General features: G+C 72.5%; 50 protein-coding genes, 3 tRNA genes and 5 pseudogenes (2 of these 58 cut by a window edge). 37 read left to right on the forward strand and 21 right to left on the reverse strand.

Annotated elements, in window-relative coordinates; genetic code table 11:
• From G3I60_RS29600 to G3I60_RS29625, 6 genes are all read left to right on the forward strand, one after another.
• Positions 1 to 1,329: the 3' portion of an acyl-CoA carboxylase subunit beta gene (locus G3I60_RS29600; protein ID WP_164295588.1), read on the forward strand. 261 nt of this gene lie to the left of the window's left edge; only the last 1,329 of its 1,590 coding nucleotides appear in the window; its start codon lies off the left edge, out of view; its stop codon occupies positions 1,327 to 1,329.
• Positions 1,330 to 1,358: 29 nt separating this feature from the next.
• Complete coding sequence (locus tag G3I60_RS29605) at positions 1,359 to 3,278, forward strand: biotin carboxylase N-terminal domain-containing protein (protein WP_164295589.1); 1,920 nt, start codon at positions 1,359 to 1,361, stop codon at positions 3,276 to 3,278.
• Entirely contained in the window at positions 3,275 to 4,459 is a 1,185-nt protein-coding gene (locus G3I60_RS29610; protein ID WP_138355743.1) for an acyl-CoA dehydrogenase family protein, read from the forward strand. Before G3I60_RS29605 ends, G3I60_RS29610 begins: the two co-directional genes overlap by 4 nt.
• Positions 4,460 to 4,572: 113 nt before the next feature.
• Positions 4,573 to 5,310: an enoyl-CoA hydratase family protein gene (locus G3I60_RS29615; protein ID WP_138355742.1), complete on the forward strand. Its 738-nt coding sequence runs from the start codon at positions 4,573 to 4,575 to the stop codon at positions 5,308 to 5,310.
• Positions 5,298 to 5,930: a TetR/AcrR family transcriptional regulator gene (locus G3I60_RS29620; protein ID WP_164295590.1), complete on the forward strand. Its 633-nt coding sequence runs from the start codon at positions 5,298 to 5,300 to the stop codon at positions 5,928 to 5,930. Before G3I60_RS29615 ends, G3I60_RS29620 begins: the two co-directional genes overlap by 13 nt.
• Positions 5,931 to 6,092: 162 nt before the next feature.
• Complete coding sequence (locus G3I60_RS29625) at positions 6,093 to 6,482, forward strand: MmcQ/YjbR family DNA-binding protein (protein WP_164295591.1); 390 nt, start codon at positions 6,093 to 6,095, stop codon at positions 6,480 to 6,482.
• Here the strand turns inward: G3I60_RS29625 and G3I60_RS29630 are convergent.
• From G3I60_RS29630 to G3I60_RS29640, 3 genes are all read right to left on the reverse strand, one after another.
• A complete protein-coding gene (locus G3I60_RS29630; RefSeq protein ID WP_164607947.1) occupies positions 6,451 to 7,254 on the reverse strand; it encodes an N-formylglutamate amidohydrolase in 804 nt (267 codons plus the stop codon). The genes G3I60_RS29625 and G3I60_RS29630 overlap by 32 nt on opposite strands.
• Before the next feature lie 135 nt (positions 7,255 to 7,389).
• Positions 7,390 to 7,463: transfer RNA gene (locus G3I60_RS29635), tRNA-Met, on the reverse strand.
• 92 nt (positions 7,464 to 7,555) lie between these two features.
• Positions 7,556 to 8,224 (reverse strand): nitroreductase family protein, encoded by a 669-nt coding sequence (locus G3I60_RS29640; RefSeq protein ID WP_138355738.1) that lies wholly within the window; start codon positions 8,222 to 8,224, stop codon positions 7,556 to 7,558.
• A gap of 372 nt (positions 8,225 to 8,596) precedes the next feature.
• Here G3I60_RS29640 and G3I60_RS29645 point away from each other — a divergent pair, with 372 nt between their 5' ends.
• The 5 genes from G3I60_RS29645 to G3I60_RS29665 all read left to right on the forward strand — a co-directional run bounded on the left by G3I60_RS29645 (position 8,597) and on the right by G3I60_RS29665 (position 14,174).
• Positions 8,597 to 10,246 carry an ABC-F family ATP-binding cassette domain-containing protein gene (locus tag G3I60_RS29645; RefSeq protein ID WP_138355737.1) on the forward strand — a complete coding sequence of 550 codons (1,650 nt, stop codon included), beginning with the start codon at positions 8,597 to 8,599 and terminating at the stop codon, positions 10,244 to 10,246.
• 42 nt (positions 10,247 to 10,288) lie between these two features.
• Positions 10,289 to 11,230 (forward strand): pseudouridine-5'-phosphate glycosidase, encoded by a 942-nt coding sequence (locus G3I60_RS29650; protein ID WP_164295593.1) that lies wholly within the window; start codon positions 10,289 to 10,291, stop codon positions 11,228 to 11,230.
• The gene (locus G3I60_RS29655; protein ID WP_164295594.1) at positions 11,227 to 12,132 is read left to right on the forward strand and encodes a carbohydrate kinase family protein; all 906 of its coding nucleotides are present in this window, start codon (positions 11,227 to 11,229) and stop codon (positions 12,130 to 12,132) included. The genes G3I60_RS29650 and G3I60_RS29655 overlap by 4 nt, the downstream gene beginning before the upstream one ends.
• 119 nt (positions 12,133 to 12,251) lie before the next feature.
• Positions 12,252 to 13,217 carry an aldo/keto reductase gene (locus G3I60_RS29660; RefSeq protein WP_164295595.1) on the forward strand — a complete coding sequence of 322 codons (966 nt, stop codon included), beginning with the start codon at positions 12,252 to 12,254 and terminating at the stop codon, positions 13,215 to 13,217.
• A 165-nt stretch (positions 13,218 to 13,382) separates the two neighbouring features.
• Positions 13,383 to 14,174: a VOC family protein gene (locus G3I60_RS29665; RefSeq protein ID WP_138355734.1), complete on the forward strand. Its 792-nt coding sequence runs from the start codon at positions 13,383 to 13,385 to the stop codon at positions 14,172 to 14,174.
• Between the two features lie 36 nt (positions 14,175 to 14,210).
• On the opposite strand, the gene G3I60_RS29670 is transcribed toward G3I60_RS29665, so the two are convergent.
• A complete protein-coding gene (locus tag G3I60_RS29670; protein ID WP_164295596.1) occupies positions 14,211 to 17,615 on the reverse strand; it encodes a hypothetical protein in 3,405 nt (1,134 codons plus the stop codon).
• Between the two features lie 155 nt (positions 17,616 to 17,770).
• A tRNA-Leu gene (locus G3I60_RS29675) sits at positions 17,771 to 17,855 on the reverse strand.
• A 172-nt stretch (positions 17,856 to 18,027) separates the two neighbouring features.
• On the opposite strand from G3I60_RS29675, the gene G3I60_RS29680 reads away from it, so the two are divergent.
• Positions 18,028 to 19,353 (forward strand): DUF2254 domain-containing protein, encoded by a 1,326-nt coding sequence (locus G3I60_RS29680; RefSeq protein WP_164295633.1) that lies wholly within the window; start codon positions 18,028 to 18,030, stop codon positions 19,351 to 19,353.
• A gap of 51 nt (positions 19,354 to 19,404) precedes the next feature.
• Here the strand turns inward: G3I60_RS29680 and G3I60_RS29685 are convergent, their stop codons facing one another.
• From G3I60_RS29685 to G3I60_RS29695, 3 genes and pseudogenes are all read right to left on the reverse strand, one after another.
• Positions 19,405 to 20,943, reverse strand: coding sequence for an aldehyde dehydrogenase family protein (locus G3I60_RS29685; protein WP_138355731.1), 1,539 nt, complete (start codon positions 20,941 to 20,943; stop codon positions 19,405 to 19,407).
• Positions 20,943 to 21,374, reverse strand: a complete 432-nt coding sequence (locus G3I60_RS29690; RefSeq protein WP_138355730.1) for a carbonic anhydrase — start codon at positions 21,372 to 21,374, stop codon at positions 20,943 to 20,945. Before G3I60_RS29690 ends, G3I60_RS29685 begins: the two co-directional genes overlap by 1 nt.
• A pseudogene (locus G3I60_RS29695) lies at positions 21,371 to 21,601 on the reverse strand (succinate--CoA ligase subunit alpha); the annotation flags it as partial. The pseudogene G3I60_RS29695 and the gene G3I60_RS29690, both read right to left, overlap by 4 nt.
• On the opposite strand from G3I60_RS29695, the pseudogene G3I60_RS45755 reads away from it, so the two are divergent.
• Positions 21,601 to 21,801: pseudogene (locus tag G3I60_RS45755) on the forward strand (MFS transporter); the annotation flags it as partial. The pseudogenes G3I60_RS29695 and G3I60_RS45755 overlap by 1 nt on opposite strands.
• On the opposite strand, the gene G3I60_RS29700 reads toward G3I60_RS45755, so the two are convergent.
• From G3I60_RS29700 to G3I60_RS29710, 3 genes are all read right to left on the reverse strand, one after another.
• Complete coding sequence (locus G3I60_RS29700; RefSeq protein WP_138355729.1) at positions 21,801 to 22,346, reverse strand: hypothetical protein; 546 nt, start codon at positions 22,344 to 22,346, stop codon at positions 21,801 to 21,803. The pseudogene G3I60_RS45755 and the gene G3I60_RS29700 overlap by 1 nt on opposite strands.
• A 121-nt stretch (positions 22,347 to 22,467) precedes the next feature.
• Positions 22,468 to 22,824, reverse strand: a complete 357-nt coding sequence (locus G3I60_RS29705; protein ID WP_138355728.1) for a chorismate mutase — start codon at positions 22,822 to 22,824, stop codon at positions 22,468 to 22,470.
• 21 nt (positions 22,825 to 22,845) lie between these two features.
• Positions 22,846 to 23,526 (reverse strand): GntR family transcriptional regulator, encoded by a 681-nt coding sequence (locus tag G3I60_RS29710; RefSeq protein ID WP_164295597.1) that lies wholly within the window; start codon positions 23,524 to 23,526, stop codon positions 22,846 to 22,848.
• A 284-nt stretch (positions 23,527 to 23,810) separates the two neighbouring features.
• Between G3I60_RS29710 and G3I60_RS29720 the strand changes: the two are divergent.
• The 4 genes and pseudogenes from G3I60_RS29720 to G3I60_RS29735 form a co-directional block, all read left to right on the forward strand.
• Positions 23,811 to 24,194, forward strand: a pseudogene (locus G3I60_RS29720) (4Fe-4S binding protein); the annotation flags it as partial.
• Between the two features lie 6 nt (positions 24,195 to 24,200).
• Positions 24,201 to 25,049, forward strand: a complete 849-nt coding sequence (gene fdhD, locus G3I60_RS29725; RefSeq protein WP_164295598.1) for a formate dehydrogenase accessory sulfurtransferase FdhD — start codon at positions 24,201 to 24,203, stop codon at positions 25,047 to 25,049.
• Between the two features lie 99 nt (positions 25,050 to 25,148).
• Positions 25,149 to 26,000 (forward strand): thioesterase family protein, encoded by an 852-nt coding sequence (locus G3I60_RS29730; RefSeq protein WP_164295599.1) that lies wholly within the window; start codon positions 25,149 to 25,151, stop codon positions 25,998 to 26,000.
• 8 nt (positions 26,001 to 26,008) lie between these two features.
• Positions 26,009 to 26,380 carry a DoxX family protein gene (locus G3I60_RS29735; RefSeq protein WP_164295600.1) on the forward strand — a complete coding sequence of 124 codons (372 nt, stop codon included), beginning with the start codon at positions 26,009 to 26,011 and terminating at the stop codon, positions 26,378 to 26,380.
• Here the strand turns inward: G3I60_RS29735 and G3I60_RS29740 are convergent.
• Complete coding sequence (locus tag G3I60_RS29740; protein ID WP_164295601.1) at positions 26,284 to 27,378, reverse strand: bile acid:sodium symporter family protein; 1,095 nt, start codon at positions 27,376 to 27,378, stop codon at positions 26,284 to 26,286. The genes G3I60_RS29735 and G3I60_RS29740 overlap by 97 nt on opposite strands.
• A gap of 132 nt (positions 27,379 to 27,510) precedes the next feature.
• On the opposite strand from G3I60_RS29740, the gene G3I60_RS29745 reads away from it, so the two are divergent.
• Complete coding sequence (locus tag G3I60_RS29745) at positions 27,511 to 28,392, forward strand: LysR substrate-binding domain-containing protein (RefSeq protein ID WP_164295602.1); 882 nt, start codon at positions 27,511 to 27,513, stop codon at positions 28,390 to 28,392.
• Between the two features lie 27 nt (positions 28,393 to 28,419).
• On the opposite strand, the gene G3I60_RS29750 is transcribed toward G3I60_RS29745, so the two are convergent.
• Positions 28,420 to 28,671, reverse strand: coding sequence for an Lrp/AsnC ligand binding domain-containing protein (locus G3I60_RS29750; protein ID WP_164295603.1), 252 nt, complete (start codon positions 28,669 to 28,671; stop codon positions 28,420 to 28,422).
• 62 nt (positions 28,672 to 28,733) lie between these two features.
• Here G3I60_RS29750 and G3I60_RS29755 point away from each other — a divergent pair, with 62 nt between their 5' ends.
• The 6 genes from G3I60_RS29755 to G3I60_RS29780 all read left to right on the forward strand — a co-directional run bounded on the left by G3I60_RS29755 (position 28,734) and on the right by G3I60_RS29780 (position 36,943).
• Positions 28,734 to 28,949, forward strand: a complete 216-nt coding sequence (locus tag G3I60_RS29755; RefSeq protein WP_164295604.1) for a hypothetical protein — start codon at positions 28,734 to 28,736, stop codon at positions 28,947 to 28,949.
• A 214-nt stretch (positions 28,950 to 29,163) separates the two neighbouring features.
• The gene (locus G3I60_RS29760) at positions 29,164 to 30,987 is read left to right on the forward strand and encodes a long-chain fatty acid--CoA ligase (protein WP_138355719.1); all 1,824 of its coding nucleotides are present in this window, start codon (positions 29,164 to 29,166) and stop codon (positions 30,985 to 30,987) included.
• Between the two features lie 148 nt (positions 30,988 to 31,135).
• Positions 31,136 to 32,392 (forward strand): ABC transporter substrate-binding protein, encoded by a 1,257-nt coding sequence (locus G3I60_RS29765; protein WP_164295605.1) that lies wholly within the window; start codon positions 31,136 to 31,138, stop codon positions 32,390 to 32,392.
• 79 nt (positions 32,393 to 32,471) lie between these two features.
• Positions 32,472 to 35,228: an ATP-binding cassette domain-containing protein gene (locus tag G3I60_RS29770; protein ID WP_164607949.1), complete on the forward strand. Its 2,757-nt coding sequence runs from the start codon at positions 32,472 to 32,474 to the stop codon at positions 35,226 to 35,228.
• Positions 35,218 to 35,991, forward strand: coding sequence for an ABC transporter ATP-binding protein (locus G3I60_RS29775; protein WP_244809509.1), 774 nt, complete (start codon positions 35,218 to 35,220; stop codon positions 35,989 to 35,991). Before G3I60_RS29770 ends, G3I60_RS29775 begins: the two co-directional genes overlap by 11 nt.
• A gap of 166 nt (positions 35,992 to 36,157) precedes the next feature.
• Positions 36,158 to 36,943, forward strand: coding sequence for an aldo/keto reductase (locus G3I60_RS29780; protein WP_164295634.1), 786 nt, complete (start codon positions 36,158 to 36,160; stop codon positions 36,941 to 36,943).
• 72 nt (positions 36,944 to 37,015) lie between these two features.
• Here the strand turns inward: G3I60_RS29780 and G3I60_RS29785 are convergent, their stop codons facing one another.
• From G3I60_RS29785 to sph, 4 genes are all read right to left on the reverse strand, one after another.
• Positions 37,016 to 37,711: a hypothetical protein gene (locus G3I60_RS29785; protein WP_138355715.1), complete on the reverse strand. Its 696-nt coding sequence runs from the start codon at positions 37,709 to 37,711 to the stop codon at positions 37,016 to 37,018.
• 80 nt (positions 37,712 to 37,791) lie between these two features.
• On the reverse strand, positions 37,792 to 39,603 hold the full coding sequence (locus tag G3I60_RS29790; protein ID WP_164295607.1) for a hypothetical protein: 1,812 nt from the start codon (positions 39,601 to 39,603) through the stop codon (positions 37,792 to 37,794).
• Positions 39,600 to 40,661, reverse strand: a complete 1,062-nt coding sequence (locus G3I60_RS29795) for a MoxR family ATPase (RefSeq protein ID WP_164295608.1) — start codon at positions 40,659 to 40,661, stop codon at positions 39,600 to 39,602. Before G3I60_RS29795 ends, G3I60_RS29790 begins: the two co-directional genes overlap by 4 nt.
• Positions 40,662 to 40,791: 130 nt before the next feature.
• The gene (gene sph / locus G3I60_RS29800) at positions 40,792 to 41,796 is read right to left on the reverse strand and encodes a sphingomyelin phosphodiesterase (protein WP_138355712.1); all 1,005 of its coding nucleotides are present in this window, start codon (positions 41,794 to 41,796) and stop codon (positions 40,792 to 40,794) included.
• Between the two features lie 127 nt (positions 41,797 to 41,923).
• On the opposite strand from sph, the gene G3I60_RS29805 reads away from it, so the two are divergent.
• From G3I60_RS29805 to G3I60_RS29815, 3 genes are read left to right on the forward strand one after another with little or no spacing between them, the layout of a single operon-like run.
• Positions 41,924 to 42,757, forward strand: coding sequence for a hypothetical protein (locus tag G3I60_RS29805; RefSeq protein ID WP_343241442.1), 834 nt, complete (start codon positions 41,924 to 41,926; stop codon positions 42,755 to 42,757).
• 53 nt (positions 42,758 to 42,810) lie between these two features.
• A complete protein-coding gene (locus G3I60_RS29810; RefSeq protein WP_239070391.1) occupies positions 42,811 to 43,515 on the forward strand; it encodes a triacylglycerol lipase in 705 nt (234 codons plus the stop codon).
• A gap of 22 nt (positions 43,516 to 43,537) precedes the next feature.
• On the forward strand, positions 43,538 to 44,269 hold the full coding sequence (locus G3I60_RS29815) for a class I SAM-dependent methyltransferase (RefSeq protein WP_164295609.1): 732 nt from the start codon (positions 43,538 to 43,540) through the stop codon (positions 44,267 to 44,269).
• 105 nt (positions 44,270 to 44,374) lie between these two features.
• Here the strand turns inward: G3I60_RS29815 and G3I60_RS29820 are convergent, their stop codons facing one another.
• Positions 44,375 to 45,091 carry an ATP-dependent Clp protease ATP-binding subunit gene (locus tag G3I60_RS29820; RefSeq protein WP_164607951.1) on the reverse strand — a complete coding sequence of 239 codons (717 nt, stop codon included), beginning with the start codon at positions 45,089 to 45,091 and terminating at the stop codon, positions 44,375 to 44,377.
• Between the two features lie 140 nt (positions 45,092 to 45,231).
• Here G3I60_RS29820 and G3I60_RS29825 point away from each other — a divergent pair, with 140 nt between their 5' ends.
• The 8 genes and pseudogenes from G3I60_RS29825 (at position 45,232) to G3I60_RS29860 (ending at position 52,341) form a co-directional block, all read left to right on the forward strand.
• Positions 45,232 to 46,260, forward strand: coding sequence for a hypothetical protein (locus G3I60_RS29825; RefSeq protein WP_203674189.1), 1,029 nt, complete (start codon positions 45,232 to 45,234; stop codon positions 46,258 to 46,260).
• Between the two features lie 58 nt (positions 46,261 to 46,318).
• Positions 46,319 to 47,596: a histidine kinase gene (locus G3I60_RS29830; protein WP_343241443.1), complete on the forward strand. Its 1,278-nt coding sequence runs from the start codon at positions 46,319 to 46,321 to the stop codon at positions 47,594 to 47,596.
• A pseudogene (locus tag G3I60_RS29835) lies at positions 47,593 to 48,237 on the forward strand (response regulator); the annotation flags it as partial. The gene G3I60_RS29830 and the pseudogene G3I60_RS29835, both read left to right, overlap by 4 nt.
• Positions 48,238 to 48,339: 102 nt before the next feature.
• Positions 48,340 to 48,822 carry a GNAT family N-acetyltransferase gene (locus G3I60_RS29840; protein WP_164295612.1) on the forward strand — a complete coding sequence of 161 codons (483 nt, stop codon included), beginning with the start codon at positions 48,340 to 48,342 and terminating at the stop codon, positions 48,820 to 48,822.
• Between the two features lie 63 nt (positions 48,823 to 48,885).
• On the forward strand, positions 48,886 to 49,467 hold the full coding sequence (locus G3I60_RS29845; protein ID WP_164295613.1) for a TetR/AcrR family transcriptional regulator: 582 nt from the start codon (positions 48,886 to 48,888) through the stop codon (positions 49,465 to 49,467).
• Positions 49,468 to 49,596: 129 nt separating this feature from the next.
• Positions 49,597 to 51,009 carry an MFS transporter gene (locus tag G3I60_RS29850; protein WP_164295614.1) on the forward strand — a complete coding sequence of 471 codons (1,413 nt, stop codon included), beginning with the start codon at positions 49,597 to 49,599 and terminating at the stop codon, positions 51,007 to 51,009.
• The gene (locus G3I60_RS29855; protein WP_138355704.1) at positions 51,006 to 51,767 is read left to right on the forward strand and encodes an SDR family NAD(P)-dependent oxidoreductase; all 762 of its coding nucleotides are present in this window, start codon (positions 51,006 to 51,008) and stop codon (positions 51,765 to 51,767) included. Before G3I60_RS29850 ends, G3I60_RS29855 begins: the two co-directional genes overlap by 4 nt.
• A 22-nt stretch (positions 51,768 to 51,789) precedes the next feature.
• Complete coding sequence (locus G3I60_RS29860; protein ID WP_164295615.1) at positions 51,790 to 52,341, forward strand: AAA family ATPase; 552 nt, start codon at positions 51,790 to 51,792, stop codon at positions 52,339 to 52,341.
• A 235-nt stretch (positions 52,342 to 52,576) separates the two neighbouring features.
• Here G3I60_RS29860 and G3I60_RS45760 read toward each other — a convergent pair.
• The 3 genes and pseudogenes from G3I60_RS45760 to G3I60_RS29875 all read right to left on the reverse strand — a co-directional run.
• Positions 52,577 to 52,756: pseudogene (locus tag G3I60_RS45760) on the reverse strand (UTRA domain-containing protein); the annotation flags it as partial.
• 125 nt (positions 52,757 to 52,881) lie between these two features.
• Positions 52,882 to 52,958: transfer RNA gene (locus G3I60_RS29870), tRNA-Trp, on the reverse strand.
• Positions 52,949 to 55,039: a phage holin family protein gene (locus G3I60_RS29875; protein WP_164295617.1), complete on the reverse strand. Its 2,091-nt coding sequence runs from the start codon at positions 55,037 to 55,039 to the stop codon at positions 52,949 to 52,951. Before G3I60_RS29875 ends, G3I60_RS29870 begins: the two co-directional genes overlap by 10 nt.
• 272 nt (positions 55,040 to 55,311) lie before the next feature.
• Here G3I60_RS29875 and G3I60_RS29880 point away from each other — a divergent pair, with 272 nt between their 5' ends.
• Both G3I60_RS29880 and G3I60_RS29885 read left to right on the forward strand, forming a co-directional pair.
• Positions 55,312 to 56,085 (forward strand): MBL fold metallo-hydrolase, encoded by a 774-nt coding sequence (locus G3I60_RS29880; RefSeq protein WP_164295618.1) that lies wholly within the window; start codon positions 55,312 to 55,314, stop codon positions 56,083 to 56,085.
• Positions 56,082 to 56,185: the beginning of a VTT domain-containing protein gene (locus tag G3I60_RS29885; protein WP_164295619.1), read on the forward strand. The gene runs 535 nt beyond the window's last position; the window shows 104 of its 639 coding nt (coding positions 1-104); it begins with the start codon at positions 56,082 to 56,084; its stop codon lies beyond the right edge, outside the window. The genes G3I60_RS29880 and G3I60_RS29885 overlap by 4 nt, the downstream gene beginning before the upstream one ends.

Below are 56,185 nucleotides of genomic sequence, written 5' to 3' on the forward strand. Positions count from 1 at the left end.
GGCATCGGCGTCGTGGAGGGCGTCGAGTGTCTGATCACCGCCAGCGACCCGACCGTGCGCGGCGGCGCCAGCAACCCGTGGACGCTGAAGAAGGCGCTGCGCGCCAACGAGATCGCCTTCGCCAACCGGCTGCCGGTGATCAGCCTCGTCGAGTCCGGCGGCGCCGATCTCCCCAGCCAGAAGGAGATCTTCATACCTGGCGGCGCGCTGTTCCGGGACCTGACGCGGCTGTCGGCCGCCGGGATCCCCACCATCGCCGTCGTCTTCGGCAACTCGACCGCGGGCGGGGCGTACATCCCCGGCATGTCCGACCACGTGATCATGGTCAAGGACCGGTCGAAGGTCTTCCTCGGTGGACCGCCGCTGGTCAAGATGGCGACCGGCGAGGAGAGCGACGACGAGTCGCTGGGCGGCGCCGACATGCACGCCCGGGTCTCCGGCCTCGCCGACTACTACGCCCTCGACGAGCCCGACGCCCTGCGGACCGCCCGCCGCGTCGTCTCCCGCCTCAACTGGCGCAAGCAGGGCCCGGCCCCGCGGGCGTCCGTCGAACCGCCGCTGCACGACGAGGACGAGCTGCTCGGTATCGTCCCCGGCGATCTGCGGACGCCCTTCGACCCCCGCGAGGTGATCACCCGCGTCGTCGACGGCTCGCGGTTCGACGAGTTCAAGCCGCTGTACGGGCCGAGCCTGGCCACCGGCTGGGCCGAGGTGCACGGCTACCCCGTCGGGATCCTCGCCAACGCGCAGGGCGTGCTGTTCAGCGCCGAATCGCAGAAGGCCGCGCAGTTCATCCAGCTCGCCAACCAGCGGGACATCCCGCTGCTCTTCCTGCACAACACCACCGGCTACATGGTCGGCAAGGAGTACGAGCAGGCCGGGATCATCAAGCACGGCGCCATGATGATCAACGCGGTCGCCAACTCCAAGGTCCCGCATCTGTCGGTCCTGATGGGCGCGAGCTACGGCGCCGGCCACTACGGCATGTGCGGCCGGGCCTTCGACCCGCGCTTCCTCTTCGCCTGGCCGAGCGCCAAGTCCGCCGTGATGGGGCCCGCCCAGCTCGCCGGGGTGCTCTCGATCGTCGCCCGCCAGTCGGCGGCGGCGAAGGGACTGCCGTACGACGACGAGGCCGACGCCGCGCTGCGCGCCATGGTCGAGCAGCAGATCGAGTCCGAGTCGCTCCCGATGTTCCTGTCCGGACGGCTCTACGACGACGGCGTCATCGACCCGCGCGACACGCGGACCGTACTCGGCCTGTGCCTGTCAGCCGTGCACGGCGCGCCCGTCGAGGGCGCGCGTGGCGGCTTCGGCGTCTTCCGGATGTGAGGGCAGTGATGCCGGATGTGAGGGCAGTGATGATCGAGTCCGTTCTGGTGGCCAACCGCGGCGAAATCGCCCGGCGGGTCTTCCGCACCTGCCGTGACCTGGGGATCGCCACGGTCGCGGTGTACTCCGACGCGGACGCCGGCGCCCCGCACGTACGGGAGGCCGACACCGCCGTACGCCTGCCGGGGAACGCTCCCGCCGACACGTATCTGCGCGGCGATCTGATCGTCGCGGCCGCCAAGGCGGCGGGCGCGGACGCCGTCCACCCCGGATACGGCTTCCTCTCCGAGAACGCCGGCTTCGCCCAGGCCGTGCTCGACGCGGGGCTGGTCTGGATCGGCCCGTCCCCCGGCGTGATCGAGTCCATGGGGTCCAAGACCCGCGCCAAGAGCATCATGTCGGCGGCCTCCGTTCCGGTGCTGACCGGTCTCCGGCCGGAGTCGATCGGTCCGGACGACCTCCCGGTGCTGGTGAAGGCGGCGGCCGGCGGCGGCGGGCGCGGCATGCGGATCGTGCGGGATCTCGCGCTGCTGGACGAGGAGTTGGCCGCGGCGCGTGCCGAGGCAGCCTCGGCCTTCGGCGACGGTGAGGTCTTCGTCGAGCCATTCGTGGAGACGGGCCGGCATATCGAGGTGCAGGTCCTCGCGGACACCCATGGAACGGTGTGGACGCTCGGCGAACGGGACTGTTCGGTGCAGCGCCGGCACCAGAAGGTGATCGAGGAGACCCCGGCGCCGGGCATCGGCGACGAGTTGCGCCGTACGCTGCACGACGCCGCCTCCGCGGCCGCCCGCGCGATCGGCTACACCGGTGCCGGCACCGTCGAGTTCCTGGTGACGCCGGGCGGCCGTCCGTTCTTCCTGGAGGTGAACACCCGCCTCCAGGTCGAACACCCGGTCACCGAATGTGTGACTGGACTCGACCTCGTACAGCTCCAGCTGCGGATAGCCGAGGGCGCCGCGCTGCCGGCGGAGCCGCCCGCGCCGCAGGGCCACGCGATCGAGGCCCGGCTGTACGCCGAGGACCCGGCACGCGGCTGGCAGCCGCAGTCCGGCGTCCTGCACCGGATGGAACTGCCCGAACTGCCCGGACTGCGGCTCGACTCAGGGGTGGTGAGCGGCGACACCATCGGCGTGCACTACGACCCGATGCTCGCCAAGGTCATCGCCTGGGCCGACACCCGGGACGAGGCCGTACGGCTGCTCGCCCGCGCCCTGGAACGTGCCCGGCTGCACGGCCCGGTCACCAACCGGGAGCTGCTGGTGCGCGTGCTGCGGCACCCGGAGTTCGCGGCGGGCCGGCACTCCACCGCGTTCCTGGAACAGCACAGCTCGGTACTGGCCGGCGACGGCGCGGACAGCGGTCCCGTACGGCTGGCGGCGCTCGCCGCCGCGCTGTCCGACGCGTCGGGCCGCTCCGCGTTCGGCGGCTGGCGAAACGTCCCTTCCCAACCGCAGACCAAGAACTACGCGACGGTGCCCGGCGCCGAGCCGTATGAGGTCCGGTACCGCCTCACCCGTTCCGGCCTGGACGCCCCGGACCATCCGGGGGTGCGGCTGCTGCACGCGGAACGCGGCCAGGTCGTCCTGGAGGCGGACGGGGTACGCCGCGCGTTCGACGTGGCGGTCTACGGCGACCGGGTCCATGTCGACTGCGCACTCGGCGCGTTCGCCTTCACCGCCCTATCGCGCTTCCCGGAACCGGTCAGCGGCACCGAGCCGGGCTCGCTGCTCGCTCCCATGCCCGGCACCGTCATCCGGATCGGTGAATTCGCCGTCGGCGACCACGTCGAAGCGGGCCGCCCGCTGCTCTGGCTCGAGGCGATGAAGATGGAGCACCGGATCACCGCTCCCGCCTCGGGAACGCTCACCGCACTGAACGCCGAGGTCGGCCGTCAGGTCGACGTCGGCGCCGTACTCGCCGTCGTCAAGGAGGAAGCACGCCCATGACCACCAGCCAAGGCACCTTCGACAGCGCACTCCTGGAAAGCGACGAGCGGCGCGCCCTGCGTGCCGCCGTCGGGGATCTCGGCCGGCGCTACGGCCGCGACTACTTCACCGCGGCCGTCCGCGCGGGGAAGCAGACCGACGAGCTGTGGCGGGAGGCAGGCGCGCTCGGCTATCTCGGGGTGAACCTCCCCGAGGAGTACGGCGGAGGAGGCGGCGGCATGGCCGAACTCTCCATAGTGCTGGAGGAGTTGGGCGCGGCCGGCTGCCCACTGCTGCTGCTCATCGTCTCCCCCGCCATCTGCGGCACCGTCATCGCCCGCTTCGGCACCGAGGAACAGAAGCGCCGCTGGCTGCCGGGGCTGTCTGACGGGTCGCTGCGGATGGCCTTCGGGATCACCGAGCCCGAGGCCGGCTCCAACTCGCACCGCATCACCACCACCGCCCGCCGCGACGGCGACGACTGGCTGCTGACCGGGCGCAAGGTCTTCATCTCGGGTGTGGACATCGCGGACGCCACGCTCATCGTCGGCCGCACCGAGGACGCGCGCACCGGCAAGCTCAAGCCGTGTCTGTTCATCGTCGACCGGGAGACACCGGGGTTCGAGTACCGGCAGATAGAGATGGAACTGGGCGCTCCCGAGAAGCAGTTCCAGCTCTTCCTCGACGATGTGCGGCTGCCGGCCGACGCCCTGGTCGGCGACGAGGACGCCGGGCTGCTGCAGCTGTTCGCGGGCCTCAACCCGGAGCGGATCATGACCGCCGCGTTCTCGCTGGGCATGGGCCGGTTCGCGCTGGACAAGGCAGTCGAGTACGCCCGCACCCGCCAGGTGTGGCAGTCCCCCATCGGCGCCCACCAGGCGATAGCCCACCCGCTCGCGGTCGCCCACATCGAGCTGGAACTCGCCCGGCTGATGATGCAGAAGGCCGCCTACCTCTATGACGCGGGCGACGACATGGGGGCGGGCGAGGCCGCCAACATGGCGAAGTACGCGGCCGCCGAGGCCGGGGCCAAGGCCGTCGACCAAGCCGTGCACACACTCGGCGGCAACGGGCTCACCACCGAGTACGGGCTGGCCGCCCTGCTCACCGCGTCCCGCGTGGGTCGGATCGCTCCGGTCAGCCGTGAGATGATCCTCAACTTCGTCTCGCACCACACCCTGGGCCTGCCCAAGTCATACTGATATCCACCCATTCACGGTGATGCACACCGAGTCCGGGGCCCCGAGTCCTTCTGGGCCCGACGAGTCCCGCCGGGCCCGCCGCGGCCTGCCGATCCGCATGGAGGAGACCGATCGTGTCCGACGCGCCCTTCGTACGCCGCGACCACCAGCGCGGTATCGCCCTGCTCACCCTGGACTCGCCGCACAACCGCAACGCCCTGTCGGCCCGCCTGGTCACCGAGCTGCGCGAAGGGCTCGACGAGGCGGTCAAGGACCCCGGCGTCCGCGCGATCCTGCTCACCCACACCGGGAGCACGTTCTGCGCGGGCGCCGACCTCAAGGATCCGGCCGCCGGAGGGCCGCTCGGCCTGGCGGAGCTGCTGCGGAGCATCGTCGAGTCGCCCAAGCCCGTGGTCGCCGAGGTCACCGGCCACGCACGGGCCGGCGGTCTCGGGCTGCTCGCGGCGTGCGACATATCGGTGGCCGGCGAGGGAGCGAGCTTCGCCTTCACCGAGGCGCGGCTCGGCCTGGCCCCGGCCGTCATCTCGCTCACCGTCCTGCCGCGCACCGACCCGCGCGCGGCCGCCCGCTACTACCTGACGGGCGAGGTCTTCGACGCGGCGGAGGCCGTCCGGATCGGCCTGGTGAGCGCGACCGCCGACGCGCTGGACGGCATCCTGGACGGTCTGCGGGCCGCCTCGCCGCAGGGTCTCGCCGAGTCCAAACGGCTCACCACCGCGGAGGTGCTGCGTACCTTCGACCGGGACACGGCGGCACTGGCCGAACAGTCCGCCCGGCTCTTCGCCTCGCCCGAGGCGGCGGAGGGGATACGCTCCTTCGCCGAACGCCGGAGTCCGTCATGGGCGTGGTGACCACCCGGGCCCCCAAGCAGGACCGCAGCCGCGCCACCCGGCGGAAGCTGCTGGAGGCGGCCGTCTCCTGTCTGGCGGAACGCGGCTGGAGCGGCAGCACGGTCGCCGCCGTGGCCGAACGCGCCGGGGTCACCCGGGGCGCGGCCCAGCACCACTTCCCGACCCGGGAGGACCTCTTCACCGCCGCGATCGAGCATGTCGCGGAGGAGTGGCTGGACGCCGTCCGGGAACGGGCCCGCGCACTGCCCCGTGACGGTGAGTCCCGTACCCGCGTCGTCGTCGACATGCTCGTCGGCGTCTACACCGGCCCGCTCTTCCGCGCCGCCCTCCACCTGTGGGTCGCGGCCGCGGACGAGGAACAGCTGCGGCCCCGGGTCAACGCCCTGGAGGCCCGGATAGGCCGCGAGGCGCACCGGCTCGCGGTGGAGTTCCTGGACGCCGACGAATCCGTCGAGGGCGTCCGGGAATCCGTCCAGGCCACCCTGGACATGGCCCGCGGCCTCGGGCTGGCCAACCTGCTCAGTGACGACTCGGCTCGCCGCGCGGGCATCGTCCGGCAGTGGTCACGCATCCTGGACACCGTCATCCACACCCGCCCGGAGCAGCCGCCGGGGTCGTGACACCGCTGCCGCCGACGTACCGGCCCTGGCCTACCGGCTCCGGCGTACCGGCTCCGGTGGGTGATCACGGGCATGGGCGTGCACGGCAGGCGGGCTGTCGGACCCCGGCCCTACCATCGATCACAGACAGCCACGGTCCGCCGCCGAGCTCCTGGAGTCGCCATGCCCCGCCGCGCCCACGATCCGCTCGCCGTCCGCGGGAAGGTCCGCGCGTTCGCCCTGCGGCTGCCGGAGGCGGTCGAGGAGTTCCCCTGGGGCGAGTCCGTCATCAAGGTCAACAAGAAGGTCTTCGTCTTCCTCGGTGTCGAGGACGGCAGCTATCCGCCGGCCATCACCGTGAAGCTCAAGGACGAGGACGTGCACGCCCACGCGATGACCGCTCCCGGCGCCGAACCGGCCGGCTACGGCCTGGGCAAGGCGGGCTGGGTCCGGATCCCGCTCGACGAGGGCGTCCCGTCCGCGGAGCTGTTGTCGGACTGGACGGAGGAGAGCTATCGCGTGATCGCCCCCAAGCGGCTCGTCAAGGAGCTGGACGGGCCGCCGGCTCCGTGACGGCGTCGACGAGCGCGGTCAGTGCCCGCACCACGGCGGACAGACCACCGTTGGGCGCTCCGCCCGGCTCGCTCATATAGAGATCCCGGCGGATCTCGATCATGAGCGCGGACACCTCGGTGCGGTGGCCGTAGTGCTTGAGCGGGACGTAGCAGCCCGCGAACGGGGTGTTGAGGCCGAGCTCACCGCACTCCGCGAAGGCCCGGCGGGCGGCGTCGAGCAGCCAGCGCGGGGTGTGGTGCTCGTCAGTGCCCAGGCAGATGGCGGGGCGGGTGCCGGGCGCGTGCAGTTCGTAGGGCAGCGGCCGGGACGGGTACGAGTGCACATCGATGATGACGGCGCGGCCGGTGGCGGCGAGGTGGGCGTCGATCAGCTCGGTGAAGGCGGCCGCGTAAGGGTCGAAGTGCTCGGCGAGCAGCTCCCGTTCGTGGTCGGGGTCGTCGTCGCGCAGCCGCCCGCGGTGCGAGGTGCCGGTGTAGACCGCGCCCATGCCCACGGCCCGCATCTCCTCCCGCTCGTCGGGGAATCGCTCCGGGTCGACGACGAGGCGCGAGAGCAGATTGGCGTGCGTCCAGGGCGTGACGGCGGCACCGTCCGCCGCCCGGCCGGCGATGAGATCGGTATGGGCGTCCGTCATGTGGTCCAGCTCCCGCGACAGCGCGGCGTCGTCCAGCAATACGCTCCCCCGGGCGGCGGGAGTCAGCGTCCGTGAACTGTGCGGGACATGGAGGACGACGGGCGATCGGTCGGCACCGGATCTCTGCTCATACATCGGTCCGGTATATCCCAACGGATCTTCCCGATCACCTCATTTGCGCCGCGGCAGACGGGCGCCGGCGGCCGGGCCGGAACCGGCACATGACAAAGCAGCAGGCCCGGTGCTTGCGCACCGGGCCTGCTGTGTAAGTAGCGGGGACAGGATTTGAACCTGCGACCTCTGGGTTATGAGCCCAGCGAGCTACCGAGCTGCTCCACCCCGCGTCGGTGAACCCAACCCTACGTGGTGGGGGACGCAGGACCAAATCATTATCCGCGCGGCGCTCCGCGGGAGCCGGTACAGCCGGCCTGACCGGTCAGAGCCGGACCACGACCTGGTCGAGGTCCTTGCGGTGGATGTCCGGGACCCGGGCGCCCTCCGCCGGGTAGCCGACCGGGATGACGTACGAGGCGCGCTCCTCGGGAGGGCGGTCGCAGACGTCGTTCAGGAAGCGCATCGGGCTCGGTGTGTGGGTGAGGGTGGCCAGGCCCGCCTGGTGGAGCGAGGCCAGCAGCAGGCCGACGGCGATCCCCACCGACTCCTTGGTGTAGTAGGGCCGGGGCGATTCCGGGCCCTTGTGGACCTCGAAGACGACGATGACGGCCGGGGCGTCCTCGAGGAACGGCTTGTGCCAGTCGGTGCCGATCGGGGCGAGCGCCGCCAGCCACTCCTCGGAGGCCCGGCGCTCGTAGAACTCGCGCTCCTCGGCCTCCGCCGCCTCGCGCAGGGCACGTTTGCGCTCCGGGTCGGTGAGGACGACGAACCGCCAGGGCTGCACGTTCGCCCCGCTCGGGGCGGTGGCCGCGGTGCGGATCGCCCATTCGACGACGCCCTGCGGGATCGGCCGGGAGGAGAAGTCCCGCACGGTCCGTCGGCTCGCCATGACCTCGTGGAAGGTGCGGCTGCGCGCCTCCGCCTCGTGGGCGGGGACCGTGTGGGGGTGGAGCGGCACCGTGGGATATGCGGAGTCGTCAACCATGGGCATCACCTCAGCACATCGCGCGCCGTCACGGAAGAAGGCACCCCGGCCACGCGACCCCGGACACACGACCCCCGGCCACGGGACCCACCGGCCGCCCGGCCGGCAGTCAGAAAAGGCGTTGCACGCCCACCGACCCCCGGCGTAACGTCTTTCTCGGCCCTGTTGTCGTCGATTGGAGAAGGCCGTTGCGCGTCTGAGGTCATGAGACACCGTGCCCGTGGGGATTCCCGCGTGCCCGAGTGCGACCTCGGCAGTGACCCGCCTTCCGTTCCGCCAGGGCGTCATCACCCACTCCATCTCCCCCTCAGGGGTTGAGCCGCGTCGCGTTCCGGTGTCTCCACAGTTGCCCTCTCATCCAGCAACCAGGAGGCCCTCATGGCATTCACCCCCCTTTCCATCACCTGCTCCCGCCTCTCCTTCTCCTGGCCGGACGGCACCCCCGTGCTCGACGAGTTCGACTTCGCCGCCGGCCCCGGCCGCACCGGCCTGATCGGACTCAACGGCTCGGGGAAGTCGACGCTGCTCCGGCTCATCGCCGGTGAACTACGCCCGGCCGGGGGAACGGTGAAGGTCTCCGGCGAGATCGGCTACCTGCCGCAGAACGTCTCGCTCGACACGTCCGTCAGGGTCGACACCGCGCTCGGCATCGACGTGGCCCGCGCCGCCCTGCACGCGATCGAGGGCGGCGACGCGAGCGAGGAGCACTTCGCCGCGGTCGGCGACGACTGGGACGTGGAGGAGCGTGCCCGCGCCACCCTCGACCAGCTCGGCCTCGGCCACATCACCCTCGACCGCACCATCGGCGAGGTGTCGGGCGGGGAGTCGGTGCTGCTGCGGCTGGCCGCGCTGCTGCTGCGTCGGCCGGACGTCCTGCTGCTCGACGAGCCGACCAACAATCTGGACCTGGACGCCCGGCGCCGCCTCCATGAGGCCGTCGCGTCCTGGTCCGGGCTGCTGCTCGTGGTCAGCCACGACCGGGAGCTGCTGGAGCTGGTCGACCGGATCGCCGATCTGCGCGGCGGCGAGACGCACTGGTACGGCGGGAACTTCTCGGCGTACGAGGAGGCGCTCGCCGTCGAGCAGGAGGCCGCGGAACGGATGGTGCGGGCGGCCGGGACCGATCTGCGCCGGCAGAAGCGCGACCTGGCCGAGGCCCGGGTCAAGCTGGCCCATCGGGTCCGCTACGGCCAGAAGATGTCCGACCAGAAGCGCGAGCCGAAGATCGTGATGAACCAGCGCAAGCGCGATGCCCAGGTCTCTGCCGGCAAGCACCGCATCCTGCACACCGAGAAGCTGGAGGAGGCCAAGGAGCGCTTCGACGAGGCCGTCGAGGCGGTCAGGGACGACGACGAGATCCGCATCGACCTGCCGCACACCACCGTCCCCGCCGGCCGGACCGTACTGACCCTGCGCGGGCTGCAGGTCCGCTACGGCGCCCGCGCCGACCTGGACGTGCACGGCCCGGAACGGATCGCGCTCCTGGGCCGCAACGGGGCGGGCAAGTCCACTCTGCTGCGGACGATCGCCGGGCAGCTGGAGCCGGTGGCGGGCGAGGCGGTGGCGCACGTGCCGATGCGGTACCTGCCGCAGCGGCTCGACCTCCTCGACGACGAGCTGACGGTCGCGGGCAATGTCGCCCGCTTCGCGCCCGGCGCGACCGACAACCAGATCAGGGCGCGGCTGGCCCGTTTCCTCTTCCGGGGCGGGCGCGCGGACCAGCCGGTCGGCACCCTCTCGGGCGGTGAACGGTTCCGCGCGTCGCTCGCCGCGCTGATGCTCGCCGATCCCGCTCCGCAGCTGCTGATGCTCGACGAGCCGACGAACAATCTGGACCTGGCCAGCGTGCGCCGGCTCACGGCGGCCCTGGCCTCGTACCGGGGAGCGCTGATCGTGGCCGGACACGATCTTCCGTTCCTGCACGGCATCGGCATCACGCGCTGGGTGCGGCTCGACGGCGAGCTGACGGGCATCGATCCGCCCACCGCCGGCGGCGAGCCGGAAAGGGAGCTGTGGAGGGAGGTGTGAGCTGGAGGTTTGGGAACGCCGGCGGTCCGACAGGAATGAGAGATGGACCCTCGTACAGTCGTTCCCTCCTCGCCCTCCCTTGCGCTCTCCGACGAAGTGCGGGACGCCCTCGACCGGCGCACGCCGGTGGTGGCCCTCGAATCGACGATCATCGCCCACGGTCTCCCCCGGCCCCGCAACCTCCGGGTGGCCGTGGAACTGGAGGACATCGTCCGTGCCGCGGGCGCCGTCCCGGCGACCGTCGCCGTGCTCGACGGGACGGCGCACATCGGGCTCGGCAAGGATCAGCTGGAGCGGGTGGCGAGCGACCAGGGCCTGCGCAAACTCGGCTTCCGGGACCTCGCGCCGGCGCTCGCCACCGGTGCCAGCGGCGCGACGACGGTCTCCGGCACGGCGTTCCTGGCCGCCCGTGCCGGGATCCGGGTCTTCGCCACCGGCGGTCTCGGTGGGGTGCACCGCGACTGGGTCAGCCATCAGGACGAGTCCGCGGACCTCAGGCTGCTCGCCCGTACCCGCATCACGGTCGTCTGCGCGGGCGTGAAGTCGATACTCGACGTGCCGGCCACCCTGCAGCGGCTGGAGACGCTGGGCGTCGGCGTCCTCGGCTTCCGTACCGCTACCTTCCCCGGCTTCTACCTGACGAGTTCCGGTGAGCCACTGGACTGGACGCTGCAGGAACCGTCCGAGGTCGCCGCCGTGATGCGCGCCCAGGACGCGCTGGGCGGTCCTGGCGCCGCGCTGATCGTGGCCAATCCCGTCCCCGAGGCGGAGCAGCTCGATCCCGCGCTGCACGACCGGGTCCTGGTCGACGCCCATGAGGCGGCTCGCGCGGCGGGGGTCACCGGGCAGGCCATCACGCCGTTTCTGCTCGCGTACTTCGCCGAACACACCGGCGGCGCCTCCCTGGAGGCGAATCTGGCGGCGGTGCGGGGCAATGTCCGGCTCGCCTCCGCGATCGCCGCGGACTGGTCGCGGCACATATGACGGCCGCCGAGGCCGGGACATCTCTGGTGGTCATCGGTGACGTCGTCACCGACATCGTGGCCCTGCACGACAAACCCCTCGCGCCCGACACCGACACCTCCGCCAGGATCGCGGTCCGACCCGGCGGGTCCGGCGCCAACACCGCTTCCTGGGCCGCCCGTTCCGGGGCCGACGTGCGGCTGCTGGCCCGCGCCGGGGCGGATTCCGCCGACTGGCACCGGGACGTACTGCGGCGCTGCGGGGTACAGCCCCATCTGCGCGTCGACCCGTCGCTGCCGACCGCCGTCGTGATCGCGCTGGTCGACGCGGCGGCGGAGCGCACCCTGGTCACCGACAGCGGCGCGAGCGTACGGCTCGGCCCGGAGGACTGGGACGCGGCGCTGCTCGACGGCGCCGGCCGGCTGCACCTTTCCGGCTATCTGTTCTTCAACGGGCCGGGCCGGGAACTCACCGCGCTGGCCATGGCCGCGGCCCGCGCCCGGAACATCCCGGTGAGCGTGGACCCTGCCTCCACCGGTTTCATCCAGCAGCTCGGCGTCCGCCATTTCCTGGACGCCATCGCGGGCGCCGACCTGCTGCTGCCGAATCTCGCGGAGGCCCGGTTGCTGACCGGTGACCCCGATCCGGTGCGCGCCGCCCAGCAGTTGAGCGCCGTCCATGGAGTGGCGGTGGTGAAACTCGGCGGCGCGGGTGCGCTGGTCGCCGAACGGGGAAGGGTCACCGCCCGCGTGCCCGGGGTCGCGGCCGACGCCGTCGACACCACGGGCGCCGGCGACGCCTTCGCCGGCGGCTTCCTGGCGGCCCGGCTCACCGGCGCCGACCTGGCTGAATCCGCAGCCGCGGGCTGCCGTACGGGCGCCGCGGCGGTCGCCGCGGTGGGCGGCCGGCCGGAATATCCATGAGACCGGGCGCACTGTCATACGGCAAGGTGATGATCGTCGCCGATCACGCAGCGGGTCGGTTCCGCGGTCCGTCGTCCCGCGACCGGCCGACTCCGCTGCCGTCCGAAGGAGCAGCACCCATGCGCACCACCACCCTCGGCACCAAGGGTCCCGAAGTCGGCGTCATAGGACTCGGCTGCATGGGCATGACCCATGCCTACGACCCGAGCGGCCGTGACGACACCGTGTCCGTCGACGTCATCCGGCGCGCCCTCGACCTGGGTGTGACGCTGATCGACACCGCAGACGCCTATGGCCCCTACACCAACGAGGAGTTGGTCGGCCGCGCGCTCGCGGGGCCCTACCGGGAGCGGGCCGTACTGGCCACCAAGGTGGGCCTGGTGCTGACCGGCTCGGACGAGGGACGGCCCGTCTACGGCCAGAACGGCCGCCCGGAGCACATCAAGGCGTCGATCGACGCGAGCCTGCGCCGGCTGGGCACCGACCACGTCGACCTCTACCAGCTGCACCGCATCGACGCCGAGGTCCCGGTCGAGGAGACCTGGGGCGCGCTCGCGGAGGTGGTGGCCGCGGGAAAGGCCCGCAGGATCGGCCTGTCCGAGGCCTCGGTCGAGGAGATCGGGCGGGCCCACGCCGTCCACCCGGTCGCCTCCGTCCAGTCCGAGCTGTCGCTGTGGACCCGTGACGCGCTGGCGGACGTCCTGCCGCACTGCGAACGCGAGGGCATCGCCTTCCTGCCGTTCTCCCCGCTGGGCCGCGGTTTCCTCGCCGGCCGCTTCAGCTCGTACGACGACCTGCCGGCCGACGACATGCGCCGCAATCTCCCCCGCTTCCAGCAGGAGGCGCTGCGCACCAATCTCGCCATGGTCGGCACGGTCCGCGCCATCGCCGGGCGCACCGGCTCCACCCCCGCCCAGGTCGCCCTCGCCTGGGTCCTCGCGCAGGGCCGCTACGTCGTCCCCATCCCCGGCACCAAGACCCCGAAGTACCTCACCGACAACGCGGGCGCCGCCGACCTCACCCTCTCCCCCGCCGACCTCGCCGAACTGGACGCCCTCCCGGCCGCCACGGGCACGCGGTACTGACCCGCGGCACCTTGCCGGGCCCGGAGCATCACCGGCGGCGGGAAAATCACCGAGCGGCCGCCGCGCGCCCGATGGCGGTATGGGCGGACCGCGAGGAAGGTGGTCAGCGGGGATACAGACCCGCCCGGGCGCCGCCCGCGGCGGACCACCGCTGGGAGACGTCAGATGTCCGAAGTCACCGCTCCGTACGAACCCGGAACACCGTGCTGGATCGACCTGATGGTCCCGGACCAGCAGGCAGCCCTGGACTTCTACCGGGACCTCTTCGGCTGGCAGGGCGAGGTCGGCGCCGAGGAGTTCGGCGGCTACTCGGTCTGCACGCTGAAGGGCAAGCCGGTCGCCGGGATCATGAAGGCGATGTCGATGGGCGACGAGCCCGCACCGCCACCCAACTGGACCAGCTACTTCTCCACCGCCGACGCCGACGCCACGCAGGCCGCGATCAGCGCGAACGGCGGCACGGTGATGGCCCCCGCCATGGACGTCGGCGACACCGGCCGGATGCTGGTCGCGGTGGACCCGCAGGGCGCGGTCTTCGGCGTCTGGCAGCCGAAGGAGTTCCCCGGCGCGCAGATCGTCAACGAACCCGGCGCCCTGGTCTGGAACCAGCTCGCCACCCCCGACCCGAAGGCCGCCGGCACCTTCTACGAGGCGGCGCTGGGACTGGTGGCCGGCCCCATGCCGGACATGCCGGAGTTCACCGGCTTCCAGGTCAAGGGCCGCACCATCGGCGGCATGCAGGGCATGGAGAACATGCCGGAAGGCGTCCCGCCGCACTGGCTGGTGAACTTCTCCGTGGACGACGTCGACAGCACGGTCGACGCCCTGGTCCGCGCCGGCGGCTCGGTGATGGCGCCCCCCTTCGACATGGACAAGGTCGGCCGGATGGCAGTCGTGCAGGACCCGCAGGGCGCCGCCTTCGCAGTGGTCGCCACCACGGCACCCGCACAGCCCTGATCAAGCCCCGGCCGGGCGCGTTCGTCGCGCCCGGCCCTATTCGGGTGCCGTCGCCAGCAGCAGCGCCTCGTCACGGACGTCCGGGTGCGGGTGGCGGCGCAGCAGCCGCAGCTGCTCGCGCCAGGACTCCGGCCACTGGGTGCGTCTGCCCCCCACCTCGGTGAGGGCGACGGCGAGCAGCCCCGCGAGACAACCGTCCACCGTGGACAGCCGGCGGGCCGCGTGCAGCAGGCCGTCCGGGGTGCCCGGCTGCCCCGCGGTCTTCAGCCGTCCGCGCAGGATCTGGGCGGTCCGTACGGCGAGCGCGGGCCGGCCCTCGTTCAGCGGCACCAGCCGGACGAGGGCCGCCGTGAGCACCGCCGGTTCGGCGTCCAGATCCACGGCGCTCACCAGGATGTGGACCGCGTCGGGTACGAACGCGTCGAACCCGGCGAGGAGCTCGCCGGCCGCCTTGGCGACGGGCCGGGTGGCACCCGCCGTCATCCGGGCGTGGACGGCGAGCTGTTCGACGAGGGCCCGCACCCGGCGCCGGGCCGGCCGGTCACGGTCGGGGGCGGCGTCCGGCTCGTCCGGCAGAGCCGCGGCGGCCACCAGCGACGTCAGAGCGCGGGCCAGCGGACCGCCCTGCTCCGAGCCGGTCGATTCGGAGATCGCCAGGACGACCAGCGCCCCGGCCGCCGCACTCCAGGTCTCCCGGTTGTCGAGGTCGGTGACAGCGGACACCAGGACCTCTGCCGCGTCGGGCGCCCAGGGGGCCCACCGCGGAAGTGCTCCGAACGCCCGCAGGGCGGTTTCCGTATCAGCGCTTTCGCACACGGCTGTGACAAGTCGCGCGTAGCGCCCGCGGTGCCGGTCCGCGATGTCGAGCGGCTGGGTGCGCAGCACGGCCTGCCGCACTTCCGGCCCTCCGGTCGCCGCCGCCTCCAGCAGTTCCCAGGCCGGTTCGCAGCCGAGCAGCCCCGTCGCGAAGGCCACGCACGCGGCCCGCACGTCATGGTGCTGCCCGGCCCGTCGGCAGGTGTCGGCGAGCAGGTCTGCCGCGGCCGCCAGGGGAAGCCGGGTGGCGGCCAGCCTGGCCGCCTCTTTGCGGCTCGTCACCTTCGTGGAGGCGGCGTCCTCGGGCAGCAGCACGGCGCGCAGGTGCGCGTGCAGCCGGGACGGCTCGACGTACAGCGTCGCGCGGGTCGCCGCGTAGGCGGCCACCCGGGCACGGTCACCCCCGACGTGGCCGAGCAGCTCCGGCAGTGCCTCCCCCGGCCGGTCCGTCCACACCAGCGCGCCGAGCGCGGCTTCGGCGAGCGGAACGCTGGAGGACCCGGTGAAGCGACGGACCAGGCCGGCGCCGAGCTCCGGGATGACGGCGGCCTGGGCGATCGCCGCGGTGCGCTCGTGCATCGGCAGGGAGGCGTCACCCGCTCGCCGGGCCAGCAGCCGCGCCGCGGCGGCCTGGTGGCGGGGCAGCCAACGATTCACCGAGCTGTCGATCCACGGCATCCATCGGGCACCCTCGACCAGGAAGCGCCCGTAGGGCGGAGTGTCGCCCAGGACGGCGTCGAGCAGATCGGTACGGTGCTCGGTCAGTACGGTCAGGACGGGCCCCAGCACAGCCGCCGACGGTTCGAGCGCGAGGATCACGGCCACCTCGTCGTCCCTGGCCGGCGAGCCCTCGAGCCAGTAGCCGATGGCTTCCTGCACGGTCGCGTTGTCGCCGAACTGGATCGCCTGCCACAGCAGTTCGCGCAGCTGTGGCATGGCGTGGGCGCGGCGGCCCAGCGAGCGGGTAAGGGCGAACGTCAGCGCGTGGTCCGCCTTCTCGGCGCCCGCCTCCAGCCACGGCCGCAGCGCCGCGAACACCTCATGTTCCTGGCCACGGCGCAGCCCCTGGTCCAGTCGGCCCAGATCAACGCCACCGGTGTGCCCGTGGAGCCGTTCCAGAGTGCCCAGGGACCAGCCGACCAGCCGCCGCTCCCCGCTGACGGCATGTTCGCGCAGCAGACCGACGGCGAGCGTGCGCAGGGCGTGATGGGTGCGCCAGGACGAGTCGCGCGCCTCGATCGCGTCGGTGGCGATGCGCTCGAGGACGCTCGTGTTGTCGTCCGTGAAGAGGCGGGGATGCGTCTGGGCGAGCGCTTCGAGGGCGGCGGACCGTACCGGGTCCTGTTCGTTGCGCAGTCGTTCCAGGCTGCCCAGCAGTTCGGTGACACGCGCGGGCTCGCCGGAACGCGCCGCGTTGCGCACCAGCAGCGGCCAGGCCTGAGCCCGGCCCTCCGCCTCGGACCGGCGGGTCGCGGCGGTCAGTTCCGCGACCGCCTCCCCGACCGGCAGGTAGGAGACCGCGGTCAGCACCGTCGTCCAGAACTCGCCGCGCTCGCGCGCCTGAGCGGCCATCCGGCGCGCCTCGGACTCGCGGCGCGCCCGCGGAAGGACATCCAGCAGCACCGGGTTCAGGACCGCCCGGCTCATGTCCTGCCCGCTGGTCCAGGCATCGAACAGGGCGTTGCGGCGGGACGGCGGCTGCGCCTTGAGCAGCTTGGCGAGAGCCGCGTGGTCCTGGCTCATGGCACGGCCGAGATCGGCCAGTTCGGGCGGGTCCAGGCGTACGAGGCGGTGCAGGGTGGACCGCTTCAGGCCCCGTCGCCGCAGCGCGTCGGCCCGTTCGGGGGCCAGCAGGTACCGCAGGGTACGGCCGGGCGCCGCCGACACGAGATCGTCGATCCGGTCCAGGATCCGGGCCGGGGGCGGCCCGGGACACAGCCGCTCCAGCAGCTCGAGTACCCGTTCCGGCTCCGCCGTCACGGCCGCCGCCACACCCGCCACCCGCCCTTCCCACCAGGCGTCGCGCATCGTCTCCGGCAGCGCTTCGAGCTGGCGTCCCGCCTCGTCCAGCACCGCCACGGGGTGCCGCAGGCCCAGCAGCGTCCATCCCCTGACGGCGTGGGACAGTTCCGGCAGCAGCCGTACGACGGTCGCCGTACCGCAGCCGCCCAGCAGCCGGGCCGCCTCCTCGTCGCCCCAGCACGTCCGGTAGGGATCGATCAGCCGGTCGGCGAGCGCGGAGCGCCGCCCGCCGACGATCGCGCGAACCACCTGCCGGCGTACGGCGGCGGGAGCGTCGTCGAGCGCGTCGATGACCGCGTCATCAGGGATGTGTCCGCGCTCGACGGCCTTGACCGCGTACCCGCGCACCATCGCGTCCGGATCCGCGATCCTGTCCCGCAGATAACCGACGTCACGTCCGACGGCCGCCGCGGCGGCGGCCAGCCGCCGTTCGTAGGTGCCGCGGCCCGACAGCTCCCGCAGCAGCACAGCCAGGTCGCCGCGCCGGGCGGCGTCCTGTGCGCGCTGGGCGAGCACGCGCATGCGCGCCGGGTAGGGCAGCGGTTCCAGCGCCGTGAGCAGGGCGTCGGCGAGGGATCCGGAATCGTGCGGGGTACGGGCCATGACGGCGATTGTGCCGGGCCGACCACCGCCCTGACCAGCGGATTTACCGGCGGCGAGCGATTCGTCGGGCGGCGGCTCGGGCCGACCCGAGCAAGCGCCACCAACGCAAACAGTGCCGACCGAAGATCGGTCGACACTGTGAGGACTTCAAAAAGTGTCCGAGGGGGGACTTGAACCCCCACGCCCGATAAAGGGCACTAGCACCTCAAGCTAGCGCGTCTGCCATTCCGCCACCCGGACAGGGTGTGTGCCGAGGTTTCCCGCGGCGACATGGACAACGATACCAAGGAATCGGAGTGCTTCTCACCTGCATAAGACGCCGTCCTGGGCGCCGTGCCGGGGGCCGTGCGCGGGGGTGGGTGGGGTCCCGGGTTCGGGGGGTGGGAGGACGTAGGGTCCGGGTGTGAGCGATATGTCACCTACGGTTACGCACCGTGAGAGTCGCAGGCCACGGGCGCTGTCGCCGCTGCGGGAGCATCTGCGGGACACGTTCTGGTTCGCGCCCGCCGTGGGGTTGGTCGGGGCGCTGGTGCTGGCGGGTGCGGTCGGGGAGCTGGACGCCTGGCTGATCGGGGCGCTCCAGGACGAGGGCGACTACGAATCGGTCACGTCGTTGATCAAGATCGCGGAGGACGCGAAGTCCGTCGTGACGACGGTGGGCTCGGCGATGCTGACGTTCATCGGTGTGGTCTTCAGCATCTCGCTGGTCGCGCTGCAGATGGCGAGCAGCCAGTTCTCGCCGCGGGTGGTGCGGCTGTATGTGCGAAGCCGGATCACCAAGGGAACGTTCGCGGTCTTCCTCGCGACGTTCCTGTTCTCGCTGGCGGGCCAAGCGGCGTACGACGGGGAGAAGGATCCGAAGCTCGTCACCAGTGTGCCGGTGTTCACGCTGCTGACGGCGGTGCTGCTGGTGCTGATCAGCCTGGGGCTGTTCGTGGCGTATGTGAACGCCACGATCCGGCTGATGCGGGTCAGCTATGTGATCGACCGGATCACCCGGGAGTCGTTCCGGGTGCTGGGGGCGTATCCGCTGCGGTCCCCCGAGGGGGCGCTGCCGCTGCCGGCGGAGGTCTCGGTGATCACGCACCGGGGGCGGGCGGGAGTGCTGCGGGACGTGAACATCGCGCGGCTGTCGCGGATCGCGCGGCGGGGCGGGACGGTGCTGCGGCTGGTGCCGCGGATCGGGGACTTCGTGGTGCCGGGGACGCCGCTGCTGACGGTGCACGGCCCGAGCGAGGGCAGGCTGCCGGTGCGGCTGCTGCGGTCCGCGGTGTCGGTGGGGGTGGAGCGGACGTTCCACCAGGACCTGGGGTTCGGGCTGCGGCAGCTGGCGGACATCGGGCTGCGGGCGCTCTCGTCGGCCATCAACGATCCGACGACGGCCGTGCAGTGTCTGGACCGGATCGTGCAGTTCCTGGCGGCGGTGGCGGACCGGCCGCTGGGCGCGGTGCACCACACCGACCGTTCGGGGACGGTCCGGCTGGTGCAGGACCTGCCGTCCTGGGGTGATCTGGTGGATCTGGGGTTCACCGAGATCCGGCTGTGCGCGACCACCAGCCCGCAGGTCACCCGGCGGCTGCTGGCCGGTCTCGACGATCTGCTGCTGCTCGCGCCGCCGGACCGGCGCAGGCCGCTGGAGCGGCATCGCGCGCTGGTGGAGCAGTCCGTGGAGCGTGAGGTGCCGGACGCCGCGGACCGTGAGTTCGCGCTGCTCGCCGACCACCAGGGCATCGGGTGACCTGCCCCGGTGGTGACGGCACTCGCCGTCACCACCGGGAACGGCCGGGGATCAGCTGGGCTGCAGCCGGTAGTCGGGGAAGTTGCCGGGCAGCCGCTCGTCGGCCGCCCCCTCGGTGACGGCGCGGACCAGCAGTTCGCCGCCGACGAAGGCACCGCGCCAGGAGGCGCCGAAGCCGCCGAAGAGCTCTTCGCGGTCACCGCGCGAACGCGGCTTGCTGTGACCGACCTTGAACGCCCTGATCTGCGGGGCGAGCCGGTCGAAGGCGCCCTGGTCGTCGGTGGCCAGGGTCGCCACCAGCGCGCCGTTGCTGGCGTTCATCGCGGCCAGCAGCTCGGCCTCGGTGTCGACCAGGACGAGGGTGTCGACCGGGCCGAACGGTTCCGCGTGGTGCAGCGGAGAGGTCGAGGGCGGGTTGAGCAGGGTGACCGGCGGCAGGTACGCGGAGGTGTCCTGACCGGGCAGGAAGCGGCCCTCGGCGAGGGAGCCGTGGTGCAGCGGGACCGCGCCGCGGCTGATGGCCTCGGAGACGAGGTCGCCGAGTTCCTTGGCCTTGGCCGCGTTGATCAGCGGCCCGAAGTCCAGCTCGGGCAGGTCGTCGTCGGGGTGCTCGACGGCCAGCGGGTGGCCGAAGGTGACGGCCTGGACGCCCGGCAGGTACGCGGTCAGGAACTGGTCGAACGTCTCGCGCTGCACGACGAACCGCGGGTAGGCGGTGCAGCGCTGCTTGGCGTAGTCGAAGGTCTTGCGGATGTGCCCGGTCAGGGTGGGCCAGTCGGTGTAGTTCCACACACCCCAGGCGTTGAGGCCCTCCTGCTCCAGGATGTGCCGCTTGCCGAGGTCGGCGACGGAGGCGGCGACCCGGCCGCCCGCGTCGCGGCCGCCGACGAAGGAGACACAGCCGATCTCCGGGGCCCTGACCAGCGCCTCGGACAGCTCGCCGCCACTGCCGCTGACCAGCGTGACGGGCAGGCCCTCGCGGGCGGCCAGCGCGGTGGCGAGGGTGAGACAGGCGAGACCACCGTCGGTGGGGGTCTTGGCGATGACGGCGTTGCCGGCCAGCGCCTGCACCAGCATCGCGTGGACCAGGACGCTCATCGGGTAGTTCCAGCTGGCGATGTTGCTGACCGGCCCGGGCAGCGGGGTCCGGCCCTCGACCATCCGGTCGATCTCGCCGACGTACCAGCGCACGCCGTCGATGGCCCGGTCCACGTCCGCCTGGGCGAGCCGCCAGGGCTTGCCGATCTCCCAGACGAGCAGCAGCGCGAGGAGTTCACGGTGCTCGGTGAGCGCGTCCAGGGTGGCGCTCACCCGCGCCTTGCGGTCGGCGAGCGGCACCTCCCGCCACGCCCGGTGCTGATCGAGCGACGCCCGTACCGCCAGATGGGCGCTGGCCGCGTCCAACCGGGGGAGGGCGGCGAGGGGAGAACCGTCGACGGGCGAGGTGGTCGGCAGCAGCCGGCCGTCCGCCTGCCAGCGGCCGTTCCAGTAGTTGAGTACGCGATCGTCGTGGAAGGCCTCCGGGGCGACCTCGACGCAACGCCGCCAGGCGTCGGACCAAGCCGTGCCGGGCTTGAGGATGAGGGTCATCAGTTCTCCGCTCGTTCGGGGCGGATCTCGCGCAGAGCACCACCGCGCGTGTAGACGAAGCCGCGCACCACATCGGTATGGGGCAGCTCTTGGTTGTCACGGAGCCGGATCAGACACGCCCGTAGATCATCGGCGGGATCACCGAGAGCCGCACAGTCCTCGTGGTGCGCCAGCAGGATTTCACTGGTCCCGCCTACAGTCTGGCTCAAGCGCAGCGAGTGGAGGGTGTCGTCATTGACGCATCCGCCCGCATTGCGGATGACATGGGCGTCGCCAGGCCGCAGTCCGAACATCGTCCCGACGCCCAGGCGGGCGTCCATGCACGCGACGATAGCGACCCGGGTTCTGGGAAGCTTCGACTTCGGGTCAAGTGGGGTGAGCGCCACACCGAGGGCGGCTCTGCGCGACAGCAGGCCGTCGATGCGGTTCATCCGAGCAGGCCGCGGACGAGCCGCGCCGTTTCCGACGGGGTCCTGCCGACCTGGACACCTGCGGCCTCCAGGGCCTCCTTCTTCGCCTGGGCGGTGCCCGACGAACCGGAGACGATGGCGCCGGCGTGGCCCATGGTCCTGCCCTCGGGCGCCGTGAAGCCGGCGACGTAGCCGCCGACCGGCTTCGTCACGTGCGCCTTGATGTACTCGGCGGCGCGCTCCTCCGCAGTTCGGCGTGATCTGGGCCGGGAGCACGCACAGCGAGTGGCTCTTCCTGGTCTTCGCCTTCCTGTCGGGCTTCGGCGGCGGGGCGTTCTACCCGGTGTTCGCGGCGCTGACCCCGGACTACTTCGGGGAGAACGACAACGCCTCCAACAACGGGCTGGTCCACAGCGGGCAGCTGGTCAGCGGAGTGTTCGGTGGTGGTCATTTCACGGCCGCGGTGACCGCGATGATCCCCACTCCGATCGCGACCTCGCCGGTGCCCGCCAGGAAGGCGGCAGGCCAGCTCCGGCCGCCGCGGCGGCCGGTCAGCACACCCCAGCCCAGCAGCATCGCGGCGTTCACCACGAGCGCTGCGTACACCGCCGTGTACGCGGTCAGCGGTGTGCCGGCGGCGAGCAGCAGCAGCGCGGCCGTGGGCAGGACGGACGCGAGCAGGGGCCACTCCCCCGCCAGCCCGGTGACCAGGTCGTAGAGGACCCGGCGGGGCGGACGGCCCGGTGTTCCCACGCTGTGCACATGGGCGTGCATGGCCGCTGCCGCCAGCGCGGTCATGACGATCCACAGGGCGTCGTCGACCGGGTGCGGGTCGAGCCGGGTGTCCATGACGATCAGCAGCGCGCTGGCCAGGATGGTGCCGTAGACGCCGCCCGCCTGCCGGTTCCGGCGCCCGCCCAAAGGGACGGTGCGTGCCCGGTGCCGCCCCCTGGCCCGGCGGGGGGCCGCCGCGACTGCCTGGTACCCCAGCATGTGGTCATCTCCGTCCGGTCGGCGTCGAAAGCCCAGCCTTGACGGTTTGTCCCGTTCCGGCCTCGTACTTTCGGACGATTTCCGGGACGGGGAGCAGCGGGGAATGTCCAGGAGCGACCGGTCAGACCTCGGTGGTCCCGTCGCTCTCGGCGGAGCGGCCGGCGATCACTTTGTGGTGGCGCACGACCTCGCCGATGATGAAGTTCAGCATCTTCTCGGCGAAGGCCGGGTCCAGCCGGGCGTCCTCGGCCAGTTTGCGCAGCCGGGCGATCTGGGCGGCCTCGCGGGCGGGGTCGGCCGGCGGCAGGTCGTGGGCGGCCTTCAGCTCGCCCACCTGCTGGGTGCACTTGAACCGCTCGGCGAGCAGGTGCACCAGGGCCGCGTCGAGATTGTCGATACTCCCGCGCAGATACAGCAGTCGCGTCCTGACGTCCTCGTCGGCGACGAAGGCGCCCGCGGCGGTCGGCTGCTCGCTCATGTCTTCTCTCGCGTTCCTGGGTCAGGCCGTGTCGGCGCGCTGGTGGTACGAGGTGCGGGTGTGCTCGGTGTGGACGCGCATCACGTGCTGGGCGCGGACCTCGTCGCGGGCGGCGATCGCGTCTATCAGCTCGCGGTGCTCGTGCCAGGACTGGATGCCGCGGGTGCGCGCGATGGGGGTGTAGTACCAGCGGACCCGGCGGTCGACCTGAGCCGCTAGCTCGGCCAGTACGGCGTTGCCCGCGAGGGTCATGACGTAGGCGTGGAACGCGGCGTTGGCGGCGGCGACGGCGTCGACCTCGTCGTCCGCCACCGCCTGCTCGCCCTCCTCGCACAGCTCGACGAGTCGGGTGAGCCCCTTGGCCGGGGCGTTGGCCGCGGCGAGCCGCGCCGCCTCGGTCTCCAGGAGGGCGCGGACGACCAGCAGTTGGTCTGCCTCGTCCTCGGTGGGCTCGTGCACGAAGGCGCCCTGGGCGGGGCGCAGGTCCACCCAGCCCTCGGTGTTGAGCCGCTGCAGCGCCTCGCGTACGGGCTGCCGGGAGACGCCGAGGTGGCTGGCGAGTTCGGTCTCGACGAGGTGCTGGCCGGGGCGCAGGGTGCGGGTGGTGATGAGTTCGAGCAGGGCGTCGTACACGCGCTCGCGCAGCGGGCCGGGGCGTTCCAGCTTGGGTACCGCCCCCTGAGGCAGTCCTGTGGACAGCATCGCCCCACCCTCCTGAGCGGCTCGCACCTGACGTACGGGCCCGGCGAATTGGTTTTCGTCTACAGTCTACTGAGTACATCCTGTGGATGCGGAGAACCCGCGGTGACGCTCTCCACCTCGGCGATTCCGCCCCCACCTACCGTGGCAGCGGGAGCAGTTCGACGCGTCCGGCCCCAGCATCGTCCGTCGGCGGCAGAACCGCGAGGGCGTCTGCGGCGGCCGCGCCCCAGAGGAGCCCGGGGCGGTCGTGGCCGACGGGGGTCGCGCGGCCTGAGACTCTACGGGACGCGTGCGGCGAGCAGTGGCAGAACTCCTTCGCGATCGCGGTCGCAGGCCGCGGCTTCGACTCCCACATCGCCGTCGAGCACGAGGCGCCGCTCACCGAATCGGCCTGTGTGTACTGCGGCAACTGCATCGAGGTCTGCTCCACCGGGGCGCTCTCCTTCAGGACCGAATTCGACATGCGCGCGGCCGGCACCTGGGACGAGGAGTCCCGGACCGAGGCGACGACGATCTGCGCGTACTGCGGGGTGGGGTGCAATCCGACCCTTCACGTCCAGGAGAACGAGATGGTCAAGGTGACCTCGCCGCACGACAACCCGGTCACCCATGGCAACCTCTGTATCAAGGGCCGATTCGGCTTCCAGCATGTACAGAACCGGGACTGATCAGCTATGGGACGGGTCACCGAGCGCCGCCGCGTACTCCGCATCAGGGACGGCGTGGCAGGACACCGCGCCGACACCCTGGTGGCGGAGGAGCCACTGGAGATCCGGCTGAACGGCAAGGCGCTGGCCATCACCATGCGCACCCCGGGCGACGACTTCGCACTCGCCGTGGGGTTCCTGGCGAGTGAGGGCGTCATCGGTCGGGCCGACCAGATCGCGAACATCGTGTACTGCGCGGGTGCGACGGTGGACGGCTCGAACACCTACAACATCGTCGACGTCCGGCTCGCCGAGGGCGTGACCGTCCCCGACATCACGTTGGAGCGGAACGTCTACACCACGTCCTCGTGCGGCCTGTGCGGCAAGGCCAGCCTGGACGCCGTGCGCACCAACGCCCTCTGGAAGATCGACGACACTCCCCCGGTCCGTATCGGCACGGATCTGCTGGCCGTCCTCCCCGACCGGCTCAGGGCCGCCCAGCAGGTCTTCGAGCGGACCGGAGGGCTGCACGCGGCGGCGCTCTTCACGGCGGACGGGGAGATGGTGGACGTCCGGGAGGACGTCGGCCGGCACAACGCCGTCGACAAGCTCGTCGGCCGGGCCCTGCAGCAGGATCTGCTGCCGCTCTCCGAGTCGATCCTGCTGGTCTCCGGCCGGGCGTCCTTCGAGCTGGCCCAGAAGGCGGTGATGGCCGGCATCCCGGTGCTGGCCGCGGTCTCCGCGCCGTCGTCGCTGGCGGTGGACCTGGCGGCCGAGTCGGGGCTGACCCTCGTCGGGTTCCTGCGCGGCTCCTCCATGAACGTGTACGCGGGTGAGCACCGGATCATCCTGCGGACCGCGGCCGACGGAAGCTGAGGCCGTCCGCGCACACGGGCGGGGACCGGCCGGCGGGGTGCGCCCCCCCTGTGCCGGCCGGTCCCCGCCGCACCGTAGGGCTGTCGTACGCTGCGCGGTGTGACAGACCGTGAGACTGATCAGGGGTACGAATTCGACCGCGGGACCGCTGTGGTGGCGCGGTCCGGGGAGCCGTCCGTCTTCGATGCCGAGCTCGACGGCGGCTGGCGGATCGGCAAGGGGATCAACGGCGGCCTGCTGCTGGCGCTCGCGGCCCGCGCCCTGGCCACCGAACTCGGCGGCGGGGAGGACGGGCACAGCGACCCGTTCTCCATCACTGCCTACTACCTTTCCACGTCGACCGCGGGTCCGGCGGAACTGCGCACCGAGACCCTGCGGCGCGGCCGCACCGTCTCCACGGGCACCGTCTCGCTGCTGCAGGGCGGCGAGGAGCGGCTGCGGGCCATCGCCACGTACGGCGATCTGGACCGCCACGCGGCCGGCGACATCCGCACTACCGCCACTCCCCCGAACCTGCCGCCGCCCGAGAAGTGCGTCGGCGCCGAACTGGCGCCGCCGTCCTTCGTCGAGCAGGCGGAGCTGCTCAGCCGGCTCGATCTGCGGCTCGACCCGGACACCGTCGGCTGGGCGATGGGCGCACCGTCCGGCCGGGGCGTCATCCGGGGCTGGCTGCGGATGCCGGACGGGCGCGAGCCCGACCCGCTGCTGCTGCTCCTGGCGGCGGACGCGCTGCCCCCGACCAGCTTCGACCTGGGCATCGGCGGCTGGGCCCCGACCCTGGAACTGACCGTGCACGTACGGGCGAAGCCCGCCCCGGGCTGGCTGCGCATCGTCCACTCGACGCGGAACTTCGCGGACGGCTACATGGAGGAGGACGCCGAAGTGTGGGACTCCACGGGGCGGTTGGTCGCCCAGTCCAGACAACTCGCCCGCGTCCGCACCCAGCGCTAGGGGATCCGGTGTTCACGCTGAGCGTGGTGCTGACGGCCCTGCTGCTGTGCGAGGTCGTCCCCTCCGCGGTCGTCGCGCTGTTCCGTGCGAGAGTCGGCCTCGCCCGGCTCGATGAACTGACCCGGCTGGGTGTGCTCCAGGGGCAGTTCCTGTGGGTCGTGTCCCTGCTCGGTGTGCTGCATCTGTTCGCCACGGTCGCGGTGATCGTCGGCCTGTGGGTTCCGGCGCTCGGGGTGGCGGGCGCCGCCGTCGAAGTGGGCATCTTCGGCTGGGTGCTGTCGCGTCAGCTCCGGGCGGGCGACCGGGGGCGCGCGCTGGGCGCGTATCTGCTCTTCCTGGCGATGGCCCTGGCGGTGCTGGTCGTGAACCTCCTGCGCTGACCCTGCGGGGAGACCGGGTCCGGGTCCGAGCCGCCGTCCCGCCGCGCCCAACGTTTGGCGATCACCGCGCAGACCATCAGCTGCATCTGGTGGAAGAGCATCAGCGGCAGGATCGTCAGGCCCGCCTGCGCGCCGAACAGCACGGTGGCCATCGGCAGTCCCGACGCCAGGCTCTTCTTCGATCCGGCGAAGACGATGGTGACGCGGTCCGCGCGGTCGAAGCCGAGCCGGCGGGCGCCGTACGACGTCAGGGCGAGCATCACCGCGAGGAGCACGGCCTCCACGACGAGCAGTTCCAGCAGCCGCACGGGAGTGACCTGGTGCCAGATGCCCTGGGCCATCCCCGCGCTGAACGCCGTGTAGACGACCAGCAGGATCGAACCCCGGTCGACGTGGCCGAGGGCCTTCTTGTGCCGGGTCAGGAAGCCGGTGGTCCAGCGGCGCAGCAACTGCCCGGCGAGGAACGGCGCGAGGAGCCGCAGTACGAGGTCGAGCACCGAGTCCGCCGAGACCCCGCCACCGCCACCGAGCAGCAGGGCGGCCAGCAGCGGGGTCAGGAAGACGCCGATGAGGCTGGAGAACGAGCCCGCGCAGATGGCGGCGGCCACGTTGCCGCGGGCGATGGAGGTGAAGGCGATCGACGACTGGATGGTGGAGGGAAGCAGGCACAGGAAGAGCAGCCCGGTGTACAGCTGCGGCGACAGGGCGAACGGAACGAGGCCGCGGGCGGCCAGTCCGAGCAGCGGGAAGACCGCGAAGGTGCAGGCGAGCACGGTCAGGTGCAGGCGCCAGTGCTTGAGGCCGTCGAGGGCCTCGCGGGTCGACAGCCGGGCGCCGTAGAGGAAGAAGAGGAGCGCCACCGCCGCATCGGTCGCGCCGCCCGCGGCGGTGGCGGCGCCGCCGGTGGCGGGCAGCAGCGCTGCGAGCAGGACGGTGCCGAGGAGTGCCGCGATGAACGGATCGACCGGGAGCCAGGCGGGGTACGTGGGGCGGCGCATTGCTCCTACTTCGTGGGGCGGCCCGCGCCCTCGGGGCGGGCGGGTTGCCTCTCCAGCCTCCTCCTGATCATGGCGATCGGGAATCCCTCTGGCCACTCTGATTGTTATCACATTCCGCGATAACCTGGCGGAGTGTACGACCCCGCGCAGTTGAAGACATTCCTGACCGTCGCGCAGACCCTGAGCTTCACGCAGGCCGCCCGGCGGCTGGGCCTGCGGCAGTCCACCGTGAGCCAGCAGGTGCGGCGGCTGGAGGAGGCCACCGGGCGCCGGCTCTTCTCCCGCGACACCCACAGCGTCGGCCTGACCGAGGACGGCGAGGCCATGCTCGGCTTCGCCCGCACCATCCTGGAGGCGAACGAACGGGCCGCCGGCTGGTTCGCGGGCACCCGGCTGCGCGGGCGGCTGCGCTTCGGCGTCTCGGAGGATCTGGCGACGCCGCGGCTGCCGGAGATCCTGGAGCGGTTCCGCGGTGACCACCCCGAGGTGGACCTCGAACTGACCGTGGAGCTCTCCGGCACCCTGCACGAGCGGCTGGGGGCCGGCCATCTGGACCTGGTGCTCGCCAAGCGGCTCGGCGAGGGCGGGCCGGGGCAGCTCGTCTGGCGCGACAAGCTGGTGTGGATCGCCGCCGAGGGCCGGCGGCTGCGGCTGGATCCCGACCGGCCGGTGCCGCTGATCGTCTATCCGCCGCCCGGCATCACGCGGGCCCGCGCCCTGGACGTCCTCGGCCGGCAGGGCCGCGCCTGGCGGATCACCTGCACCAGCCGCTCCCTGAGCGGGCTGACCGCCGCGGCCCTCGCGGGGCTCGGCGTGATGGTGCACGCCCAGGGGCTCATCCCGCCGGGCCTGGCCCCCGTCCCGGCCCGGGCGGGCCTGCCGGAGCTCGGCGGCGTCGAGTTCGTCCTGCTGCACGGCCGGCGCCGCGGTTCTGCCCCGGACGCGGCCGACGCCGCGGACGCGCTCGCCGCCGCGATCCTGGCGGCGGGCGACCGGCTGCACCGGGCCGTGTGAGCTCTTCAGGCCGGGAGGACGGCCGGCTCAGCGCCGCCGCTCCTCGTACGCCAGGTGCTTGACGCGGCGCAGCGTGGGCGCGGTCTCGACGTGCTGGACGCCGTCGAGCGCTCCGATCTTCTCGCTGAGGTAGCGGTAGAGGTGCGCGGTGTCGCGGCACAGGACGGCGGCGAAGAGGTTCGACGAGCCGGTGGTCGCGCAGGCGAAGGCGACCTCGCTGTGCTCGGAGAGCGCCTGGCCGACGGACAGGGCGGAGGGCCGCACGGTGAGCCAGAGCACGGCGTGCGCTCGTCACGGCCGCGCTGGGCGGCAGGTTCCTGCACGGCGCCCCGTACCGGCTGGTGATCGGGATCGGGCTGGTGCTGATCGGGCTGGGCGCGTTCGGCCAGAGCCCGCTGGACGCCGGCTCGGGCTGGGCCTCGCTCAGCGCCGGGCTGCTCCTCGTGAAGACCCCCGCGGCCCGGCCCGTGGTGCCCGCTCCGGCGGGCGAGGGAGCGGCTTACGGGACGGAATCGGGGTCCCTCCCCGCTCCGGCTTCCGCTGTAGAGCGGCGGTAACCGGTTGGCGCAGATTTGGTGGAGATCGGCGGGGCCGGACAACCTTCGGGGGCCCGGCCCTCGGTCGTACTCCCTTGCGACAACCGGGAACCAGTGCCCTACCAGCACAGATGTCCGAAAGTACTGGTGCGGACCAAGCCCTCCCGCCCGGTCGGCGGATCAGGTAGCTTACGGGCCGCCCGCCGGACAGGCCCAGCGGCTCGAGGAGCACCAGTTGCGCGAGTTCACCGTTCCCCCGATGGCCACGGCGCCCCAGGTCGGAGGACTGGCGGACGCGGTGTTCAACAACGCTGCCGACCACCCGGACCAGGTGGTGCTCGGCCGCAGGGTGGACGGGCACTGGCAGGACGTGACCGCGCTCGAGTTCCGCGACGAGGTCGTGGCCGTCGCGAAGGGCCTGCTCGCCAACGGGGTGCGCTTCGGCGACCGCGTCGCGATCATGTCCCGCACCCGCTACGAGTGGACCGTCTTCGACTTCGCGCTGTGGACCATCGGCGCCCAGCCGGTCCCCGTGTACCCGACGTCCTCCCTCGACCAGGTGCGCTGGATGCTGCACGACTCGGGCGCGGTCGCCTGCGTCGTGGAGCACGAGGACCACGCGATGACGATCGGTGCCGCCGTCGACGAGCTGCCGCAGCTGAGCCGGCTGTGGCAGCTCGACGCCGGCTGTGTCGAGGAGCTCGCCGCGGCGGGCACCCACATCGGCGACGAGGTGATCGACCGGCACCGGCTCGCGGTCACCCCGGACGCGACGGCCACCATCATCTACACCTCGGGCACCACCGGCCGGCCCAAGGGCTGCGTCCTGAGCCACGGCAACTTCATGGCCGAGGCGGACAACGTGGTGGCCCGCTGGGAGACGGTCTTCGCGAACAAGCCGGGCGAGGAGCCGTCCACCCTGCTCTTCCTGCCGCTCGCGCACGTCTTCGGGCGGATGGTGGAGGTGGCGTGCGTCCGGCACCGGATCCGGCTCGGGCACCAGCCGAGCATGACCGCCGCCGACCTGCTGCCGGACCTGGCCGTCTTCCGGCCGACGTTCGTCCTGGCCGTCCCCTACGTCTTCGAGAAGGTCTTCCAGGCGGCGCGCCGCAAGGCGGAGGCGGACGGCAAGCTCGGCCCGTTCGACAAGTCGGTGGAGATCGCCGTGCGGTACGCGGAGGCCGTGGAGGCCAAGGCGTTCGGCACCGGCCACGGCCCGAGCGCGGCCCTGCGGATGCAGCACCAGATCTACGACAAGCTCGTCTTCAGCAAGGTGCGGGACGCGCTCGGCGGCCGGGTGCGGCACGCGATCTCCGGCGGCTCGGCGATGGAGCGCCGGCTCGGGCTGTTCTTCAGCGGCGCGGGAGTGACGATCTACGAGGGCTACGGCCTCACCGAGACCACCGCCGCCGCCACCGCCAACCCGCCCGAGCAGACCCGCTTCGGCACGGTGGGCCAGCCGGTGCCGGGCACCACCGTGCACATCGCGGAGGACGGCGAGATCTGGCTGAGCGGCGGCCAGATCTTCCAGGGGTATCTGAACAACCCGCGGGCCACCTCCGAGGTGCTCGGCGACGGCTGGCTGGCGACCGGCGACATCGGTGCACTCGACGAGGAGGGCTATCTGACCATCACCGGCCGCAAGAAGGAGATCCTGGTCACCAGCGGCGGCAAGAGCGTCTCGCCGAGCGGTCTGGAGGACCGGGTTCGGTCCCATCCGCTGATCGCGCAGTGCGTGGCGGTCGGCAACAACCGGCCGTTCATCGCCGCGCTGGTGACACTCGACCCGGACGCCGTCGGACACTGGCTGACGATGCGCGGCAAGCCGCGGCTGCCGGACGAGGAACTGGTCCACGACCCGGATCTGGAGACCGAGATCCGGCGGGCGGTGGTCGCCGCCAACACCCTGGTCTCGCAGGCCGAGTCGATCCGTACGTTCCGGATCCTGGCCGCCCAGTTCTCCGAGGAGCGCGGGCTGCTGACGCCGTCGCTGAAGCTGAAGCGCAAGGCGATCGAGAAGGCGTTCCCGGAGGAGATCGAGGCGCTCTACCGGGGCTGACGCCACCCGGACCGGGAACCGACCGGGAGCCGGTCGGAGAGCGGATCCACATCTGATGGATCGTCACATGATGTTGGATTATTCATTGACGGACCGTCAGGTCGACCGCAGAATGCAGGAACTCATCCGGCCCCGGAGGGATCCTGACGTGTCGCGACCGATCCGCTTCCTCGCCGCAGCCGCGGCCTCGCTGCTGCTCGCCACCGCCTGCAACTCCGCCTCCACCAGCACCTCCCCGCAGGACAAGGCCGGCGCGTCCGCCCGGGGTGTCACCGCTGACTCGATCACCGTCGGCGGCATCGTCTCCAAGACCTCGTCGAGCGGGTACAGCAAGGCCGACACCGATCTCGGGGCCAAGGCCCGCTTCCAGCGCGCCAACGACGAGGGCGGCGTCAACGGGCGGAAGATCGACTACCTGGGCGCGGAGGACGACGGGCAGGACCCCAGCCGCAACCTGGCCGCCGCCCGCAAGCTCGTCCAGCAGGACAAGGTCTTCTCGGTCGTGCCGATGAGCTCGGTCACCTTCTCCGGCGCCGACTTCCTGCAGCAGCAGAAGGTGCCGGTCTTCGGCTGGGGCACGCTGCCCGCCTTCTGCGGCCCCGCCACCACCTACGGCTTCAACGGCTGCCTGGTCCCGAGCCCCGGCGGCACCATCACCCAGTCCTGGCCCGAGGGCCTGGCCCAGGCGCTCGGCGGCGCCAAGGACCGGAGCGTGGCGCTGATCGCCGCCGACAGCGACGCGGGCAAGTTCGGCATCAGGACGTACACCCAGGGCTTCACGGCCGCCGGCTTCAAGGTCACGTACGCCAAGGCCTCGGTCCCGGCCGCCGCCGCGCCGAGCGACTGGTCCGCGTACACCGGGGAGATCCTGAAGAGCAACGGCGGCAAGGCGCCGGACGCGGTCGTCTCCGTGATGCAGACCCCGCAGAACATCGGCCTGTTCACCGCCCTCAAGCGGGCCGGGTTCCACGGCGCGCTCTCCGACCCGACCGACTACGACCCCGGGCTGCTCGCCAAGGCCACCACCGCGCAGGCGCTCGACGGCGTCTACGTCCTGGTGCAGTTCGAGCCCTTCGAGTCGACGAGCCCGGCCATCGCGCAGTTCCTCAAGGACGTCCGGAAGGTCGGCGGCGCGGATGTCCGCCCCAACCTCCATATGATGACCGGCTATCTGTCGGCCGACCTCTTCCTGGCCATCGCGAAGAAGACGGGCCGGGACCTGACCACCGCCACCTTCCAGAAGGCGGCCGACAGCTTCTCGGACACCGGCAGCCCGGCGGGCGAGCGGAGCTTCCCCAAGGGACACACCCAGGGCTTCGGCTGCGGCAGCCTGGTGCGGCTCAAGGGCGGGACGTACGAGGTCGCCGTGCCGTTCAAGTGCTACCCCGCCATCCCGTTCAAGTAGGGGGACAGGTGCTCGGCCCGGCCTGCACCACCTCCTCAGGAAGTCACGTAGTCATGAGCGACCGCGGAAGGCAGTGGCCATGGGAGACCTGCTGGGTTTCGTACTGAGCGGCCTGGTGTCGGGGGCGCTCTACGCGCTGCTGGCGACGGGACTCGTCCTGTCGTACTCCGCCTCGGGCCTGTTCAACTTCGCGCACGGCGCGACCGCGTACCTGTGCGCGCTGGGCTACTACGAACTGCACTCCGGTTTCGGCTGGCCGGCCGTCCCCGCGGCGCTGCTGCTGGTCATGGTCGTCGCGCCGGCCACCGGCTGGGCGCTGGACCGGGCGATGTTCCGGAAGCTGGCGAAGGCCGGGGAGACCGCGCAGATCGTGGCGACCATCGGCCTGCTCGTCGCGCTGCCGGCGGCCGGGCTGTGGGCCGTGGAACTCCTGCGGGACGCGGGGGTCTCCGTACAGCCCGCCGAGAACCAGTTCGGACTGCCGGGCGTCGGGCCCAGTCCGGCGAGGTCCTGGCAGCTCATGGACGGGGTAGGCGTCGACTCCGACCAGCTGATCACCTGGATCACCACAGCGGTCGTCGCGCTCGGTCTGTGGGTGCTGCTCCGGCACACCACGCTCGGCCTGCGGCTGCGCGCGGCCGTCGACAACCGGTCGCTGACCGAGCTGCGCGGGATCAGCGCGGACCGGCTGTCGTCGATCGCCTGGATGCTGTCGTCGGCGCTGGCCGGACTCGCCGGGGTGCTCGCCACCCCGCTGCTCGGCCTGTCCGCGCACGACTACACGCTCTTCCTCTTCGTGTCCGCGACGGCCGCCGTCCTCGGCCGCTTCGCGTCGGTCCCGCTCGCCTTCGCCGGCGGCCTCGCGCTCGGCGTCCTGCAGAACCTGGCCGCCGGATACGCCTCCTTCGCGGACCGGATCACCGGATTCCGTACCGCCGTTCCGTTCTTCCTGCTCTTCGCGGGACTGCTGCTGATGGCCCGCCGGCAGCGCGCGGCGGGTACGGCCGCTGCGGACGTCACCACCCCCGACTATCTGACGGGGGCGTCCTGGGCGCGGCGCTGGGGGCCCTGGGCGGCGGCCGCCGCGCTGCTCGCCCTCGCCTTCTACACCGTCACCACCCCGTTCTGGAGCGGTCTGCTGACCCAAGGGCTGGCGATCTCCCTGGTGTTCGTCTCGTTCACGCTGGTCACCGGGCTCGGCGCGATGGTGAGTCTCGCGCAGGCGACGTTCGTGACCGGCGCCGCGCTGGTGGCCGGGCTGCTGATGAGCCACGGCTGGCCGTTCGTCGCGGCGGCGGCCGTCGGGACCTGTGTCGCGGCGGTGCTCGGCGCGCTGGTGGCGCTGCCCGCGCTGCGGCTGGGCGGCCGGAGCCTCGCGCTCGCCACCCTCGCGCTGGCCTTCCTCGCCGACCAGGTGCTGTTCCAACTGGGCCGGCTGCGCAACGGCGACGCGGGCTGGTCGGTCCCGCGCCCCGTCCTGGGCCCGGTCGACCTCGCCGACGACCGGGCGATGGGCGTCGCCCTGATCGTGCTGTTGTCGGCGGTCGTCGCGGCGCTCAGCGCGCTGCGCGGCTCGGCGACCGGCCGCGCGATCCTCGCGGTACGGTCGGCGCCCGCCGCCGCCATGGCGTCCGGGATCTCGGTGGTCCGCACGAAGCTGGTGCTCTTCGCCCTGTCCGCGGGGCTCGCCGGCTTCGGCGGCGTCATGTACGCCTCCTACAACACCCGCATCACCGCGACGGACTTCACCGCGCTGACCGGTCTGGTCTGGCTGGCGGTGGTCGTCGCCGCCGGGTTGCGGAGACCGCAGCGCGCGGTGGTCGCCGGGCTGGTCTTCGCGATCGTCCCGCACCTCTTCCAGACCTACGTCACCGACTCCGCGCACCTGCCGGTCATCCTCTTCGGCCTGGCCGGACTCGCCCTCGCCAACGACCCCGACGGCTACTGCGCGGCGGTCTCCGTGCGGCTGCGCAGACGGCGGGCGGAGGGAGCGGCACGGATCGAGCGGACCACGGCAGACCTTCCCTCGGCCACACCGCGCCGTCCGCTCGCACCGGCCCCCGCCACCTCCCGGCCGCCCGCGCTCGAACTGCGCGGCGTGCACGCGGGATACGACGGGGCCTCCGTCCTGCACGGGGTGGACCTGACCGTCCGGCCCGGTGAGATCCTGGCGCTGCTGGGTCCCAACGGGGCGGGCAAGAGCACCGTCTGCCGGGTCGCCGCCGGGATCCTCCAACCCGCGCACGGCACCGTACTGACGCACGGCAGGGACGGCACCCGCGAGGGTCCGGTGCGGCGCTCCCGCGACGGAGTCCTGCTCGCGCCCGAGGGCCGCGGGATCTTCCCCGCGCTGACCATCGAGGAGAACCTGACGCTGTATCTGCCCGGCCGGACCGCGCGCGGGCAGGTCTACGAACGCTTCCCGCAGCTCGCGGCGCGGCGCGGGGTCCTCGCCGGGTCGCTGTCGGGCGGCGAGCAGCAGATGCTGGCGCTGGCCCCGCTGCTGCAGCGGCCGCCGAAGGTCCTGATCGCCGACGAACCCTCGCTGGGGCTCGCCCCGCGCGTCGTCGACGAGGTCTTCGCCGTACTCACCGAACTGCGCGCTGCGGGCACCGCGCTGCTGCTCGTCGAGGAGAAGGCGGCGGAGGTGCTCGGTCTCGCCGACACCGTCGCGTATCTGTCGTCCGGCCGGGTGTCGTGGTGCGGCCCGCGCGCGGAGGTGGAGACGGACCGGCTGACCGAGGCGTACCTCGGCATCGCGGCCCCGGCGGGCGCCGGGCCGGGCGGAAGGACCGATGTGGACGTCGACGGGGAGGTGGCCGGCCGTGACCGGTGAGGTGCTGCGGGCGGACGGCATCGGCGTGCGGTTCGGCGGCGTCCGCGCCCTGGACGGGGTCGGCCTCGGCGTTCGCGCGGGCGAGGTGTGCGGGCTGATCGGCCCGAACGGCGCGGGGAAGACCACGTTCTTCGACGCCGTGTCCGGCATCCGCCGCCCCGACGAGGGCCGGGTGCTGCTGGACGGCCGGGACATCACCGGCCGCTCCCCGGTCTGGCGGGCCCGGCACGGGCTGCGCCGCACGTTCCAGCGCCAGCAGCTGTTCGGGCAGCTCACGGTCACCGACAATCTCGTCGTCGCCCAGGAGTGGGACGGCGGCGGAGGGGGTCTCGCGGCCGATCTGGTGTCGGCGCCGTCCCGGCGGTCGCGGGAACGGACCCGCCGGTCCCGGGCCGAGCAGGTGCTGCGCCAGTGCGGTCTGTACGACCTGCGGTCGGTGTACGCGGGAACGCTCCCGGTGGGCCAGGCCCGGATGGTCGAGGTCGCCCGCGCGCTGGCGGACCCGCCCCGGGTCCTGCTGCTGGACGAGCCCGCCTCGGGGATGTCGGGCGCGGAGCGCGAGCAGCTGGCCGATGTCGTACGGCGGCTCGCCGGGCAGGAGGGGTGCGCGGTGCTGCTCGTCGAGCACAATGTGGCCTTCGTGATGGAGCTGTGCGCCCGGGTCGTCGTCCTGGACCTCGGCACGGTGCTCGCGCAGGGCAGCCCCGCTCAGGTGAGGGCCGATCCGGCGGTACGGGACGCCTATCTGGGGACGACCGCCTGACCGGCGGGTCCGCAGGTGGCTCCGGCGATCCCGGCAACGTTTACGGAGAACGGGAATGGAGGTCCGGAGGACATGGTTGGACCAGGAACCCCCATGAACGTCAACGTTAGGATCGCCGCTCGTGAGCAGCAAGGTCCCCTTCATCACCCTCAACAACGGCGTCCGGATGCCGCAGCTCGGTTTCGGTGTCTGGCAGGTGCCGGACGACGAGGCCACGGCCGCTGTCACCACCGCGCTGGAGGCCGGGTACCGCAGCATCGACACCGCCGCGATCTACGGCAACGAGGAGGGCACCGGTAGGGCGATCGCCACCTCCGGTGTGCCGCGCGAAGAACTCTTCATCACGACGAAGCTGTGGAACAACGCGCACGGATTCGACCAGGCCCTGGCGGCCTTCGACGACTCGCTGGCCAAGCTGGGCCTCGACTACGTCGACCTCTACCTGATCCACTGGCCGACGCCGGCCCGCGATCTGTACGCCGACACGTGGCGCGCCCTGGAGAAGATCCAGGCGGACGGTCGCGCCAGGACCATTGGCGTCTCCAACTTCGGCCCCGCGCAGCTGCGCCGCGTCCTGGACGAGGGTTCGATCGTCCCGGCCGTCAACCAGGTCGAGCTGCACCCGGACTTCGCCCAGGCCCCATTGCGCGCCGTCCATGCCGAGCACGGCATCGCCACCGAGGCGTGGTCGCCGCTCGGCCAGGGCAAGGGTCTGCTGGACGAACCGGTGATCGGCACGATCGCGCAGCGGCTCGGCCGCTCCCCGGCCCAGGTCGTGCTGCGCTGGCACCTGCAGATCGGCAATGTCGTGATCCCCAAGTCCGTGACGCCGTCCCGGATCAAGGAGAACATCGACGTGTTCGACTTCGAGCTGACCGACGCCGACATGGCGGCCCTCGCCGGTCTCGACGCGGGCAACCGCATCGGCCCGGACCCCGAGACGGTCAACTGACCGCATGCTCCGATGGCGGCACCCGTTCGGGTGCCGCCATCGTCATGTCCGGTTCAGGTGCAGGAGCGGGGGCTACAGCGTGAACGTCTCTCCCGCCCGGTAGGACCGGACGGTCGTCGCCTCACCCGCGCGCACCAGGTGGACGCGCCCGAGGCCGGAGACCGCGCAGCGCGCGCCGTCCACCGTGAGCAGCGTGTTCTCGTCGATGGCGACGCCCACCGCGACATCGCCGCGGGCCACCGTCTCGACGAGGCGGGCCAGCGTTCCCCACTGGGCCGCGTGGGCCTCGACGGTGCACCGCACGAGGCCGAGCCCGGGCCGCAGGGTGATCTCGTCGAGGTCCTCGGCGGTCTCCTCCGGGCAGACCGGGATCCCGTCCGAGAGCCAGCCGCCGACCAGCGCCAGGTCCGCGGCGACGGCCGCGCCCGCCGAGAATCCCGCGTACGGGACCGAGCCCAGCAGGCCGGCGTGCGCGGCGACGACGTCGCCGTAGGCGGGGGTCAGGCCGCCGCAGACCAGCACCGCGGCCGCCCCGTCCAGCGCGGCGGGGTCCAGCTCGCCGCCGGGCGGCACCAGGACGGGGTAGGGCCGGCAGGGCGCCACGTCCCGCAGCACCGCCTCGTACCGGCCGAAGTCGGCCGCCCCGACGCCCTCGTCGATCAGCAGACAGGCCACCACCGGGTCGGGGCCCGCCGCGGCGAGGAAGGGCCCGTACACCAGGGGCGCGGCCGCTTCGTCCCAGCCGCCGCCGATCAGATACGTCTCCATCCGGCCGAGTCTGCCGCCCCGGCCGCCGTACCGCACCACATTTCACGGCCGGGACGGCCGGCGCGGCCCGTCGGTGGGCTTCACACCATCCGGAAGACCGGGCCCTTCGGGGTGAACGGGAGCACCGCGCCGCGCGGTACCAGGTACGCGTGTTCGCGGCGCGGGCGCAGCACGTCGCACTCGGCGTCGGTGATGATCAGGACGGGCGCGGTCGGCGGGAAGTCGTCCGCGCGGTGCAGGAGGTCCAGGGCGGGCTGGAGCACGGTGCCGCCGCGCCCGTGGATCCGGACCCGGCCGGCGATGTCCGCGACCGGGACGTACCCCGCGTCGTGCGCCGCCGCGTCGCACATGATGACGCGGGCGGCGGGCACGTCGCGGGCCGCGGCGTACGAGGCGATGGCGCCCAGCGCCTTGCCGATCAGCGTGGTGCTCATCGATCCCGAGGTGTCGAGGACGACTCCGAAGGTGCAGCGGGCCACCTCCTCGGGCGGGAAGTACCGCCCGGCGCGCGGGATGTCGGGGGTGGAGGACTGGCGGCGGGAGGGGCGGGCGTAGGAGCGGACCGGTTCGGGACGGGGGACGAACTCGTCGAACCAGCGGGCGAGTTGGGCGTCCCAGGCCAGCGGCGGGTGGCTGAGCGCGTTGATCTCCTCCACGAGCCCGGCCGGGAGCAGCCCGCGTTCGCGCGTCGAGTGCAGGTCGAGGCCGGTCATCAGCCCGCGGCGGTAGAACTCGTCGAGGTCGACCCACTCCGCCGGCCGGGCGGGCCGGGGCAGCGGCTCACCGAGGATGTCGCCCTTGCCCTTGCCGCGCAGCGTCGCCAGCCGCCGCATCCGGCGCAGGTCGGTGGCGATGCGGTCGTAGACCTCCTCGGCGGACAGGCCCTGGAGTTCGGGATCGTGCAGCAGCCCGGCGGGCATCTCGCCGATGTCCATCTCGATCAGCCAGGCGTTGATGACGTAGTCGGCGGCGACGTTGAACAGGTACGGGTCACGGCCGCCGCAGCGCTCGCCGTGCCGCAGGGCGGCGTGCAGCATCTCGTGGCCGAGGATGAAGCGCCATTCCTCGTCCGTGTGGCGGAGCAGCGGGTTGATGTAGATCTCGGCCGCTTCCGGGCTGACCGCGGCGATGGAGATGCCGTGCGCACGGGCGAGTTCGGCGTCCGCGACCAGCGTCATGCCCGCGGCGATCCCGCCCAGCAGCGGGTACGAGGAGACGAACCAGTTGAGCGCGCGCTCCCAGGGCCGCTGCTCCACCCGGGCCCCGGTGAGGGTGTCGCGACGGCCGCCCGCCATGTCCATCGCGGCCGACACCGTACGGGTCAGGGCGTGGGCGAGGGCGTTGCTCCAGTCCGGCGGGGAGCCGCGCCAGGAGATCCACTCGGTCAGCAGCTGGTCGGGCTCGCCGGGGCCCGCGGTGCCGCAGTCGGCGTAGGCGGGCGGAATGCCGTCCCGGCGGAAGCGCTCGGCGAGCTTGTCCTCGTCGCCGTCCGGCCAGCTGCGCGGCAGGTGTTCCGGCGCTTCCCCGACGGGCATCGCGGCCAGGAAGCGGTTGACGACGACACAGCGCGCGGCGAGGTCGAAGGCGTCGGGCTGCTCGCGCGGCCCGGCCGCGGCGGGCACATGGCCGAAGCCGACGTGCAGCAGGCAGTGCGCGAGCGCCCAGGCCCAGGCGCCCGGCTCGGCACGGCGGTACGGGTGGGCGTGGACCGTGCCGTTGGAGCTGACCACGGCCAGGCCGCGCTCCGGACGGTGCTCGCAGGCGGGCAGCCGGCAGAACGACACGTCGAGGGCGGACAGCGCGGGATGCGCGGAGACGATCGCGCACCCCTTCAGGTACGCCGCGTCGGCCAGTTCCCGCTGCTTGTCGGGGCGCTTGGCACGGGCCTTCACCGGCGCGCCTCGACCAGCCGCGGCATGTCGCGGGCGGCCTCGACGAGGAACCAGGCGGGCAGCACGGGATTGCCGTCCATGTCCTCGGCGATGACGGTCTGGGCGACCTCGACGGAGATCTCCGCGAGCTGCACGAGCAGCGCCTTGGAGCGGTAGGCGGTCTGCCGGACGGCCTCGGAGGCGTGCTCCTTGCGGTCCGGCAGCTCCTTGGCGAGCCGGCCGCGGAACGCGTCGGCGAGGTAGTAGAGCAGATCGCGGTCCTCGAGACGGCGCGGCCAGGGGGCGTCGCCCTTGATGATCGCGTCGATGCCGTAGGCGTTGCGGACGATCTTCGCGTAGCCGCAGAAGGAGACGGCGTGCGCGGGGGTGAGCGTCCCGTGCGTGATGACCTTGAGGGTGTCCTCGTCGAGCGTCGGGCCGAACGAGTGCAGCGCGTCGGAGAGCATGTGCCACGAGCGCGGGGTGGAGAACGCCTCCTCGGTCTTCGGCGCCTTCGACCAGAGGTGGTCGGGCCGGTCGGTCAGGTACTCCGTCACCCACGGGTGGATGCCGTTCTCGCCCGCCCACACCAGCCAGTCCTTCGCGGAGGCCTGCAGGTGGACGTGGGCGAGGCGGTTGATGAGCGCGGACGCGATGGGGCGGGCGAGCGCGTTGTCGGTGGACCGGTTGCCCGCGCCGATGACGATGGAGCCCGCGGGCAGCTCGTAGGAGCCGATCCGGCGGTCCAGGATCAGCGAGTAGAACGCCTTCTGGACGTCGGGCGTCGCGGCGTTGAGCTCGTCCAGGAACAGGCAGTACGGCTCGTCGCGCGCGATGGCCTCGGGCGGGCAGAAGCGCGTCCGCCCGTCGTGGATCTGCGGCACGCCGATCAGGTCCTCCGGGGCCAGCTGGGTGCCCAGCAGCGAGACACACTCCAGGCCGAGCGATTCGGCGAAGGCCCTGACCAGCGAGGACTTGCCGATCCCGGGCGCACCCCAGAGGAACACCGGACGCACGGTGGCCAGCCCGAGCAGCAGCTCGGGTATACGGGTGGGCGTGACGGTGATGGCGGACTGCACGGTGCGGGCTCTCCGGGGAGGTGAGTGGAGCGGCGGGGTGATTGGTTACCCAGCGTGACGGTGAACGAGGGTCCGCACAACTGGTTTTCCCGCCGCCGCACCCACTCCTCCTTCGGAGGGGCGCCGCCGGCTACACGTCGCCCGCGACCAGCGGGTAGTGGTCGGAGTAGTCGGTGTACGAGTACGTGGTGCCCCAGCTGGAGACCGACCACTTCGGCGAGTGCTCGTCGACGACGCGGTTGTTCCAGTGGGCCGGCCGGGCGTGGCCGTTGCGCAACAGCGCGTGGTCCAGTCGCTGGGCCGGGTCGTTCGGGTAGCGGTCCCGGGCGACGGAGTTGGTGACGGGGTCGAAGCTGTTCGCGGGGCCTGGGTTGGCGTCGGGAGCGGCGGCGTCGAGGTCCGCGAGCAGGCCCGCGTAGTCGCTGCCGTGCGCGTCGATGTTGAGGTCGCCGGCGATGATGACGGGTTCGGCGGCGGGGATGTTGCGGGCGTCGAGGAAGGCGTCGATCTCCTGGTCCTGGCCGTGCCGGATGCTCGCGGCCTCGCCGGAGCCGCAGGAGGAGTCGTCGGCCTGGGTGTGGGTGCCGACGATGTGCACGCGGGTGCCGTTCACGTTCAGGACGACGTACACGAAGCCCTTGTTGGAGTAGTAATCGGCGCCGCAGCCGTCCGCGTAGACATGCTGCACCTTCTCCAGGATCGGCCACTTGCTGACGACGGCGACGCCGCCGTCCTCCGGCGTCCAGGAGCTGTACGCGCCCTCGGTGCGGTCCCAGCCGCTGGTGGAGCGGCCGAGCACGGGCGTCTGGTACGGGTAGCGGCCCTTGACGTTGCCGAGCAGCCGGTCGGAGGCGGCGTTGTCGAACGCCTCCTGGAATATGACGACATCGGCGTTCTGCGTGTAGCCCGCGTTCGCGATCAGGTCGGCGCGCTGCAACTGCCCCCAGTTCGGGTACAGGTTGCGCGACAGCATCATCACATTGCTGGTCACGAGCTTGATCTGGGGGACCTGCGGGCTCTGCGCCGTGCGCGCCGCGTCCGCCGTGCCGGCGGGGGACGCGACGGCGGGCGTGGTGGCGGCGGAACCGAGCAGGAGCACGAAGGCACAGGCGGTGGCGGCTCGGGCAAGTCTCACGGAACACTCCCGGTGAACGTGGGTGGAGAAGCAGCGGAAGCCTAGGCGGACATGGTTACCGAAGGGTAGATACGTGCGGACATCCGGTCTACGATCTGCCCCCAGATGTCAATCTGACGGAGGATCAGTGACCGCCAAGCCGCTCCATGCCGCCGCCGTACTGGCCGGTGCCATCGCCCTCACCGTCGTCGGCTCCACCGCGTCGGCCGCCTCCCCCGGCGGCTGGACCGAGACCGGCACCTCGTACACCGGTTCCCTGACCGGCGGCGAGGGCGTGGCCAGCCGCGCCGACGGCTCGCTGCTCTACCGGGGTCTCGGCTCGATCCCGATCGCCCTGCGCATCAAGGGGTGGAACCACGTCGGCGACCCGGACATCGCCCAGGGCCATGTCTTCGACGCCTACCAGGGCGGGGACGGCGCGACGTCGAAGATGTACGCCGTCACCACTCCCGGTGGGCAGCGCTACGAGTACGTGCACCAACTCGACGCCGGAGAGGCGCTGAACAACTCGTTCGCCGCCGTCTCCCCCGACGCGCAGTGGCTGGTCTCCGGCGAATGGGGCACGCAGAACCGCCTCCAGGTCTTCCCCGCGCCGCTGCTCAACCCGGCCACCCCGCGCACCGGCGGCGCGCTCCCGCAGGCCGGGCAGATCACCCTGAGCCGCGCGGTCGACAACATCCAGGGCTGCGACTTCGTCTCCGGCACCCGCCTGGTGTGCGTCTCCGACGACGACGCCAAGGACCTGGTGCAGGTCGACCTCCCGCACGCGCTGGACGGCACCGCGGTCACCGGCCAGGTGACGACGCTGCTCCAGCTGCCGAAGCGCAGCATCTGCTCCGGCACCTTCGAGTCCGAGGGCATCGACTTCGACCCGCGCACCGGCACGCTGCGCGCGGAGGTCGTCCAGCCGGGCATCTGCATGGTCTCCACGTCGGTGTACTCCTACTCCCCCACCCCGTAGGAGCGGCCGGCACCACGGCCCTGTTCATCCCCCCACCTGGTAGGAGGCAGTTCATGCGTCTCATGCGTCGCAGATCGACCGTGCTCCTGTCCGTACTCGGCGCCCTGGCCCTGCTGTTCGGCGCGGCACCCGCGTCGATGGGCGCCCAGCCCGCCGGCCCGCCCGCGCACCATCCGGTGATCTTCGTGCACGGCTACAACGCCGACCCCGGGGTGTGGGGCGGCATGATCGCCGACTTCAAGGCCGCCGGGTACTCCGACAACGAGCTGTTCAGCTGGGGCTACGACACCCACCAGTCGGTCAACGAGGTACTGGCGGGCCGCTTCACCGACTACGTCAACAGCGTGCTGAGCAGCACCGGCGCGTCGAAGGTCGACCTGGTCGCGCACTCCCTCGGCAGCCTGACCACCCGCTGGTACGTCAAGTTCCGCGGCGGCACGGCCACCGTCGACCACTGGGTCTCCCTCGGCGGCCCGAACCACGGCACCTACATCTCGTGGGCCTGTGTGATCTGGGACCAGGCGTGCCGCGACATGTCGCCCGGCTCGTACGTGCAGAACCAGCTGGCGGCGGGCGACGAGACGCCGGGCGCCGTCAAGTACGCGACGTTCTGGTCGGAGTGCGACGAGGTCATCAACCCGGACAGCAGCGTCGCGCTCAGTGGCGCCGTCAACACGGACGCCGGGTGCCTGAAGCACAATGACCTGCTCGGGGACGACGGGGTATCGCAGGGAGTACGCGATTTCCTCGCCGGCTGATGACTCCCCGTAGGCTGCCCGTGTGCTGAACTACGACGTAGAAGCCGAACGGTACGACGCGACCCGCGGAGGCGTCCCCCGGGCGGAAGCCGCGGCCCGTGCCGTGCTCCAACTGGTGCCGGACCGGGCCCGCACCCTGCTCGATGTGGGGTGCGGGACCGGCCTGGTGACCGAGCGGCTCGCCCGACCGGGGCTGCGCGTCCTGGGCGTCGACGCGTCGGCCGGTATGGCGTCGGTGGCCGCCGGCCGGGTCGGCCCCGCCGTGGTGCTCGGCGACAGCCGGCGGCTGCCGTTCGCCACCGGGTCCGTGGACGCGGTGTGCGCCATCTGGCTGCTGCATCTGCTGCCGGACGCGGCGGAGGTCGTCGCCGAGTGCGCGCGGGTGCTGCGGCCCGGCGGGGTGTTCCTCACCACCGTCGACAAGGACCTGGCACACGGGGTGGACAGCGACATCGACGCGCTGCTCGCCCCGCACCTCATCCCGGACGCCTACGACGAGGCCGCGGCCGTCGTCGGCTGGGCGGCCGGCCACGGGCTGCGCCCCGGCGCGGAGACCTCCTTCACCGGCCACGGCCAGGGCCGGTCCCCGGCGCTGACGGTCGAGAAGATCCGCGCCGGATACTTCGCCTCCGCCCTGGAGTTCAGCCCGCGCCAGGCCCAGGGCGTCATCGAGGGCCTGGGCGCACTGCCGGGCCAGCACACCCCGCGCCCCGACCCCGTCTACCGGCTGCTCACCCTGGGCAAGGAGGCCTGACGACCTCTTCCGCGCGGGCGGTCCGGCGGGGCTCGGGGCCGGTCCGGCGGGTCCTGTGGCGGCGAATCCTGGGCGGGCGGGCTCCGAAGTCCGCCCGCCGGCGGGCTACTTCGAGAGTTCGTGGAGCGTCGCGACGACCCACTCCTCCGTCAGGCCCTTGGTGACCCCCAGGCCCACCAGGGCCTGGGCGGCGGGGTCCTGCTCATCGCTGAGGACGCCGAGCAGGATGTGTTCCGTGCCGATGTAGTTGTGCCCGAGGCGCAGCGCCTCGCGCAGGACGAGGTGCAGCGCCTTCTTGCCGCCGGCGGTGATCGGCATATGGCCCTTCACCGGCTCGGCCTCCCCGCCGGGGGTGCTGACGGCGGCGCGGACCGCCTCGGGCGGCGCGCCCAGTTCGACCATGGCGCGGCAGGCCAGCCCTTCCGGCTCATGGAGCAGACCGAGGACGAGGTGTTCGGTGCCCAGGCTCGCGTGCAGCGCGGTGCGCGCCTCCTCCTGGGCGCTCTTGACCGTGTTGCGGGCGCGGTTGGTGAAGCGGCCGAAGAGGGAGTCGAGCGGCAGGTCGAGGTCGTCGGGGGTTCTCGGTACGAAGCGTTTCTGTACGGCCTGCTTGCTGACGCCCATGTTCTGGCCGATGTCGGTCCAGGAGGCACCGGCCCTGCGGGCCTGGTCCACGAAGTGGCCGATCAGATGGTCGGCGACTTCGCCGACGTGCTCCGCCAGGGTCACCGCGTCGGAGAGGTTCTGCAGCGGGTCGCCGTCCGGGTGCCGTTCCTTGACGTGGGTGATGAGGTCGTCGAGTCGTACTGGATGTCCCGTCATGCGTCAACTTTAGGTTGACGATTGCGAGGCGTCAACCCTTGGTTGACGATTGTCGCGGGCAGGCGGGTCCCCCGTTCTGGGGATGCGGATCGTCTTCCGGCCGGACGTGGCGGCCACGCCCGGCCGGGAGCGTGGACGGTATGGAAACCACCGCGCTCGACCACCCGTCCCCACCCCTCGCTGAGCAGCGGCGGACCGCGCCGGCCCGCCGCGTCGTGCGGGCCGTGGCCATCGCCGCCTGCCTCCCGTATCTCACGCTCAAGATCGCCTGGCTCTCCGGCAGCACCGTCGGCATCCCGGCCGGCAGCTCGCTGCGCGGCAGCCTGGAGGACAGCTCCTTCTACGCCGTCAACGTCCTGACCGTCGCGATGGACCTCGCCGTCGTCGCGCTCGCCCTCGCGCTGACCCGCCCCTGGGGCCGCTGCCTGCCGGCCTGGCTGCTCGTTCTGCCCGGCTGGATCGCGACGGGGCTGATCGCCCCGATCGTCGTCGCCTTCCCACTGCAGACCGCTCTCTCCCTCATCACCGGCAGCCGGAGCACTCCCCCGGGGGATCCCTGGCTGGACGAGTGGGTGTTCGGCGTCGTCTACACCGGGTTCGGCATCCAGGGGATGGCCCTGGGCACCCTGTTCGTGCTCTACGCGAAGGACCGCTGGGGCCCGCTGCTGCGCGGCCGGACCGCGGACCTCATGGCGAGCCCCACCCGGCCCGTCCTGCGGATCGCCGCGGCCGCCGCCGCGGCCGCCGCGCTGCCGCCCGCCGTCCTGCACACCGTCTGGGCCTGCGGCGGAACCGTCGGCCTCACCGCCTCCCGGATCGCGGAACACACCACGACCACCGCGATCGTCGAGGCCGACAGCGCCGCGTTCGCGGTGCTCGGGGCCGTCGGGATCCTGCTCGCCGCCTTCCGTCCGGGCAGGACCCGGCTGGTGGTCCCGCTGGCGCTCGGCTGGACCGGCGGCGCGGCCTCGGCGGCGTGGGGCGGCTGGATGCTGCTGGCCGGGATCGTCGCGCCGGACGACTCCGGCGAACCGGGGACGTCCCCGCTCATGGACCTGACCTACGCTGTGCAGATGCTCCTCGGGATGCTCGTTCTCGTCGCCGGCGCCTATCTGCTCGCGGAACGCGCGGCGGCGCGCGGCGCGACCGCCGCCCAGCGGCGTGGCTGACCCAACGGACCGGACGGCGCCGGATCCCACAGGGGAGCGGTGGCCCGGTCCGACGCCGGTGCCGTCCCGGACGCGCGGCGCGCTCTTCCGGGCGGCCGGCGCGCTGTTCGGCCGGCGGGCCCGGCTCCGGTGGGTCCATCTCATCCTCGGCGGCGCGCTGTTGATGCCGTTCTACCTGCTGATGAACACCGCGCTGAACGTCGCCGCGCACGCCGAAGAGGGCAGCGGCGTCTGGGTCGCGCAGCAGTTCGGCGCCTTCGCCCTCGCCCTGCCGATCGCGGCGGCCGCCGCCGCGGTCTTCCCCCTCGTACGCGATCTGGAGGGGTCGGCGGCGCGGACGCTCGGCGCCGGCCCCGAGGGCGGGCCCGCGCCCTCGGAGGACCGGACGTGGGCGGCGCGGGTCCGGACGTCCTGCTGGTTCCTGCTGCACGTGGGGCTCGGCGGCATCGTCAGCGGAATGACCCTGGCCGTCCCGCCGGCCGCCGTGGTGCTGCTGGCGCTGCCGTTCTCCGCGCGGCTGCGCGAGAACGAACTCCCCTGGTCCCGCCCGCTCACCCTCAGCCACCACGTACTGGCGCCGTTCGCCGCCGTGCTCCTGCTGACCGCGCTCGCACTCACCGCCAAGGGTGCGGCCGCGCTCCTGGCACGCTGCTCCCCCGAGCTGCTCGGCCCGACCCCCGTCGACCGGCTGGCCGCCGCCGAACAGCGCACCCTACGGCTGGCCCTGCGCAACCGGCTGGCCCGCGAACTGCACGACTCGGTGGGGCACGCGCTGAGTGCGGTGACGCTGCAGGCCGGCGCCGCGCGCAAAGTGCTGGACCGCGATCCGGAGTTCGCCCGGCAGGCCCTGGCCGCCATCGAGGAGACCACCCGGCGCGCGGTCGCCGAACTCGACGACGTACTCGGCCTGTTGCGCGAGGACGGCGACGGCTCGACCGCTCCCCCGGGCCCCACCCTCGACGGCCTCGACGCCCTGCTCGGGCAGACGCGGGCCGCGGGCGTCCCGCTGGACGCGTCCGTCGAGGGCGACCTCGACGAGGTGCCGCCGATGGTCTCGCGCGAGGCGTACCGGATCGTGCAGGAAGGCCTCAGCAACGCGCTGCGGCACGCGGGACAGGTACCGGTCGGGCTGCGGATCGCCCTGGCGGACGACGAGTTGGAGATCGAGATGGTGAACCCGGTGGTGGCAGCTCCCTCCCGCAGAACGGGCGGCGGCCGCGGCCTGACGGGCGTCGAGGAACGCACGTCCGTACTGCGCGGCCGCTTCGAGGCGGGAACCGACGGATCGCGGTGGCGGCTGCGCGTCACCCTCCCGCTGGGGGCGGGGACCCGATGAAGCTGCGGATCATCCTCGCCGACGACGAGCGGATGGTGCGCACGGCGCTGCGCGCGATCCTGGAGAGCGAACCGGACATGGAGGTCGTCGGCGAAGCCGCTACCGGCGCCGAGGCCATCCCCCTGGTGCGCGAACTGCGCCCGGACGTCGTCCTGATGGACGTCCGCATGCCGGAGATCGACGGCATCCGCGCCACCGAACAGCTGGTGCGCACCATGACGGATCCGCCGCGCATCGTCGTCGTGACCACCTTCGAGAACGACGCCTACGTCTACGAGGCGCTGCGCGCGGGCGCCGCCGGCTTCCTGCTGAAGCGCGCCGGAGCGGACCAACTCGTCCAGGCCGTACGACTGGTGACCCGCGGCGACTCCCTGCTCTTCCCGGCAGCCGTACGCGCACTCGCCGCCCGCTACGCCCCCGTCGACCCCTCGCAGGCCCTCCGCGACCGCCTCACCGAGCGCGAGGCCGAGGTACTGCGCCTGATGGCGTCGGGCCTGTCGAACGCGGAGATCGCCGAACGACTCGGCCTCGGCCCTGAAACCGTCAAGACCCACGTCGCCCGAGTCCTCGCCAAACTCGGCGCCCGCGACCGCACCCAGGCCGTCATCGCCGCGTACGAATGCGGCTTCGTGCTGCCCGGTTGATGCGGGTTGGTGGCACCGGCCGAGGCGTAGGCTTCGGTCCGGTAACGGCCAGGTCTCGATTCGGGGAACCAATGGTCGTCGTTCTGCGTCATATTCAGCATGAATGATCTTCCTGTACGCATACGCCCTGCCGAGATGGACGACCTGGACGCGGTCGTGAGCATCCACACGGCGGCGTGCGCCGCGGCCGGAGCGGAGCCCGATGCGGTGGGCGGGCTGCTCGCGCGGTTCAACGGGTGGGCGCGGGCCATCCAGTTGCCCGGGAAGACGACGCTGATCGCCGAGGCCGACGGCGAGGTGGTGGGCGTGCTCTCCATGGAGTCGGACGCGCCCGGCACGGCGCTGGAGCTGTCGCAGATCCATGTGCGGCCCGGCCAGTGGCGGCGCGGCATCGGCGGCCGGCTGCATGCGGCGTACGTCCAGTCCCTGCGGGAGACGGGCGTGCTCACCGGACTGGCCGGGGTGTGGGAGCACAACGACCGGGCGCGGGCGTTCTACGCCCGGCTCGGGTGGCGGCCGGACGGAACGGTGGAGACGAACGGGGACGGCCTGCGGCGTCTGCGACTGCGCCTCGAGGTCTGACCCCCAGGGTTCTGGACCGAACGTTCTTGACCGATCGTTCTCGATACGGGTAGCGTCGTTCCCGTGGCCAGGACCAAGGAATTCGATCCGGACGCCGCGCTGCAGTCGGCCCTGGAGCTGTTCTGGCGGCGCGGCTACGAGGCGACGTCGATGGCCGACCTCGTCGAGCATCTCGGTATCGCCCGCGCCAGCATCTACGGGACGTTCGGCAGCAAGCACGGGCTGTACGTCAGGGCGCTGGAGCGGTACGGCGAGCTCTGCGACCCGGCCCTGATGGAAGAGCTGTCCCAGCCGGGGCCCGCGCTCCCCGCGGTCCGTTCCGTGGTGACGCGCTTCGCGGAGGAGTCCGCCTGCGACGACCTGCGGCGCGGCTGTTTCATCACCAACACCGCGGTCGAGCTGGCTCCGCACGACCGGGTCGCGGCCCGGCGCGTCGAGGCCAGTTGGGACTGGCTGGAGACGGCGCTCACCTCGGCCCTCACCCGCGCCGGAGCCCAGGGGGAGCTGCCCGAAGGGCGCGATCCGCGGGCGCTGGCGCGGCTGTTGCTGGTGCTCATGCAGGGCATGCGGGTGGTCGGCAAGGCCGGCCAGGACCCGGCCCGCGTCAGGGACGCGGCGGCACAGGCTCTCTCCCTCCTCGACTGACACTTCGACCACCGACCGACCGTCCGACCATCCGACCGACCGGGCCGGGACCGGGCCCGGAGTGGGCTCCTGCCTGCCCCCATTCGAGAATGATCGATCCAATATAACGCCAGAAAGGCGCAGGGGGACATGTCGTCGAAGCACGGCTTCGCGCTGCTCGGAACCATCCAGGCTTCACTCATCTTCACCATCATGATCCTCATGGTGCCGCTCCCCCGGATAGCCCGGGAGTTCGGCCTCGACCCGGCACAACTCCTGCTGCTCAGCGCCGCGTACGGACTCTCCTTCAGCGGACTGCTGCTCCTCGGCGGCCGGCTGGCGGACCGGCACGGCGGGCGACGGATGCTGGTGGTCGGTCTGTCGGTCTTCGCCGCCGCCTCGGCGGCGGGCGCCCTGGCGCCCGGTTTCACCGTGCTGACGGCCGTCCGGTTCGCGCAGGGGCTCGGCGCGGCACTGACCGCTCCGGCCGCGATGGCCCTGGTACGCGCCCTGTTCCCGGCCGCCGCCGGCTACGACCGGGCCATGGCGACGTGGGGCGGCCTCTCCGTCCTCGGCGCGACCGCCGGGAGCCTGTTCTCCGGTGCCGTGACGGCCTGGGTCTCCTGGCGGCTGACGTTCCTCGTCCCGGTGCTCGTCGCGCTGGCCGGGCTGGCCCTCGCCCCCCGGCTGCTGCCCGCCGACCCGCCCCGCGCCGCCGCGCCACCACCGCTCGACGTACGCGGCGCCGTCACGGCGACCGCCGGTGTCACAGCGGCCGGCTACGGGCTGGTCGCCACCGGGGAGCGGTCCTGGTCGTCGGCTGCCGTACTCGTTCCGCTGGCCTCCGGCCTGCTCCTGCTCATCGCCTTCGTGCTCGTCGAACGCCGGGCCCGCGAACCGCTGCTGCCGCCCGGCTTCCTCCGCGACACCCGGCGCGTCACCGCCCTGGCCGCCATCATGATGACCGCCGCGGGTACGGCGCTCACCTTCTTCCTGCTCTCCCTCTACCTCCAGCAGGTACGCGGCTGGACCCCGCTGCGGACCTCCGCCGCCTTCATCCCGTACGCCGCCGCCCTCGTCGGCTCCGGCCGCGCCGCCGGCCCGCTCATCAGGCGGTACGGAGCCCGCGCGGTCACCGCCGGCGGACTGGCGCTCGGCGCGGCCGGGCTCCTGCTGCTCGCCGGCCTCGACGCGCGGTCGCCGTACGCCACGGGCCTGCTCCCCGGTCTTCTCCTGCTGCCCGCCGGAGCCGGACCGGCGTTCGCGGGCGCCACCGTGCTCGCCACCGCCGGGGTGCCGCACCGCCGGACGGGGCTGGCGGCCGGCGTCATGAACACCGCCATGGAACTGGGCCCGACCATCGGCCTCGCCGCACTGATGTCGGTGGCCGCCACCCGTTCCACGCCCGTCGCCGGATACGCGGCCGCTTTCGGCGCCGCCGGTATCGGCTACGCGCTCACCGCGGTCGCCGCAGCGCTGCTCCTGCGCCCACGCCCACACCCCGTACCGAACCCACCCGCCACCCCCCTCGCACCGCTCATCACCAAGGAGTTGTCGTCATGACCGCACGCTTCACCGGCAGGACCGTCCTCGTCACCGGTGCCGGATCCGGTATCGGCCGGGGCATCGCCCTCGCCTTCGCCCGGGAGGGGGCCAGGGTCGCCGTCGCCGGACGTACGGCCGAACCGCTCAAGGAGACCGCCGCCCTCATCGAGGCCGAGGGCGGCGAAGCCGCCGTCGTCACCGCCGACATCACCCGCTCGCAGGACGTACGGCGCCTGGTCGAGGACACGGTGGCGCGCTTCGGCGGACTCGACATCGCCGTCAACAACGTCGGCATCCTGACGACTCCCGCCCCGGTCGCCGACATCTCCGAGGACGACTGGCGGTCGAGCCTCGACACCAACCTCACCGGCACTTGGCTCTCCATGAAGTACGAGATCGCCCACATGCGCGCCCACGGCGGCGGCGCGATCGTCAACGTCTCCTCCAACCTCGGCGCCCACGGCCGCGTGCCGAACCTGGCCGCGTACGTCGCCGCCAAGGCCGCCGTCAGCGCCCTGACCCGCAACGCCGCCCTCGACCACATCGCCGACGGCGTCCGCATCAACGCGGTCAGCCCCGGCCCCGTCGACACCCCCATGTCCACCCGCCCCGGCGAGACCCCCGCCGACAAGGCGGCCCGCATGCGGCGCGACGTCCCCGCCGGCCGGGCCGGCTCCCTCGACGAGATCGCCGCCGCGGTGCTCCATCTCGCCTCCGCTGAGGCCGGGTTCACCGTCGGGGCTGACCTGGTCCTGGACGGTGGCATCACCGCCTGACCACGCGGTTAGGCTCGACGCCATGATTATCTGGTTGAACGGGACCTTCGGCGCGGGCAAGACCACCACGTCCAAGGAGCTCGCCGCGATCGTCCCGAACGCCCGGATCTTCGACTCCGAGCAGGTCGGCTACATGCTCCGCCACGTCCTGGAATCCGTGCCCGTCAAGGACTTCCAGGACTGGCGGCCATGGCGCGCCCTGGTCGTGGAGACGGCGACCCAGATCCTCGGCTACGTCGGCGGCGTACTCGTCGTCCCCCAGTCGGTCCTGGTGGAGCAGTACTGGACGGAGCTCAGCGCCGGGTTCGCCGCCGCGGGAATTCCCGTGCGCCACTTCGTCCTCCACACGGACCAGGACACCCTCACCCGCCGGATCGAATCCGACACCGTGGAGACCGGCGCCCGCCAATGGCGCCTCGACCACCTCACCGCCTACGAGTCGGCCCGCCCCTGGCTCAGCAGGACGGCCGAGACCATCGACACCACGAACCTCCCGCCGGACCGGGTCGCCCACGCGATCGCCTCCGCCGTCCAGCCACAAATTCCTTGCGACGCCCCCCGGCCCTCCGTCTAAACTGACGTCGTCCAGGTGCGCAAGCAACGGTTACTTCCTTCAGGAGGACGAGGTTCCGGGTTCGACTCCCGGTCGGCGGCCCAGCCGCCGGTAGCTCAACGGCAGAGCGCGTTGTGTCACCGTCGCCAAACCAGATCTCTGGACACCTGCACGAACAGGCGCCCCCTCCCGCTCCGGCGGAAGGGGGCGCCTTCGTTCGACTCCGAGAGCTCTGTTCGGGCCTCGTCCACGGCTGTTCGATCGCGATCTCATAGGCGATCTCCCAGCGGACGTCCGGGATGACGATGTCCGCCGTCTCGACGGGCCGGCCCTCGGTGTCGTAATAGGTGCGCTCGATCTCCAACACCATGTCACCGACCGAGATGCCGAGCAGATTCGCCTGCGCCTGGGTGGCGCGTGCGGGGCTCGGGTGCTGCCGCTCGCCGACCATCCATCGGACACCGACGGCGGCATTCGATTCCGCGAGCCCACAGCGCATGCGCCGACGGTGCGGGGAAGCCGCTGACGCGGCTCCGGGATCTTCGCGCGGAAGTGAGTGACTGGCAAGGGCGGCAGGAATTGAACCTGCGACATCTGGTTTTGGAGACCAGCGCTCTGGCCATCTGAGCTACGCCCCCTGGTGTTGAGGCAACTCTCCCGGTTCCGGCAGGTCCGGTGCAAACGGGTTTTCGGGGAGGGGCTGGTCGGGGCGCTCGGCGAGCCAGTCGCGCAGGACGTCGTGCAGGGTTTCGGCGCCTGCCAGGGGGTGTTCGGGTTCGGTCAGGGTGCCGGGGAAGAGGAGGAAGGGGCGGCTCTGGTCGCCGCCGAGGCCGCCGTGGGAGCCGGCTTGCTGCTCGAAGGCGTGGACGGCGCCGGTGCCGGGGTCGTACGAGGAGTTGACCATCAGGTCGGCGACGTGCGGGAAGCCGTCGGTGCGGCGGACCGTTTCGGCGGCGCCCTTGCCGAACGGGGCGAGGGGGTCGGCGATGTGGATGCGGCCGGTGTCGAGTTCGTGTTCCGCGCCGCCCGCGCCCAGCGCGAGCGGGCCCCGGGCGGCGCTGCGGACCAGGACGAAGCCGATGCCCGGGTGGTCCACCAGGGTCTTCAGCAGGGTGGGGTAGCGCTCGTCGATCTCCTCGCGGGTGACGCGGCCGGGGAGGTCGGGGAAGGTGACGAGGCCGAGGTTGCCCGAGGCCAGGACCACCGGGTCGGAGGGCGGGCCCGCGCACTCCTTCTCCTCCTCGGGGTGCCGGCCGCGTTCGTCCCGGTGGAGGGCGGTGCGGGCCGCGGTCCTGGCCTCCGCGCCGCTCACGCTGCGCCCGGCGCGGCGCGGTACGGGGAGGTCGCAGCCGGCGCGGACGAGTTCCTTCAGCGTCAGGCCGTACGCGTCGGCGAAGGTCTCGCCGTGGCTCTGGCCGTGGTCGGAGAGCAGCACGATCCGGTACGGGCGCGGGGCGTAGCGGGCGGCGTCGGCGATGAGCCGGATCGAACGGTCCAGCCGGTTGAGCACCTTGAAGGCGTCGCGGCTGCGGGGCCCGGAGTGGTGGGCCACCTCGTCGTACGCCACGAGGTCCGCGTAGACCGCGGTGCGGCCGGCGAGCATGTCGCCGATCACCGCGGCGACGGCGACATCGCGTTCGATGACGGTCGCGAAGGCGCGCAGCAGCGGGTACAGGCCGCCGCGTTTGATGCGCGGCCGGTCGCGGCGCAGCCGGGAGGCCGTCGACTCGACGATCTCCCGGGCGACTTCGGCGACGAAGGACCAGGCGGTGCGCACGGCGTTGGCGGGGTCGGAGAAGTACGCGAAATAGCCGGACCGGGAGCGGCGGAAGGTGCCGCGCCGGGCCGCCGCCGACATCACCAGCGCCATCTGGTCCGCGCCGCCGCTGAAGAGGTTGCCGCGGCTCGCGCCGTCCTCGGCGAGCAGGCCGCGCGAGCCGGTGCGCCCGACCGCCCGGCGTTCCAGTTCCGCTGCGCTGGAGGGCCGGTTGCAGACCATCAGCTGCCCGGTGTCCTTCTCGAACCAGCGGAAGGCGGGCACGTCGTGGTTGGAGCCGTGCAGGATGCCGAGTTGGCTGGCGCCGGTCTGGCTGCTCCAGTCGGTGCGCCACGGCACCAGCCGGTGGCTGCTGTCCAGCCACCCGGCGACGGTCTCCATCGCCGGGGGTCTGGTCCGTCCGCCGCGCTGCGAGGGGCGGACGGCCTCGCGCAGTACGTCGTGGCCGACGCCGTCGAGCTGGAGGAAGAGCGTGCCGGGGGGCGCCGGCCGCCCCGCCGCGCCGCGCTCGGGCCTGCGGCGGCCCGCGAGCCGCGCGAGCCGTCGTCCGTACGCCTCGTCGTCGCGCACCGCGAGCGCGGTGCTGGTCGCCGACGAGGTCGCCGACATCACGGCGGCGATGACGACGGCGGTCGCGGGGGTGACCTCGCCGTGCGGGGTGAGCCGCAGCGCGATCAGCAGCAGCGACCCGTTGAGGAAGAAGACCAGCATGCCCAGCACCAGCGCCGGGACCATCAGCAGGGCGCGCACCAGCACCGGCCAGACCAGGGCGCTGAGCACACCGAAGGCGCCCGCGCCGATCCCCGCCGTGACCGCCATCTGCGGGGGGTCGTCGCCCTTCGGCGACTGGATGCTGAAATCGGGCAGGATCCCCGCCAGGACGGCCAGCGTCGCCGCCGACACCGCCCAGACGATCACCACCCGCGCGACGGCCCGCCCCATGGACCGCCACCGCCACCGCCGCAGCACGCCCAGCTCACCTCACGTCCCGTTCCGCGGCCCGGTCACCGGTACCGCCGGTTCCGGGAAACTGCTCCACGCCGTCCACCCTGTCACAACGCCCACCGGCCGCCGCTCAGGCCACCCCCGGCGGGCACCCCGGCAGGCACCTCGGAGGGCACCCCGGCAGGCGCCCCCGCACCCGCCCGGTGATCGGCATAGGGTCGGGGACAGCGGGCAGGGGCGGACGAGGGCACGGCGGAAGGACGGTTCCGGTGGCGGTGGAGATCACGTGGTGGGGGCATGCCACGGTGACCGTGCGCGACTCGGGCGTCCGGGTGCTGACGGATCCGCTGTTCGTGACCCGGCTCGCGCATCTGCGGCGGCGGCGCGGGGCCGTGCCACCGCCGGAGGCGGCGGTCGCGGATGTCGCCGTCGTCTCCCATCTGCACGCCGACCATCTGCATCCCGCCTCGCTGGCCCGCCTCGCGCCCGGCACGCGGGTACTGGTGCCGCGCGGCGCTCCGCAGGCCGTGCCGGGGCTGCGGCGGCTGCGGGACCTCGACCTGGTCGAGGTGGTGGCGGGCGACGAGGTACGGGTCGGCCCGCTGACGATCCGCGCGGTGCCCGCGGCACACGACGGACGGCGGCTGCCGTACGGGCCGCACCGCGTCGCGGCGCTCGGGTACGTGGTGCGCGGCGAGGCCCGCACGTACTTCGCCGGTGACACCGGGCTGTTCGACGAGATGGCCGACGAGGTCGGACCCTGCGACGCGGCGCTGCTGCCGGTCGGTGGCTGGGGCCCGTTCCTGGGCGCGGGGCACCTGGACGCCGGACGGGCCGCGCAGGCCCTGGCGCGGCTCGCGCCCGGAGCTGCGGTGCCGATCCACTACGGAACGTACTGGCCGGTGGGCATGGACGCGGTCCGGCCGCATGAATTCCACTCCCCGGGCACCGAGTTCGTCCGGCATGCCGCGGTGCTCGCGCCGGAGGTGGCCGTGCACCGGCTGGAGCACGGCGAGAGCGTACGGCTGGCGGCGGCACGGTGATCCGCTTTCTCGCGGAGACGGCGTCGTCCACCACCTCGCAGACCACCCGGCAGGCGGTCGGCTATCCCACGCTCTTCCTGCTGGTGGTGCTCGGCTCGCT

It is taken from the genome of Streptomyces sp. SID13666, assembly GCF_010548325.1.
Lineage (GTDB): Bacteria > Actinomycetota > Actinomycetes > Streptomycetales > Streptomycetaceae > Actinacidiphila > Actinacidiphila fildesensis.

Coding starts and splice junctions, on each gene's coding strand:
- G3I60_RS29605 (WP_164295589.1), top strand. CDS start 1,359: ATGATCGAGTCCGTTCTGGTGGCCAACCGCGGCGAAATCGCCCGGCGG.
- G3I60_RS29610 (WP_138355743.1), top strand. CDS start 3,275: ATGACCACCAGCCAAGGCACCTTCGACAGCGCACTCCTGGAAAGCGAC.
- G3I60_RS29620 (WP_164295590.1), top strand. CDS start 5,298: ATGGGCGTGGTGACCACCCGGGCCCCCAAGCAGGACCGCAGCCGCGCC.
- G3I60_RS29625 (WP_164295591.1), top strand. CDS start 6,093: ATGCCCCGCCGCGCCCACGATCCGCTCGCCGTCCGCGGGAAGGTCCGC.
- G3I60_RS29630 (WP_164607947.1), bottom strand. CDS start 7,254: ATGTATGAGCAGAGATCCGGTGCCGACCGATCGCCCGTCGTCCTCCAT.
- G3I60_RS29640 (WP_138355738.1), bottom strand. CDS start 8,224: ATGCCCATGGTTGACGACTCCGCATATCCCACGGTGCCGCTCCACCCC.
- G3I60_RS29645 (WP_138355737.1), top strand. CDS start 8,597: ATGGCATTCACCCCCCTTTCCATCACCTGCTCCCGCCTCTCCTTCTCC.
- G3I60_RS29650 (WP_164295593.1), top strand. CDS start 10,289: ATGGACCCTCGTACAGTCGTTCCCTCCTCGCCCTCCCTTGCGCTCTCC.
- G3I60_RS29655 (WP_164295594.1), top strand. CDS start 11,227: ATGACGGCCGCCGAGGCCGGGACATCTCTGGTGGTCATCGGTGACGTC.
- G3I60_RS29660 (WP_164295595.1), top strand. CDS start 12,252: ATGCGCACCACCACCCTCGGCACCAAGGGTCCCGAAGTCGGCGTCATA.
- G3I60_RS29665 (WP_138355734.1), top strand. CDS start 13,383: ATGTCCGAAGTCACCGCTCCGTACGAACCCGGAACACCGTGCTGGATC.
- G3I60_RS29670 (WP_164295596.1), bottom strand. CDS start 17,615: ATGGCCCGTACCCCGCACGATTCCGGATCCCTCGCCGACGCCCTGCTC.
- G3I60_RS29680 (WP_164295633.1), top strand. CDS start 18,028: ATGTCACCTACGGTTACGCACCGTGAGAGTCGCAGGCCACGGGCGCTG.
- G3I60_RS29685 (WP_138355731.1), bottom strand. CDS start 20,943: ATGACCCTCATCCTCAAGCCCGGCACGGCTTGGTCCGACGCCTGGCGG.
- G3I60_RS29690 (WP_138355730.1), bottom strand. CDS start 21,374: ATGAACCGCATCGACGGCCTGCTGTCGCGCAGAGCCGCCCTCGGTGTG.
- G3I60_RS29700 (WP_138355729.1), bottom strand. CDS start 22,346: ATGCTGGGGTACCAGGCAGTCGCGGCGGCCCCCCGCCGGGCCAGGGGG.
- G3I60_RS29705 (WP_138355728.1), bottom strand. CDS start 22,824: ATGAGCGAGCAGCCGACCGCCGCGGGCGCCTTCGTCGCCGACGAGGAC.
- G3I60_RS29710 (WP_164295597.1), bottom strand. CDS start 23,526: ATGCTGTCCACAGGACTGCCTCAGGGGGCGGTACCCAAGCTGGAACGC.
- fdhD (WP_164295598.1), top strand. CDS start 24,201: ATGGGACGGGTCACCGAGCGCCGCCGCGTACTCCGCATCAGGGACGGC.
- G3I60_RS29740 (WP_164295601.1), bottom strand. CDS start 27,378: ATGCGCCGCCCCACGTACCCCGCCTGGCTCCCGGTCGATCCGTTCATC.
- G3I60_RS29770 (WP_164607949.1), top strand. CDS start 32,472: ATGGGAGACCTGCTGGGTTTCGTACTGAGCGGCCTGGTGTCGGGGGCG.
- G3I60_RS29780 (WP_164295634.1), top strand. CDS start 36,158: ATGCCGCAGCTCGGTTTCGGTGTCTGGCAGGTGCCGGACGACGAGGCC.
- G3I60_RS29785 (WP_138355715.1), bottom strand. CDS start 37,711: ATGGAGACGTATCTGATCGGCGGCGGCTGGGACGAAGCGGCCGCGCCC.
- G3I60_RS29810 (WP_239070391.1), top strand. CDS start 42,811: ATGCGTCTCATGCGTCGCAGATCGACCGTGCTCCTGTCCGTACTCGGC.
- G3I60_RS29820 (WP_164607951.1), bottom strand. CDS start 45,091: ATGACGGGACATCCAGTACGACTCGACGACCTCATCACCCACGTCAAG.
- G3I60_RS29825 (WP_203674189.1), top strand. CDS start 45,232: ATGGAAACCACCGCGCTCGACCACCCGTCCCCACCCCTCGCTGAGCAG.
- G3I60_RS29840 (WP_164295612.1), top strand. CDS start 48,340: ATGAATGATCTTCCTGTACGCATACGCCCTGCCGAGATGGACGACCTG.
- G3I60_RS29850 (WP_164295614.1), top strand. CDS start 49,597: ATGTCGTCGAAGCACGGCTTCGCGCTGCTCGGAACCATCCAGGCTTCA.
- G3I60_RS29855 (WP_138355704.1), top strand. CDS start 51,006: ATGACCGCACGCTTCACCGGCAGGACCGTCCTCGTCACCGGTGCCGGA.
- G3I60_RS29860 (WP_164295615.1), top strand. CDS start 51,790: ATGATTATCTGGTTGAACGGGACCTTCGGCGCGGGCAAGACCACCACG.
- G3I60_RS29875 (WP_164295617.1), bottom strand. CDS start 55,039: ATGGGGCGGGCCGTCGCGCGGGTGGTGATCGTCTGGGCGGTGTCGGCG.